This is a genomic window from Acidiphilium sp. MT5 (assembly GCF_054767495.1).
The window spans coordinates 55,000-112,670 of the sequence record NZ_BAABMR010000001.1 but is presented as its reverse complement, the minus strand read 5'-3'; the positions used below and the strand labels follow the sequence as shown (position 1 = coordinate 112,670).

Annotated in this window: 47 protein-coding genes (2 of these 47 only partly in view); 19 read left to right on the top strand and 28 right to left on the bottom strand. The window is 61.6% G+C overall.

What is annotated here, in order from left to right; translation table 11 throughout:
* The 3 genes in view from glyS to ACYUCQ_RS00530 are tightly spaced (at most 7 nt apart) and all read left to right on the top strand, a layout consistent with a single transcriptional unit that may run on beyond the window.
* Positions 1-253, top strand: partial view of a glycine--tRNA ligase subunit beta gene (glyS, locus tag ACYUCQ_RS00540; RefSeq protein ID WP_460252541.1) — the final stretch only. 1,793 nt of this gene lie to the left of the window's left edge; 253 of the gene's 2,046 nt are visible here — the last part of the coding sequence; the start codon falls outside the window, past its left edge; the stop codon is at positions 251-253.
* Positions 254-260: 7 nt separating this feature from the next.
* A complete protein-coding gene (gene ppdK / locus ACYUCQ_RS00535; protein WP_460252540.1) occupies positions 261-2,930 on the top strand; it encodes a pyruvate, phosphate dikinase in 2,670 nt (889 codons plus the stop codon).
* Positions 2,930-3,643: an SDR family oxidoreductase gene (locus tag ACYUCQ_RS00530; RefSeq protein WP_460252539.1), complete on the top strand. Its 714-nt coding sequence runs from the start codon at positions 2,930-2,932 to the stop codon at positions 3,641-3,643. The genes ppdK and ACYUCQ_RS00530 overlap by 1 nt, the downstream gene beginning before the upstream one ends.
* A 6-nt stretch (positions 3,644-3,649) precedes the next feature.
* Here ACYUCQ_RS00530 and ACYUCQ_RS00525 read toward each other — a convergent pair whose 3' ends face one another.
* Both ACYUCQ_RS00525 and ACYUCQ_RS00520 read right to left on the bottom strand, forming a co-directional pair.
* Entirely contained in the window at positions 3,650-4,663 is a 1,014-nt protein-coding gene (locus ACYUCQ_RS00525) for an alpha-E domain-containing protein (RefSeq protein WP_460252538.1), read from the bottom strand.
* Complete coding sequence (locus ACYUCQ_RS00520) at positions 4,660-6,120, bottom strand: circularly permuted type 2 ATP-grasp protein (protein WP_460252537.1); 1,461 nt, start codon at positions 6,118-6,120, stop codon at positions 4,660-4,662. Before ACYUCQ_RS00520 ends, ACYUCQ_RS00525 begins: the two co-directional genes overlap by 4 nt.
* Positions 6,121-6,350: 230 nt before the next feature.
* On the opposite strand from ACYUCQ_RS00520, the gene ACYUCQ_RS00515 reads away from it, so the two are divergent.
* Both ACYUCQ_RS00515 and ACYUCQ_RS00510 read left to right on the top strand, forming a co-directional pair.
* Positions 6,351-8,522 carry a circularly permuted type 2 ATP-grasp protein gene (locus ACYUCQ_RS00515; RefSeq protein ID WP_460252536.1) on the top strand — a complete coding sequence of 724 codons (2,172 nt, stop codon included), beginning with the start codon at positions 6,351-6,353 and terminating at the stop codon, positions 8,520-8,522.
* Positions 8,519-9,421, top strand: coding sequence for a transglutaminase family protein (locus tag ACYUCQ_RS00510; RefSeq protein WP_460252535.1), 903 nt, complete (start codon positions 8,519-8,521; stop codon positions 9,419-9,421). Before ACYUCQ_RS00515 ends, ACYUCQ_RS00510 begins: the two co-directional genes overlap by 4 nt.
* Here the strand turns inward: ACYUCQ_RS00510 and ACYUCQ_RS00505 are convergent.
* Positions 9,403-11,031, bottom strand: a complete 1,629-nt coding sequence (locus tag ACYUCQ_RS00505) for an electron transfer flavoprotein-ubiquinone oxidoreductase (protein WP_460252837.1) — start codon at positions 11,029-11,031, stop codon at positions 9,403-9,405. The genes ACYUCQ_RS00510 and ACYUCQ_RS00505 overlap by 19 nt on opposite strands.
* A 252-nt stretch (positions 11,032-11,283) precedes the next feature.
* Here ACYUCQ_RS00505 and ACYUCQ_RS00500 point away from each other — a divergent pair, with 252 nt between their 5' ends.
* The 4 genes from ACYUCQ_RS00500 (at position 11,284) to ACYUCQ_RS00485 (ending at position 17,855) form a co-directional block, all read left to right on the top strand.
* Positions 11,284-12,045, top strand: a complete 762-nt coding sequence (locus ACYUCQ_RS00500; protein WP_460252534.1) for a uracil-DNA glycosylase — start codon at positions 11,284-11,286, stop codon at positions 12,043-12,045.
* Between the two features lie 271 nt (positions 12,046-12,316).
* Positions 12,317-13,936 (top strand): transglycosylase SLT domain-containing protein, encoded by a 1,620-nt coding sequence (locus ACYUCQ_RS00495; RefSeq protein ID WP_460252533.1) that lies wholly within the window; start codon positions 12,317-12,319, stop codon positions 13,934-13,936.
* 113 nt (positions 13,937-14,049) lie between these two features.
* Entirely contained in the window at positions 14,050-15,822 is a 1,773-nt protein-coding gene (locus tag ACYUCQ_RS00490) for a tetratricopeptide repeat protein (RefSeq protein WP_460252532.1), read from the top strand.
* Between the two features lie 134 nt (positions 15,823-15,956).
* The gene (locus tag ACYUCQ_RS00485) at positions 15,957-17,855 is read left to right on the top strand and encodes a ribonucleoside-diphosphate reductase subunit alpha (RefSeq protein WP_460252531.1); all 1,899 of its coding nucleotides are present in this window, start codon (positions 15,957-15,959) and stop codon (positions 17,853-17,855) included.
* Positions 17,856-17,886: 31 nt separating this feature from the next.
* Here the strand turns inward: ACYUCQ_RS00485 and ACYUCQ_RS00480 are convergent, their stop codons facing one another.
* The 3 genes from ACYUCQ_RS00480 to ACYUCQ_RS00470 all read right to left on the bottom strand — a co-directional run bounded on the left by ACYUCQ_RS00480 (position 17,887) and on the right by ACYUCQ_RS00470 (position 22,359).
* Entirely contained in the window at positions 17,887-20,475 is a 2,589-nt protein-coding gene (locus tag ACYUCQ_RS00480) for a hypothetical protein (RefSeq protein WP_460252530.1), read from the bottom strand.
* Between the two features lie 127 nt (positions 20,476-20,602).
* Positions 20,603-21,430 carry a class I SAM-dependent methyltransferase gene (locus ACYUCQ_RS00475; RefSeq protein ID WP_460252529.1) on the bottom strand — a complete coding sequence of 276 codons (828 nt, stop codon included), beginning with the start codon at positions 21,428-21,430 and terminating at the stop codon, positions 20,603-20,605.
* Positions 21,427-22,359 (bottom strand): ferritin-like domain-containing protein, encoded by a 933-nt coding sequence (locus ACYUCQ_RS00470; RefSeq protein ID WP_460252528.1) that lies wholly within the window; start codon positions 22,357-22,359, stop codon positions 21,427-21,429. Before ACYUCQ_RS00470 ends, ACYUCQ_RS00475 begins: the two co-directional genes overlap by 4 nt.
* 213 nt (positions 22,360-22,572) lie before the next feature.
* On the opposite strand from ACYUCQ_RS00470, the gene ACYUCQ_RS00465 reads away from it, so the two are divergent.
* Complete coding sequence (locus ACYUCQ_RS00465) at positions 22,573-22,905, top strand: hypothetical protein (protein WP_460252527.1); 333 nt, start codon at positions 22,573-22,575, stop codon at positions 22,903-22,905.
* 23 nt (positions 22,906-22,928) lie between these two features.
* Here the strand turns inward: ACYUCQ_RS00465 and ACYUCQ_RS00460 are convergent, their stop codons facing one another.
* Genes ACYUCQ_RS00460 through ACYUCQ_RS00450 form a run of 3 tightly spaced genes read right to left on the bottom strand, consistent with a single transcriptional unit; the run spans position 22,929 to position 26,162 of the window.
* The gene (locus ACYUCQ_RS00460; protein ID WP_460252526.1) at positions 22,929-23,912 is read right to left on the bottom strand and encodes an MBL fold metallo-hydrolase; all 984 of its coding nucleotides are present in this window, start codon (positions 23,910-23,912) and stop codon (positions 22,929-22,931) included.
* Positions 23,913-23,919: 7 nt separating this feature from the next.
* Positions 23,920-25,368: an amidase gene (locus ACYUCQ_RS00455; RefSeq protein WP_460252525.1), complete on the bottom strand. Its 1,449-nt coding sequence runs from the start codon at positions 25,366-25,368 to the stop codon at positions 23,920-23,922.
* An 11-nt stretch (positions 25,369-25,379) separates the two neighbouring features.
* Entirely contained in the window at positions 25,380-26,162 is a 783-nt protein-coding gene (locus tag ACYUCQ_RS00450; RefSeq protein WP_460252524.1) for an SDR family oxidoreductase, read from the bottom strand.
* A gap of 97 nt (positions 26,163-26,259) precedes the next feature.
* On the opposite strand from ACYUCQ_RS00450, the gene ACYUCQ_RS00445 reads away from it, so the two are divergent.
* Positions 26,260-27,474: a CaiB/BaiF CoA transferase family protein gene (locus ACYUCQ_RS00445; protein WP_460252523.1), complete on the top strand. Its 1,215-nt coding sequence runs from the start codon at positions 26,260-26,262 to the stop codon at positions 27,472-27,474.
* A gap of 100 nt (positions 27,475-27,574) precedes the next feature.
* Here the strand turns inward: ACYUCQ_RS00445 and paaK are convergent, their stop codons facing one another.
* Entirely contained in the window at positions 27,575-28,891 is a 1,317-nt protein-coding gene (gene paaK / locus ACYUCQ_RS00440) for a phenylacetate--CoA ligase PaaK (RefSeq protein ID WP_460252522.1), read from the bottom strand.
* Between the two features lie 231 nt (positions 28,892-29,122).
* On the opposite strand from paaK, the gene speD reads away from it, so the two are divergent.
* A complete protein-coding gene (gene speD / locus ACYUCQ_RS00435; protein WP_460252521.1) occupies positions 29,123-29,605 on the top strand; it encodes an adenosylmethionine decarboxylase in 483 nt (160 codons plus the stop codon).
* A gap of 70 nt (positions 29,606-29,675) precedes the next feature.
* Entirely contained in the window at positions 29,676-30,536 is an 861-nt protein-coding gene (gene speE / locus ACYUCQ_RS00430) for a polyamine aminopropyltransferase (RefSeq protein WP_460252520.1), read from the top strand.
* Between the two features lie 52 nt (positions 30,537-30,588).
* On the opposite strand, the gene ACYUCQ_RS00425 is transcribed toward speE, so the two are convergent.
* Together ACYUCQ_RS00425 and ACYUCQ_RS00420 are read right to left on the bottom strand one after the other, a co-directional pair.
* A complete protein-coding gene (locus ACYUCQ_RS00425) occupies positions 30,589-31,725 on the bottom strand; it encodes a TDT family transporter (RefSeq protein ID WP_460252519.1) in 1,137 nt (378 codons plus the stop codon).
* A gap of 98 nt (positions 31,726-31,823) precedes the next feature.
* Complete coding sequence (locus tag ACYUCQ_RS00420; protein WP_460252518.1) at positions 31,824-32,174, bottom strand: thiol-disulfide oxidoreductase DCC family protein; 351 nt, start codon at positions 32,172-32,174, stop codon at positions 31,824-31,826.
* 153 nt (positions 32,175-32,327) lie between these two features.
* Between ACYUCQ_RS00420 and ACYUCQ_RS00415 the strand changes: the two genes are divergently transcribed.
* Entirely contained in the window at positions 32,328-33,530 is a 1,203-nt protein-coding gene (locus tag ACYUCQ_RS00415; protein WP_460252517.1) for an FAD-binding domain-containing protein, read from the top strand.
* A complete protein-coding gene (locus ACYUCQ_RS00410; RefSeq protein ID WP_460252516.1) occupies positions 33,515-35,068 on the top strand; it encodes an FAD-binding domain-containing protein in 1,554 nt (517 codons plus the stop codon). The genes ACYUCQ_RS00415 and ACYUCQ_RS00410 overlap by 16 nt, the downstream gene beginning before the upstream one ends.
* A 9-nt stretch (positions 35,069-35,077) precedes the next feature.
* Here ACYUCQ_RS00410 and ACYUCQ_RS00405 read toward each other — a convergent pair whose 3' ends face one another.
* The 4 genes from ACYUCQ_RS00405 to ACYUCQ_RS00390 all read right to left on the bottom strand — a co-directional run bounded on the left by ACYUCQ_RS00405 (position 35,078) and on the right by ACYUCQ_RS00390 (position 37,863).
* Entirely contained in the window at positions 35,078-35,692 is a 615-nt protein-coding gene (locus ACYUCQ_RS00405; RefSeq protein ID WP_460252515.1) for a peroxiredoxin, read from the bottom strand.
* 153 nt (positions 35,693-35,845) lie between these two features.
* Positions 35,846-36,505: a hypothetical protein gene (locus ACYUCQ_RS00400; RefSeq protein WP_460252514.1), complete on the bottom strand. Its 660-nt coding sequence runs from the start codon at positions 36,503-36,505 to the stop codon at positions 35,846-35,848.
* A gap of 48 nt (positions 36,506-36,553) precedes the next feature.
* Positions 36,554-37,111 carry a hypothetical protein gene (locus ACYUCQ_RS00395; RefSeq protein WP_460252513.1) on the bottom strand — a complete coding sequence of 186 codons (558 nt, stop codon included), beginning with the start codon at positions 37,109-37,111 and terminating at the stop codon, positions 36,554-36,556.
* 239 nt (positions 37,112-37,350) lie between these two features.
* Positions 37,351-37,863 (bottom strand): hypothetical protein, encoded by a 513-nt coding sequence (locus ACYUCQ_RS00390; RefSeq protein ID WP_460252512.1) that lies wholly within the window; start codon positions 37,861-37,863, stop codon positions 37,351-37,353.
* Between the two features lie 88 nt (positions 37,864-37,951).
* On the opposite strand from ACYUCQ_RS00390, the gene ACYUCQ_RS00385 reads away from it, so the two are divergent.
* Complete coding sequence (locus tag ACYUCQ_RS00385) at positions 37,952-40,516, top strand: Hint domain-containing protein (RefSeq protein WP_460252511.1); 2,565 nt, start codon at positions 37,952-37,954, stop codon at positions 40,514-40,516.
* 125 nt (positions 40,517-40,641) lie between these two features.
* Here ACYUCQ_RS00385 and recQ read toward each other — a convergent pair whose 3' ends face one another.
* Positions 40,642-42,501 carry a DNA helicase RecQ gene (gene recQ, locus ACYUCQ_RS00380; protein ID WP_460252510.1) on the bottom strand — a complete coding sequence of 620 codons (1,860 nt, stop codon included), beginning with the start codon at positions 42,499-42,501 and terminating at the stop codon, positions 40,642-40,644.
* A gap of 131 nt (positions 42,502-42,632) precedes the next feature.
* Between recQ and gabT the strand changes: the two genes are divergently transcribed.
* Positions 42,633-43,910 (top strand): 4-aminobutyrate--2-oxoglutarate transaminase, encoded by a 1,278-nt coding sequence (gabT, locus tag ACYUCQ_RS00375; protein WP_460252509.1) that lies wholly within the window; start codon positions 42,633-42,635, stop codon positions 43,908-43,910.
* A gap of 267 nt (positions 43,911-44,177) precedes the next feature.
* Here gabT and ACYUCQ_RS00370 read toward each other — a convergent pair whose 3' ends face one another.
* The 5 genes from ACYUCQ_RS00370 to ACYUCQ_RS00350 form a co-directional block, all read right to left on the bottom strand.
* Entirely contained in the window at positions 44,178-45,917 is a 1,740-nt protein-coding gene (locus ACYUCQ_RS00370; RefSeq protein ID WP_460252508.1) for an ABC transporter ATP-binding protein, read from the bottom strand.
* Positions 45,910-47,994 (bottom strand): FUSC family protein, encoded by a 2,085-nt coding sequence (locus ACYUCQ_RS00365; protein WP_460252507.1) that lies wholly within the window; start codon positions 47,992-47,994, stop codon positions 45,910-45,912. The genes ACYUCQ_RS00370 and ACYUCQ_RS00365 overlap by 8 nt, the downstream gene beginning before the upstream one ends.
* Complete coding sequence (parC, locus tag ACYUCQ_RS00360; protein WP_460252506.1) at positions 47,981-50,224, bottom strand: DNA topoisomerase IV subunit A; 2,244 nt, start codon at positions 50,222-50,224, stop codon at positions 47,981-47,983. Before parC ends, ACYUCQ_RS00365 begins: the two co-directional genes overlap by 14 nt.
* Complete coding sequence (gene recO, locus ACYUCQ_RS00355; protein ID WP_460252505.1) at positions 50,217-50,963, bottom strand: DNA repair protein RecO; 747 nt, start codon at positions 50,961-50,963, stop codon at positions 50,217-50,219. The genes parC and recO overlap by 8 nt, the downstream gene beginning before the upstream one ends.
* A 72-nt stretch (positions 50,964-51,035) precedes the next feature.
* A complete protein-coding gene (locus tag ACYUCQ_RS00350) occupies positions 51,036-52,181 on the bottom strand; it encodes an amidohydrolase (protein WP_460252504.1) in 1,146 nt (381 codons plus the stop codon).
* A gap of 180 nt (positions 52,182-52,361) precedes the next feature.
* Between ACYUCQ_RS00350 and ACYUCQ_RS00345 the strand changes: the two genes are divergently transcribed.
* Together ACYUCQ_RS00345 and ACYUCQ_RS00340 are read left to right on the top strand one after the other, a co-directional pair.
* The gene (locus ACYUCQ_RS00345; RefSeq protein ID WP_460252503.1) at positions 52,362-52,592 is read left to right on the top strand and encodes a hypothetical protein; all 231 of its coding nucleotides are present in this window, start codon (positions 52,362-52,364) and stop codon (positions 52,590-52,592) included.
* Complete coding sequence (locus ACYUCQ_RS00340) at positions 52,589-52,972, top strand: type II toxin-antitoxin system death-on-curing family toxin (RefSeq protein WP_460252502.1); 384 nt, start codon at positions 52,589-52,591, stop codon at positions 52,970-52,972. Before ACYUCQ_RS00345 ends, ACYUCQ_RS00340 begins: the two co-directional genes overlap by 4 nt.
* 150 nt (positions 52,973-53,122) lie before the next feature.
* On the opposite strand, the gene ACYUCQ_RS00335 is transcribed toward ACYUCQ_RS00340, so the two are convergent.
* From ACYUCQ_RS00335 to ubiA, 6 genes are all read right to left on the bottom strand, one after another.
* Positions 53,123-53,905, bottom strand: a complete 783-nt coding sequence (locus ACYUCQ_RS00335) for a succinate dehydrogenase iron-sulfur subunit (protein WP_460252501.1) — start codon at positions 53,903-53,905, stop codon at positions 53,123-53,125.
* 15 nt (positions 53,906-53,920) lie between these two features.
* Complete coding sequence (gene sdhA / locus ACYUCQ_RS00330) at positions 53,921-55,732, bottom strand: succinate dehydrogenase flavoprotein subunit (protein ID WP_460252500.1); 1,812 nt, start codon at positions 55,730-55,732, stop codon at positions 53,921-53,923.
* A 57-nt stretch (positions 55,733-55,789) separates the two neighbouring features.
* The gene (sdhD, locus tag ACYUCQ_RS00325; protein ID WP_460252499.1) at positions 55,790-56,191 is read right to left on the bottom strand and encodes a succinate dehydrogenase, hydrophobic membrane anchor protein; all 402 of its coding nucleotides are present in this window, start codon (positions 56,189-56,191) and stop codon (positions 55,790-55,792) included.
* A gap of 5 nt (positions 56,192-56,196) precedes the next feature.
* Positions 56,197-56,694 carry a succinate dehydrogenase, cytochrome b556 subunit gene (gene sdhC, locus ACYUCQ_RS00320; protein ID WP_460252498.1) on the bottom strand — a complete coding sequence of 166 codons (498 nt, stop codon included), beginning with the start codon at positions 56,692-56,694 and terminating at the stop codon, positions 56,197-56,199.
* 62 nt (positions 56,695-56,756) lie between these two features.
* Positions 56,757-57,404, bottom strand: a complete 648-nt coding sequence (locus tag ACYUCQ_RS00315; protein ID WP_460252497.1) for a class I SAM-dependent methyltransferase — start codon at positions 57,402-57,404, stop codon at positions 56,757-56,759.
* Positions 57,401-57,671: the 3' portion of a 4-hydroxybenzoate octaprenyltransferase gene (gene ubiA, locus ACYUCQ_RS00310; RefSeq protein ID WP_460252496.1), read on the bottom strand. It continues 647 nt past the right edge of the window; 271 of the gene's 918 nt are visible here — the last part of the coding sequence; its start codon lies beyond the right edge, outside the window — the gene reads right to left on this strand; it ends in the stop codon at positions 57,401-57,403. Before ubiA ends, ACYUCQ_RS00315 begins: the two co-directional genes overlap by 4 nt.

Genomic DNA, 57,671 nt, shown 5'->3' with positions numbered 1-57,671 from the left:
CGATGGCGAAGAGGCGGCGCTGAATCGACGATTGGATGAAATTGGTGGTCAGTTGAGTGTTCTCGCCGGAGCCAATGGGTTTGATTTTGTTTTGCAGGAACTTGAAACATTGCACGAGCCGGTCGAAAAATTTTTTGATGCGGTCACGGTGAATGCGGCTGATCCGGCGGTGCGCCGGAATCGGTTGGGGTTGCTGGCTCAATTGCGGGACGTGATGCATCGCGTTGCCGATTTCTCGAAACTCGAAGGGTAGGTCTGCCATGACTCAGTATGTGTATAGTTTCGGTCCTGGTGCCAGCGATGGCAGTGCGGCGTTGCGTAATTTGTTGGGCGGCAAGGGGGCGAATTTGGCCGAGATGGCCAGCATCGGCCTGCCGGTGCCGCCGGGATTTACCATCTCCACCGAGGTTTGCACCGCTTATTACGAAAATGGGCAGCGTTATCCTGAGGGGTTGCAAGCGCAGGCGGATGCGGCGTTGGCCGCGATTGAGGCCAAGACCGGGCGGAAATTTGGCGATAAGCACAAGCCGTTGCTCGTCTCGGTGCGCTCCGGGGCGCGGGTTTCGATGCCGGGGATGATGGATACGGTGCTGAATTTGGGGCTGAATGATGTGACGGTGCAGGGGCTGGCCGAAGGCGCTGGCGATGCGCGGTTTGCGTGGGATTCCTATCGGCGGTTCATTCAGATGTATGGCTCGGTGGTGTTGGATGTGCCGCATCATCGGTTTGAAGACATTATCGAACATGTCAAGCAGGATAAGGGGGTTTCGGAAGATACCCAGCTTTCCGCACAGGATTGGCACCGGGTGGTGGAGAGCTACAAGGATGTGGTGCATGCCGAGACCGGCAAGCCATTTCCGCAAGACCCGCATGACCAGCTATGGGGCGCGATTGGCGCGGTGTTTGGCTCGTGGATGAACCAGCGGGCGGTGACCTATCGGCGGTTGCACGATATTCCCGCCGATTGGGGCACGGCGGTGAATGTGCAGGCCATGGTGTTTGGCAATATGGGCAATGATTGCGGCACGGGCGTGTGTTTCACTCGCGATCCCTCCACCGGGTTGAATGCGTTTTATGGCGAATATCTGCTCAATGCGCAGGGCGAGGATGTGGTTGCGGGCATTCGCACCCCGCTGCCGCTGTCAGAGACCTATGCCAAGCCGGGGGAGACCAGCCTTGAGCGGGCGATGCCCGAGGCGTATGCCGATTTGGTGCGGGTGCGCGATGTGCTGGAGCGGCATTATCGCGACATGCAGGACATTGAATTCACCATTGAGCGCGGCAAGCTTTATATGTTGCAGACGCGCAACGGTAAGCGCACGGCGGCCGCCAGTGTGCGCATGGCGGTGGAGATGGCGCAGGCGGGTTTGATTGATGAGCGCGAGGCGGTGCGGCGAGTTAATCCGCATTCGCTCGACCAATTGCTGCATCCTACCCTCGATCCGAAAGCGCCCCGGCGGAAATTATCGAGCGGTCTGCCCGCGTCACCGGGGGCGGCGAGCGGCATTGCGGTGTTTTCCGCCGATGAGGCGGAGATGCGCGCGCAAAAGGGCGAATCGGTGATTTTGGTGCGGATCGAGACCAGCCCTGAGGATATTCATGGCATGCATGCGGCGCGCGGCATTTTGACCACGCGCGGCGGCATGACCAGCCACGCGGCGGTGGTGGCGCGTGGCATGGGCCGGCCTTGCGTGGCGGGGGCGGGCGGTTTGCATGTTGATTATGCCGCCAAGACCCTCTCGGCGGGCGGGGTGACGGTGCGGGCCGGCGAGATGCTGACCATTGATGGCGCGACGGGGGATATTTTTGTCGGCGCGGTGCCGATGATCGAGCCGTCTTTGTCGGGCGAGTTTTCGATCCTGATGGGCTGGGCCGATGCGTTCCGCCGCTTGAAAGTGCGCGCCAATGCCGAGACGCCGCTGGATGCCGAGACCGCGCGCAAATTTGGCGCTGAGGGCATTGGCTTGTCACGCACCGAGCATATGTTTTTCGATCCGGAGCGGATTGGCGCGGTGCGGCAAATGATTATGGCCAGCGATGAGCGCGGGCGCCGGGCGGCATTGGAGCGGCTGCTGCCGTTTCAGCGGCGCGATTTCACCGATTTGTTTCGGATTATGGCCGGGCTGCCGGTGACGATCCGGCTGCTCGATCCGCCGTTGCATGAATTTTTGCCGCATGGCGAGGCGGAGCTGGCCGAGATTGCCGAAGCGCTGGGGATGAATAGTGCCGCGATCCATCAGCGGGCGGCGGAGCTGGCCGAGACCAACCCGATGCTCGGCCATCGTGGATGCCGCCTTGGGATTTCGTTCCCGGAAATCTATGAGATGCAGGCGCGGGCAATTTTTGAGGCGGCGCTGGATATTGCCGCAGAAACCGGCGATGCGCCGGTGCCGGAAATCATGATCCCGCTGGTGGGGCTGAAGCGGGAATTGGAAATTACCCGCAAGCAGATCGAGACCGTAGCGCAGGCGGTGTTTACTGAGCGCGGTGCGAAAATTGCATATAGTATCGGCACCATGATCGAGCTGCCGCGCGCGGCGATGACGGCGGATATGATTGCAACGGCGGCGGATTTCTTCTCGTTCGGCACGAATGATTTGACCCAGACCGTGTTTGGCTTGTCACGCGATGACGCCGGCAAGTTTTTGCCGCGCTATATCGAGACCGGCATTCTCGCCAAAGACCCGTTCGTGACGCTGGATATTGAAGGGGTGGGCGCGATGGTGCGGATTGCGGCGGAAAAGGGCCGGAGCGTGAAGCCTGATTTGAAATTGGGCATTTGCGGTGAGCATGGCGGTGATCCGGCATCGATTGCGTTTTGCGAGGAGATTGGCCTCGATTACGTCTCTTGCAGCCCGTATCGGGTGCCGGTGGCCCGGCTCGCCGCCGCGCAAGCGGCGATTGGGGCGGCTTCGGACCGCACCGCGTAATGGCCAGCGAACCGCGCGTGACGCTGATTTCCGGCGGGGCGCGCGGCATTGGGGCGGGAATTGCGGCGTATTTGGCCCGGCGCGGTGAGCGCGTGGTGGCGGCTGATCGTGATATTGCTGGGATTATCGCGCCTGCCGGGGTGCGGCTGGTGCGCTGCGATGTGAGTGATGAGGCGGCGGTGCAAAGCCTGCTTGCTGACATTACGACCACGGAGCAGCGGCTTGATGGGTTGGTGTGCAATGCCGGGTTTATGCGGCGCACGCCGCTTGCGGACCTGAGCCTCGCGGATTGGCGGACGGTGATTGATACGCATTTGACCAGCGCGTTTTTGCTGGTGCGCGCCGGAGAAAAATTGCTGCGCGCGGCGCGCGGTGCCGTGTTGATGATGAGTTCAACCCGGGCGCATATGTCCGAACCAAACACGGAATCTTACGCGGCGGCGAAGGGGGGATTATTAGCGTTGTGCCATGCGCTCGCGATCTCGTTAGGGCCGGATGTGCGGGTGAATGCGATCAGCCCCGGTTGGATCAACAGCGCGGGCGCAGACCTCAGCGCCGAGGATCATGCGCAGCATCCGGCGGGGCGGGTCGGGACGATTGAGGATATTGCTCGGCTTGCCGCGTTTTTGCTGGGGCCGGAATCGGGATTTGTCACCGGTGCGGAATTTGTGGCTGATGGCGGGATGACGCGTAAAATGATGTACGCGCCGTAGCCCACACTAACCCTGATATTGGTCCAACTGGTCGATCAAGGCCGGGGGTTGCCAGTTGCGGAAAAACCCACGCCCGATGGCGCTGGCGACATCCATCAGCAGGATTTGCACGCGATCGAGATAAAGATGCAGGTCGCCCGCGAGCAGGCCGGCCATTGGCGGGTCGAGCAGGGTGGCGCGCAGATATTCGGCGCGCTCGATGGCGGGGGCGATGCCGCTCAGATGATGCATGCGGCGCAGATCATCGAGATGGGTTTCGCAGCGGCGCACGCAATGCAGCACTGAGCGGGCGAAAGAGGGATCGCGCAGCAAAAATTCAGCGACGTCTTGCACGTTGAAAGCGCCACGCGAGAGGCGTTTGAAGGCGTGATAGCCAGCGGCGGCGCGCAGCACGGCGTTCCACTGGGTGAGTTCGGTGACACGCCGGGCTTCGTGCTCGCGCGGAACCAGCAGCCGGTATTTGATATCGAGCAGGCGGGTGGTTTGATCGGCGCGTTCGAGTTGGCGACCGAGCTGGTAGAATTGCCAGCCTTGATCGCGATACATGGTGCCTTCGGTCACGCCGGTATGGGTTTGCACCGCTTCCTTGAGGCGGGTGCAGAGGCGCGAGAGCGAATCGCCTTCCAGGTCGGGCGGCTGGATGCGCAGCACAAAGCGATGCATCACGTTGATATGCCGCCACATTTCCGTGGAGATCAGGGGCCGCAAGGTGCGCGCGAGGGTGCGCGCTTGTTCAACGCAGGCGGGGATGCTGGTTGGGTTTTCGCGGGCGAGCAGATAGAAGCGTTTGACCGCCATGGGGTCGGATTCGGCACCGACGCCGAGCCAAGTTGCGAAATTCGCTTCATCGGCGTTGATTGCGACCAAGGCGGCCCAGGATTCGGCTTCGCGACCGGGGCTTTCGAAGCTTTGCGCGACATCGATCAACCGGGCGAGATTTTCCACCCGCTCCATATAGCGGGCGACCCAGAACAGGTTTTCGGCGTCGCGCGCCAGCAAAATCGGATCGGCGCGCATCATCGGCGTGGCTCCGCGAGCACCCAGGTATCTTTCGAGCCGCCGCCCTGCGAGGAATTGACGATCAGGCTGCCTGGCTTGAGGGCAACGCGGGTGAGGCCGCCGGGTAGCACCCAGCTATCGCGGCCCGTGATGATGAACGGGCGCAAATCGAGATGGCGCGCGCCGATCCCGTCATCGGTGAGGGTGGGCGCGACCGATAGGCCGATCAAATCTTGGCTGATCCATTGCGCGGGGTCGGCGCGCAGGGCGGCGCGGGCGGCATCAAGCTCGGCGTGGCTGGCGCGCGGGCCGATGGTGATGCCGTAGCCGCCGGATTCGCCGACGGGTTTGACCACCAGCTCATCGAGATGATCGAGCGTATAGGCCAGCGCGTCCGGCTCGCGACAGATACGGGTGGGGACGTTCTCGATGATCGGGTCTTCACCGAGATAATATTTGATGATGCGCGGCATATAGGCATAGACCGCCTTGTCATCGGCGACGCCGGTGCCCACCGCGTTGGCGATGGCGACATGGCCGGCGCGCCAGGCGCGGATCAGGCCGGGGACGCCGAGCAGACTATCGGCGCGAAAAATTTCGGGATCGAGAAAATCATCATTGAGGCGGCGATAAATGGTGTGGACCCGGCGCGGGCCGGCACTGGTGCGCATGAAGACGCGGTCATTCTCGATGGTCAGATCCGCGCCTTGCACCAGCGGGACGCCCATTTCGCGGGCGAGGAACACATGCTCGAAATAGGCGGAATTATAGATGCCGGGCGAGAGCAGCACGACTTCGGGATTATCGGTGCCCTCCGGCGCGATCTCGTTCATCGCGGCGCGCAGGCGGTAGCCGTAATCATCGACCGGGCGCAGCCGCACGCCGGCCATCAGATCGGGGAAGGCGCGCAGCATCAGATGGCGGTTTTCCACCACGTAAGAAACGCCAGAGGGGGTGCGAGCATTATCCTCCAGCACGCGGAAAACGCCGAATTCATCACGAATAATGTCGATCCCGCAGACATGGACATAGGTGCCGTGCGGCACTGGGAAATCGCGCATTTCGGGGCGGAAATTCGCGTTGCCGAACACCAGATCGGCGGGGATGATGCCGTCTTTGACGATTTTGCCGTCGTGATAAATATCGCCAAGGAAGGCATTGAGCGCGGCGACGCGCTGCAGGCAGCCCGCTTCGAGGCGCGCCCATTCGGCGGCGGTGAGGATGCGCGGGATGCAATCGAAGGGTAAAATTCGATCGATCGCCTGGGCATCGGAATAGACGGTGAAGGTGATGCCAAGATCGATCAGGTCGCTCTCGGCGGCGGTGGCGCGGGCGCGCAAGGCGGCACCGCCGATTTGTTCGAGCCGCTGGCGGATCAGCGCCGAGACGCCAGCATCATCCGGGCGCTCGCGTGTCAATTCGCAAAAAAATCGTCCGGGTTGGTAGGCGGCGAATAAATCGGTCGCGTGCGAAGCCATCCAAGGCACTCCTCTTATCGGGGCTTATGTTCAACGGTGCGGCGGCGCGATGCAACCGAAAAATAGCGCATGGTAACGATTCGGCGTGATTTTAGGCAGATTTCTGGAATGACGCGCTGATTTTTACGCCCGTTGCCGTCAAAATAGTCGCAGATTCCGGGCGCGGCTTGGGGTGGTGCAAAAATTTGCTTACGAATTATTCGCATGGCGGGGTATAAAAGAATGTAGTGATGCTGATTCCCCCCGACCCCAGGCTCGCCTATGATCCGCCGATGAGCCACGATGCGCTGCCCTCCCCGATGATCGATCAACGCGGACCGACCGTTGCGACGCGGGCGGCAGAACGGGCGGCGACGCGGATTGCGACCGAGGCGTTGCAGCGGATTGGTGCTGAGGAATTTGCCGCGCGCGGGGTGGCGCTGCGGCGGCGGGCGGGGCTGCTCAGCCCGATGCAAAAGATGGGGGCTTTGGCCGGTGGTTATGATCCGATGCCGGTACCGATGGCGGCGGCGGCGTTTTCGGGCTTGGCGCGCTCGATTGTGGCAAGGGCCTGGGCGTGCGAGGCGTTGATTGAAACGGCCTATACCAGCGGCGCGCTGAGTGCGCTGGCGGTGCCACCGGAGACGCTGTTTCGCGCGGGGAATTTCATCCGCCCGATGGTGACCGGGCCGTTGGCCGCACCCCGGCTGGGATTTTACGCGGTTGATTTGATCCGCGATCCGGCGGGCGGTTACGCGATGCTGCGCGATCATTGTGCCGCGCCCGCAGGCCTGGGCCATGCGGTGATGCTGCGCCGCTTGACCGCGGAGATGATGCCGGAAATGCGCGCGGCGGTGACGCTGGTGAGCCAGAATCCCTTGATCGAGCGGCTGCGCGAGGATTTGCACGCGCTGGCCGGGGGCCAGCCCATGGCGGTGCTTACCGATGGGCAGGGTGATTTGGCCGATATTCATTTTCTGGCACGGCTTTTGGGTGCGTTAGTGCTGCGGCCCGGCGATTTGGCGATGATTGGCGATGCGATGCAGGTCAAGACGCTGGCCGGTGGGCAGCCGTTGCGGTTGATTGTGCGCTGCATGGATGATGCGGCGATTGACCCGTTGGAACAAGGCGGATCGCCCGATCGCGGGATTGCCGGGTTGTTTTCAGCGTTACGGCGTGACCGGGCGGTGATGCTGAATGCGCCGGGGGCGGGATTAGCCGAGACGCTGGCGGGGTTTTTGCCGGATTCGGCGGATTTGCCAATGGGTGCGGCGCACGGGGCGGACGCGCATTATCGGTTTTTTGCGGTGCGGCTCGCGAGCGGTTGGGAAGTGTTGCCGGGCGGGTTGAAGCTGAGCCATGACGCCACAGGGGCGGCGGTGATGCAGGATATTTGGGTGATTGAAGCGGGCGATGCCAGTGCTTCGTCGGTCGCGCCGCCACGCACGGCGCCGCAAGCGCCCGCCCAATCGCGCCCGCGCTTGGATTTGCCAAGCCGGATTGCGGAATCATTATTCTGGCTCGGGCGCATGGTGGAGCGGCTGGATCAGGCGCAGCGTTTGCTCACCGTGGCGATGGTGCATTTTGCCGATGTTAGTGGCCTCGCACATGAGGCGACGGAGCGGGGCTTGCTCACTGAATTGTTAGTGGCGACCAAATTGCTGCCGCAGGAATGGAGCGGTAGTTTGCGCCCAGCTTCGGCGCTGCGCCAAGCGTTGGCGCGGCATCGGCCACTCTCGGCGTTCGTGCAGGAGGTGACGCGGTTGGTTGCGGTGGCGGCGGAACGATTTAGTCCGCGCATGCTGCGCAATGTGGAAGCGGCCCTCGCCTCGGCGCGGGATGCGCTGGCAAGCCATGATGATGATGAGCGTGCTTGGCCGATTTTGGCGCAAGCGATGGCGAGTTTTAGCGGCGTGATGGCAGAGGATGCGGCGGGGGGTGGCGCATTTTTGTTTGTTGAAATAGGCAGGCGGTTAGAGCGTGGGATTACGATTGCCGATACGCTCGCGCATTTGATGGCGGGCAAACCAGCGCGGCGGGATTTGGGCATTGCGCTGGCGATTGAGCTGGCGGATGCCGGGTTGAGCTATGAGACGGAATATGGCGGGGCGATTGCGCCGGAGGCAGCGTTGCAGCTTTTGCTGCATGCGGCGGATCATCCGCGCAGCCTCGCGTTTCAAACCCAAGCCCTGCAGCGCGCCTTTGCGATATTAGAGACGGCGAGCCAATTTGCGCCTGATGGTACGGCAAAGCAACTTGATGCCGGAGTAGAGGCGGGAGCGGAAGCGGATTTGCTGATCGGCGCCTTGCGGGCGCAGGCGGAAGCGTTGCGGCAACTCTCGAACCGGATGATGCGCGATTTATTTGCGCCGCGCCCGGCGGGGCATCAGCTGGGTCAATCAAGCCAGGATCGGTCGCGATGATCCGGTATGCGCTGACCCATCGTTCGCGCTATGATTATTCGGCGCCGGCGCATCATGCGCGGCATTTGCTGCATCTTTTGCCGCGCAGCCTGGGCCGGCAGCAGGTGGTGATGGCGATGCTGGATATCACGCCGCTGCCCGATCAGCGGATCGACGAGCAGGATTATTTCGGCAACAGCCTGATTTCCGTTGAATGTTTGGCGGCGCATCAGTTTTTCGAAACGGTGTTAGACGCGCAGATCCTGATTGAGCCTTGGACAGAAACGCTGGCGGCGGCGCAGGCGCGAAACCCGCTGGCGTTGGATGCGCTGCGGGCGCGCGCGTTTGGCGATCCGGCGTTGGTGGAATTTTTGCAACCGACAGCCCTCACCGAGGCCGATGCGGCGTTGCGCGCGCTGGGTGCGGCATCCTTGTTGGATGGTGCAACGCCGGCGGCGGGGGTGACGGCGTTGATGCAACAAATATATAGCGCGTTTTCCTATGAGCAGGGCGTGACCACGATTGCCACCACCGCGCAGGCGGCGTTCGCGCGGCTTGCAGGGGTTTGTCAGGATTATGCGCATGTGATGATCGCGGCGCTGCGCGCTTGCGGTGTGCCTGCGCGTTATGTGTCAGGCTATTTGCGCAGCGCCTCGGACCTCGTGGTGCCCGATGGCAGCCGGGGAGCGGAGCAGACCCATGCTTGGGTTTCGGTGTGGCTGGGTCCGGCTTTGGGTTGGCGGGATTTTGATCCGACCAATAATGTGATCGTGGATTGCGATCATGTGATCCTGGCGCTGGGGCGCGATTATGCCGATATCAGCCCGGTGCGCGGGGTGATTTTGGGCGGCGGCGCGCACACGCCCCATGTGAGCGTTTCGCTCCGGCGGATGATGGATGATTACATGCCGCCAGGATAATTCGGCCCGCCCGCGCCTTCGGGGGTAACCCAGTTGATGTTTTGCGTGGGGTCTTTGATGTCGCAGGTTTTGCAATGCACGCAGTTTTGCGCGTTGATTTGCAGCCGTGGTTTTTGCTCGTCCGCGCCGATAATTTCATAGACGCCGGCGGGGCAATAGCGGGTTTCGGGGCTGCGATATTGCGCCCAATTCACCGAAATGGCGATTTCGGGATTGCGCAATGTTAGATGAGCGGGTTGGTTTTCTTCGTGATTGGTGTTGGAAATAAACACCGAAGAGAGCCGGTCGAAGGTTAATTTGCCATCGGGCTTGGGATAGGCGATGGGCGTGCTTTGGGCGGCGGGTTTGAGGGTGGTGTTATCGGCGTGCTGGCTCAGCGTCCAGGGGGATTTGCCCCGGGTGATATAGGTCTCGAAGGCGGCGTTCATCAGCCCGCCAAACAGGCCGAATTTGGCAAAGCCGGGGCGGATATTGCGCACGGCTTCAAGCTCGGGCCACAGCCAGCTCGCGCGAATTTTGGCGGGGAACGCTTCGAGCAGATCTGGCTTGCTGCCAGCAAGGGCGTCCGCGATGGCTTCGGCGGCGAGCATGCCAGATTTCATCGCGGTGTGGGTGCCTTTGATTTTCGGCACGTTGAGGAAACCCGCTTCGCAACCGACCAGCACGCCACCGGGGACGATGAGTTTCGGGATCGATTGGAAGCCCCCTTCATTGAGGGCGCGCGCGCCGTAGGAAATGCGTTTGGCACCTTCGAAAAATGGGCGGATGGCGGGGTGGGTTTTGAAACGCTGCATTTCCTCGAACGGTGAGAAATACGGATTTTCGTAATCCAGCCCGACCACAAAACCATAGGCCATCAAATTGCCGCCCAGATGATATAAGAACGAGCCACCATAGGTTTTACGGTCCAGCGGCCAGCCGATACTATGCATCACCAGGCCAGGGCGATGCTGCGCGGCGGGCACCTCCCAAAGCTCCTTGATGCCAATGCCATAGGTTTGCGGATCAACACCTTGATTGAGGCCGTACGTGGCGATGAGCTGTTTGCCGAGACTGCCCCGGCAGCCTTCGGCGAACACGGTGTAGCTGGCCCGCAATTCCATGCCGCGCTGAAACAGCTCAGTGGGTTGGCCATCTTTGCCGATTCCCATATCGCCGGTTGCCACACCGACCACGCGGCCCGCCTCGGTGAGAATTTCGGCGGCGGCGAAGCCGGGATAGATTTCCACACCCAGCGCCTCGGCCTGCGCGCCGAGAAACCGCACGACGTTACCAAGGCTGACCACGTAATTGCCGTGATTATGCATTTGCGGCGGCGTTGGCATTTTGTAGCTGGATTTTTCGGTGAGGAACAAAAACCGATCCTCGCCGGCGGGGACGGCAAATTCGATGTCGGTGATTTTCGCGTCCGGCAGCAATTCAGCGAAGGCGCGCGGCTCGAGCACGCAGCCGGAGAGAATATGCGCGCCGACTTCGCTGGCTTTTTCCACCACGCAGACGCTGATCTCGGGGTTGAGCTGTTTAAGCCGGATCGCGGTGGCAAGGCCTGCGGGTCCGGCACCGACCACCACCACGTCAAACGCCATCGATTCCCGTGGCATGGTGCGCATATCGGTCTCGCCAGTGTCTTGGGTTGGATCGGTCATAAAGTGGCTCCGTGACGGGCTGAATGGATCGGCTCAGCGATGATGTAGAGTGAATCGAGGGTTGTCGTCGATTGACGTATACGGAAAGGGCGGTCCGTTCGTAAAGTGTCTTTGGCGATGGGCCCCATTGCATTACCGGGGGCAGGCGGGCCAAATCAGCTTATGAGCCCAAATCAGCTTATGAGCGTGGTGCCGCGATCGGAATGGATCAAACTCTTGGAGCTCCAATGCGATTGGGGCGCCGATGAGGCGTTGCTGGACACGGCGCAGGACCGCCGTGGGCCATCCGCGCCGGTGGCACGAGTCGCGCCAGTGCCATTGGTTGCGCCAGCGCCTGCGGTGATGCCAGCGCCTGCGGTGATGCCAGCGCCTGCGGTTGCGCCGATTGGCGGGTCGGTCGATCTGAGCGCGATTGATAATTTGGATGGGCTACGCGCGGCATTGGCGGCGTTTGAGGGATGCGCGCTCAAGCGCACGGCGACGCAATTGGTATTTGCCGATGGCGCGGCGACGCCGCTGGTGTTGCTGATTGGCGAAGCGCCCGGCGCAGAGGAAGACCGGATTGGTCGGCCCTTTGTTGGCCCGGCGGGGCAATTGCTGGATCGGATGTTGGGTAGCATCGGGCTGGATCGCGGCACGGTGCGGATTATTAACACGGTGCCGTGGCGGCCACCGGGCAATCGCACGCCCTCAGAGGCGGAAATCAATCAGTGCCTGCCGTTTTTATGGCGTCATATTGCGCTGGTGCGCCCGCGTGCGGTGCTGCTGCTCGGGGCGGTGGCGGTGCGGGCGGTGCTGGGCCGACCGGCGCCGATTACCAAAATTCGTGGGCAGTGGCAGGAGATTATCGTTCCTGATCTTAATCACGCGCTGCCAATGCTGCCGACCTATCACCCGGCCTATTTATTGAGGAAACCAGAGGCCAAACGCGAAGCCTGGACCGATTTGCTGGCGCTGCGGCGCGAAATCAACCGCTGAACGGTGTTCGGCGGCGCTTGGCGCAATGCTGCATCACAAAAAACGCATCCGGTAACGACATTGTGATATTAACACCGCCCCGGAACCCATTCTAAAGCGATATTTTGCCTCAATAATAAGATTTGTCTCACGTAAAGGGGTTGCCCACCCGGATACTCCCCGTGTAGCCATTCGACCCATGCGAGGAGCACTCAAAACGCTCTCCCGCCGACATGCCATCGTCGCGTTGATCGCCACGATCGCATGGTCCGCTACCGCCGGAGTTCCTTCCGTGGCGCTAGCCGGGCAAAGGGGGTCACCAGATCGGCAGTCCGGGGTTTCATCCTCCGGCAGTGTTGCCTATGCGATACCGCGTTCGACCCCGGCCAACGGGGCTGAGGTGGTGTTGGCGCGGCCACTCGCGCCCAGCGATGTGGTGCTGTATCGGCGCATTTTTGCCGATCAGCATGACGGGCGGATGGCGCAGGCGGCGGCGCTGGAATCGCGCTTGCAGAGCCAGGTGCTGATCGGTCAGGTTGAGGCGCAGAAATATCTCGGCCCGTATCATGTCTCGACGCCCGCCCAGCTCGCCGCTTGGCTCGCGCACTATAACGGCCAGCCTTATACACGGCGGATCAGGGCGTTGCTGCTCAGCCGCCTGCCCCGTGGCGCGGCTCCGCCGCCAGCGGCGCTGGTGAGCGATGTGCCGTCGCCGCCGCTGGTTGCCAGCGGGTCGAGCGGCTCGGTGCGCGCGTCCTCGAACCCGCAGGCCATCCAGGCACGGCATTTATTTGCCCAGGGCGATTATGTCAGCGCCTATCGGATTGCCCATGAGCAGATGCTAGCGACGGGGAAAAATTCGTGGCTGGCGGATTACGTCGCCGGGCTATCGGCCTGGCAATTGCACAATTTGTCCGGCGCCCTGCCCTGCTTTGTCGCGGCGGCTGAAACGGCGCGCGGCACGGCGGGCGAGCATGCGGCCGGGGCGTTTTGGGCGGCGCGCACCGCGTTGCGGCTGCGCCAGCCAACGACCTATTTATCCTGGCTGAACCGGGCGGCGCGCAGCCATACCAGTTTTTATGGCATGCTGGCCGGGCGGCTGCTGGGCCGGGGGTTTGACCGGTTTGGCGCGGCGGGGACACTATCGGAAGCGGATGTCGAGGCGGTTGCGGCGCAGCCGGAGGGTAAGCTTGCTTTTGCCTTGATCCAGGTGGGCCGACCGCAAGAGGCCGATGCGGCGTTGCGGGCGCTTTGGCCGTCAGTGCAGCGCAATCCGGCGATGGCGCGGGCGGTGGCGCGGGTAGCGAGCCGAGCCGGGCTGATGGATGTGGCGATTGCCTTCAACGCCGAGGCCCCCACCACGATTTATTCGGCGGCGCGCTTGCCGCTGCCGGGCTTGCAGCCGAGCGGCGGGTTTCAGGTTAATCCGGCCCTCATGTATGCCCTGGCCCGCACCGAATCCGGGTTTAACACCAATGCGGTCTCGCCGGTGGGCGCGCGCGGGTTGATGCAGCTAATGCCGGCGACGGCGGGAAGCATGGCGCGGCTGAGCGGGGTGCAAGGTAATCTCAGCGATCCGGCGGTCAGCTTGGCGTTAGGGCAGACTTATTTGCAATATTTGGGAAATCAACATTGGGTGGATGGCAATTTGCTCGATGTGCTGGCCAGCTATAATGCCGGGCCGGCGGCAGCCGTGGCTTGGGCGCAGCGCTATCGGCATGGCGGCGATCCGCTGATTTTCATGGAATCGATCCCAAACGGCCAGACGCGGCATTTCGTGCGGGAAGTGCTGACCGAGAGCTGGATTTACGCCGATGAGCTGGGAATTACGCCGGATAGTTTGAACGCGCTGGCGGAGGGGCATTTTCCGCGCTTGAACCATTATCAGGGCACGCAGCTCGCGGCGCGCTAAGATTTTGCGCCCGTCCGGCTCGGCGGATCGGGCGATGATGGTGAGGCGATCATGCCGGGGCGTTGTTCACTGAAAATTTAGGTTTATCGGCTAGAGACGGTCGCATGAAGGTGATGCACCGCCCCGATATTGCGCGTCCTGATGATGATTCCTACGAGGCACACCTGCGATCAGGGCTTGCGGCCTATCGGTGCGAAAATTTTGCGGCGGCGGCGCGCTATTTTGCCGAAGCGCTGCGGTTGAACCCGGCGGATCAGGCGGCACGGATTAATCTTGCCAACGCGCTGTGGGCGTCCGGCGCGCTGGATGAGGCGGCACTTATCGCGCAGGCGGCGCTCGAGCCATTGATCGGCGCGCCCGCAGGTGGTGCGGAGTCGCTTTTGTTTGAGGCTTGGATGATTAATGGCGCGATCCGGCTGGCGCGGGGCGATGCGCCGGGGGCGATTGCGGCCTATCGGGCGGCGGTCGCGGGCCGACCGGCGGCGGCTTCGGGCCATGCGGGTCTCGCCGCCGGGTTGCTGGCGCAGGGCGATGCGGCGGGGGCTGAAGCACAGGCGGACGTGGCGTTGGCGCTCGATCCGGCCTGTTGGCATGCCTTGGGCACCAAGGCGGCGAGCTTGGCGGCGCGGGCGGATTTCGCTGGGGCGATTGCCGCTTATGATGCGGCGCTGGCGGCTCAGCCCGGCAATGCCGGGTTTTGGCTCAATCGCGGGGCGGCGAAGCTTGACCTTGATGCGCTGGAGGCGGCGGAGCAAGACCTCGCCATGGCGACCCAGCTGGACCCGTTGGGATTCCCGGCATGGGTGACGCGGGGCTATGCGGCTTGCTTAGCGGGGCGGCTTGATGAGGCGATTGCTTGCGCAGATCGGGCGATTTGTCTTGAGCCGGAGCATCCGCAGCCCCATTGGAATCGGGGCATCGCGCTGCTGCTGAAGGGCGATTATCCCGCCGGCTTTGCTGCCTATGAATGGCGCAAGCGCCATCCGCTGCATGGGCGCGCGTTCACGCGGCTGCCCGCGCCGATTTGGCAGGGTGAGGCGGTTGCCGGGCGCAGCCTGTTGATCCGCGCCGAGCAGGGCATGGGCGATACCATCATGTTGGCCCGTTTCATCCCGGAGCTTGCCGCGCGCGGGCTGCGCATCACCCTCGCCTGCGCGCCGGCACTGCACCGGCTGCTGCAAGATTTGCCCGCAACCCTGATCGATCTCGCGGCGGCGGATGAGGCTGGCGGCTTTGATCACGCGATTGATCAAATGAGTTTGCCGCTGGCACTGGGGCTGACGCCATCGTCGATTCCCGGGGCGGCAGGATATCTCCGCGCCGATCCTGACTTGCTGGCGGGCGCGCTTGCATGGCTGGCGCAGCATGCTGCACCGGCACGACCACGGATCGGGTTGGTTTGGGCGGGCAATCCCACCCATGACAATGATCGGCGGCGATCCTTGCCGGCGGGGGCTTTCGCGCCGCTGCTGGCCGCACCCGGCCTGAGCGCGCCCGGCCTGAACGCAGTTGCGCTGCAATTTGGCGCGCAGCGCGGCGCGTATCCAATCCCGGATGCGATGACGATGGTGCGCGATTATGCGGATACCGCAGCGCTCATCGCGTCGTTGGATGCGGTGGTGACGGTCGATACCTCGGTTGCGCATCTGGCCGGGGCCCTCGGTGTGCCGTGCCATATTATGCTGTCATCAGCCTGTGATTGGCGCTGGGGCCAAGCGGGCGCCGATTCGCCCTGGTATCGCAGCGTGCAGCTGCACCGGCAGGAGCGGCTCGGCGACTGGTCCAAGCCAATCGAATCGGTAATGGCGGCGCTGGGATGCGGCGGCGCGGCGAGTCCGCCTTGCGTCACTGTGGCTTCTGGGATACAGAACATAAAGCGAACATGAAGCGGCGCCCAAGCTTGCCGGGGCGCTGGATGAATATTCTGCAAAAAATCTTTATCACTGCATCTAGTATGCGATTGCGCGAACCGCCCTCTATATGTTGATATAGGGGGAGATTAAGGAAGGCTGACGAGGCAATGAACGCAATTTCGAAATCCGCAACGGCCGAGCTTTCGGCCGAGCCGTCAATGCTCGATGATACCGTACAGATGCATGGTCGATTCCAGGTTCGAGTCGACCGGTCGCGCGATTCGCTGTTGACCGATTTTGGCCGCGCGACGCTGGATGACCGCTATTTGCTGCCCGGCGAAGGCTATCAAGATTTGTTTGCGCGGGTCGCATCCTATTATGGCGATGATGCCGCGCATGCGCAGCGGCTTTATGATTATATCAGCCGCCTGTGGTTCATGCCGGCGACGCCGGTTTTATCGAACGGCGGGACCAGCCGGGGCTTGCCGATTTCCTGCTTTTTGAACGAGGCCTCGGATAGTCTTGAGGGCATCGTTGATCTCTGGAACGAGAATGTGTGGCTGGCCTCCAAGGGCGGTGGCATTGGGTCTTATTGGGGCAATTTGCGCTCGATTGGCGAAAAAGTGGGGCAAAACGGCAAAACCTCCGGGGTGGTGCCGTTCATTCGGGTGATGGACAGCCTGACGCTGGCGATTTCGCAAGGCTCGCTGCGGCGCGGCTCGGCGGCGGTTTATTTGCCGATTTCGCATCCCGAAGTGGAGGAGTTCATCGAAATCCGCCGCCCGACCGGTGGTGATCCGAACCGCAAGGCGCTGAATTTGCATCATGGGATTCTGATCTCGGATGCGTTTATGCGCGCGGTTGAGGCGGATGAAACCTGGTCGCTCACCTCGCCGAAAGATGGCGCGCATGTGCGCAATGTTTCGGCCCGTTCGCTCTGGATTCGGATTTTGACTGCGCGGATCGAAACTGGCGAGCCCTATTTGGTGTTTTCCGATCACGTCAATAACGCCCGCCCGGAGCATCACAAGCTCGCCGGGCTGGAGGTGAAAACCTCGAATCTATGCTCGGAAATCACGCTGCCCACCGGGCTTGATCAGCATGGCCAGCAGCGCACGGCGGTGTGTTGCCTGTCCTCGATCAATTTGGAAACTTGGCTGGAATGGCACGATAATCCGCAATTCATTGAGGATTTGATGCGCTTCCTCGATAATGTGCTGCAAGATTTCATCGATCGCGCGCCCGACAGCATGGGGCGGGCGAAATATGCGGCGATGCGTGAGCGTTCGGTTGGGCTGGGGGTGATGGGATTTCACTCCTTCTTGCAGGCGCTCAACATTCCGTTGGAAAGTGCGCTCGCGAAAGCTTGGAATCTACGCATTTTCAAACATATCCGCGCCGGTGCTGATGCCGCTTCGCGCAAGCTGGCGCAGGAGCGTGGCCCCTGCCCCGATGCCGCCGATTATGGGGTGATGGAACGGTTTTCCAATAAAATCGCGATTGCGCCGACCGCGTCGATCTCAATCATCGCTGGCAATTCCAGCCCTGGGATCGAGCCGATTGCCGCCAATGTGTTTTTGCAAAAGACATTGTCGGGTAGTTTCTCGGTGCGCAACCGGCATTTGCAGAAATTACTGGCGGCCAAGGGGCGCGATGATGATGAGACTTGGTCGAACATCACGGTGACCAAAGGGTCGGTGCAGCATCTTGATTTTCTCACCGACGATGAGAAGGCGGTGTTCAAAACCGCTTTTGAGCTGGATCAGCGTTGGATCATCGAGCATGCGGCGGATCGCACACCCTATATTTGCCAGAGCCAATCTGTGAATGTGTTTTTGCCGGCGAATGTTCATAAGCGGGACCTGCATCAAATCCATTATCAGGCTTGGAAGCGCGGGGTTAAATCGCTCTATTATTGCCGGTCGCTGTCGATCCAGCGGGCGGACACGGTGAGCGAGAAAGTGGCGCGGGTAAATGATATTAATATCGCCGCTGATATTCCTGCGCCGTTGGCCGCCGTGCCGGTGAGTTCGACCAACTATGAGGAATGTCTGGCCTGTCAGTGACAGGACGGAGAAAACTCGTCTGATCGAGGCTTCAGCGCCGTCGTGTTACGCCTAATTTGGCGTGAGCGATGGCAGCGAGCCAAATCATCAGTGCAGCAAACGCTATGGCGCAGCTTCGGCGTATCCCTGGTGGCCGATAGAAGAAATTAATGTGGCTTGCCCCGATCGGCAATGTAATTGATTGAAAAATATCCCCTGTCGGTTTGATCGGTGTTGATCGGCCATCGATCGTTGCGTGCCATCCTGGGAAATCAGCTTCCAGCCAAGTCAGTGTGGCGGCCACCGGGCAATGCGCATCGACGCGCTGCCAGGTGCGTATGGTCAGCTGACAGGCGTTGGATGCTGAAAATAACGCTCTGGTGTGCGGCAATTGGTAGAGGCGCATGACCGCATTATGAAACACTAATGTCGGTCGCGGCGGCGCTGGCAAGGAAACCAGCCGAATAACCGGATTCAAGCCGTGCAAAGCGGGCGGCGTGCTGGCCAAAATCATGCCCGAGGATTGCGGGGCGCCGAACCAAATGGCGACAGTGCCGCCGCGCGGATGTGTTATTTTAATTGACAATGAAGGACTTCGACGCATCGCGAGCGGCTGATCGAGAGGGATTGCAAGATAGGCACCATCGCTCGCAGTTTTGAGGTCGCCGCGCCCTGAGCGGCAGTGATGGCCCCGGCATAATGTCACCACCAGGTGCCCGCTGGCGGCGCCGTGATAGGTGCCGATCAGGATATCGACCTGATCGATATGGTGCAAATTTTTGATGGCGTTTGCGGAAATATCGCCCTGCAAAACGCCGCCCGGTGCCAAAGGGAGCGGGGTTAGGGGGCCAAATCGTTGAGCAAAAATTACAGAATGGATAAATGGGTTCTGATAACTCAACGCGGCGACATAGCGAACGCCAATATTTTCGTAGGCTTGCAAATGACGCCGTAGCTCCGCCGGTTGCTTGGGGGCGCCTTGTACTGTGTGATGCAGGGCATCGAACCGGTGGTTCTGCCTTGGCCGCCGCGGCAAATCGCCGGTCAACAGCACAACGTTAGCATACCGGTCGAGATTTTTATGGATATATTGATTCCAATTCTGCGCAACCGGCAAAGCATTGTCGTTGATCGAGGCGAGATGAAACGCGGCGGGATAGTTAGGCCCAAACGGGCCGAGTGTGTAAAATCGCGCAAAGCCGAGATGGCGCTTTAAAAACATCACGCCATGCGTATCGAGTTTTGCTTGGCGCGGCGCGCCCAGTTGCGTGATGCTCGCATCCGCCACGGCACTGCAGCTGATGATGAGCCCGAGCAAAATTGCGGTGCGACGCCGTGGTGCGCGCGTTAAGAGAATAATCGCTGTCAGGGCCATCACCACCCCGAGCAAAGTTGTTCCGACGATAAAATAGGTGAGGCTGGGACGACCTAGCACCCATAAACGTATCGAATGGAAGAGTGGCAACAAAGCGAGAGCCGTTATTGCCAAAAAGCCAGCGATCAAAAAATTTGCCGCCCTGCGCGCGAGGCCGCCACGGCGCTGCCATGTATCAATCGCGATCGCTACCATGATGAAACTGGCGAGTTCGATTGCCGGGCCGCAGAACCGAACCGAATCGGTCTGCGCCAACAGCGGAATTTGATTAATCGCCCAAAGGACTGGTGGAAATCCAAATATCCGCGCTTCCCAGACCGCGATAACGCCGAACAACACCCATTGTAGACCCTGAAAACGCGAGGGGCGGATGAGCGAAGCCAGCGCCAAGATCGCGGCGACAGCGCCGAACCAATCGCTCAATTTGATCCAATATCGAACAATGAACAGCTCATTGTGATATCGATGCGGCGCGAGCGGCGTGCCGACGGGACCAAATAAATAGGGAAAAATTTGCCTAATGAGGTCAGTAAGACGGATTGACATTATGCTGTAGTAATCAGCATGTTTACCGAGAAACGAGAGATGAACATACTCAAAAAATGGCACCAAAATCGGCAGTGCAAGACCGATGCCGAGGACGCCGCCAAGTGCGATTTTGGCCAGGAACCACCACCGCGCCGCGCCGGCAAGCGCGAACCGCCATAATGTCCAGACTACGCCTAACAAACCTTCGATATAGGCGACTTCAGGATATCCGCTGTAAATCAGATAGGCCACGGCAAGGGGAATCAATGCCCAGCCGAGCTTTTGTTGGCGGATCGTTGCGTCATAGGCCCGCTCGATCCCGAGTAATAATAATGGGCCAAAAGCTATCGGCCCCATCACATGAGGATCGAGAAAGAAGGTGGCGTTCAGGGCATATAAGGCGGCGGCGGAAATCGCGGCAAGGCGCGTCATCCGCATTTGGATCAGCAGCGCATAGGTGAATAATCCTGATAATATTTGCAGGATGATTTTGAGCGCTAACCACCCTTGCCAATATTTGAGAATCAAAACAAAGGGCAAAAACAACGACAAAGTCTGCATTTCAGCCGCGAGCGGCATACCCACACCGGAATAGGGGTTCCACCATGGCACAATGCCATGCAGCCAATCATCGGCACTGAGCATTCCGAGCGGCTGGGTGATGAAACCAATGGTGGGATCAACCCAATTCCACGCGCCCCAAAACGAGTTTTGGTGGAGGGCGCTGGTGAGCCGCATGATGGCAAATCTTGGGTCGTTCTTAAAAACCCCCGTGATGACCAAAATACTCGATAAAATCGGTAACAACGTAATAAAAGTGATCGGTAGACTATGCCTGCCTTTGAGGATTCTCCCCAATGGCATATCAGGCGCGATGTCCGGTGATCAAATGTAAGGTCGCTGGCAGTTGCACGCCCGGTGCTGTGATCGGCGCCAGGGCCCGTTCGAAGGCGGCGCGTAAGGCCGCGCGCTGGGCGGGGTCGGCGGATTTTTCGTCGAGCAGGGCGCCGGAGGGGCCGATTTTGGTGGCGATGTCCGCTTCGCGTGCCAGTGATTCGCCTTGCAGATGAAAGGCGATGGGCTGCACGGCGGGGTCGGCGAAACCGGCCTGGGTGAGCAGGGACGTGACATAGGCGGCATCATCGAACGCCAGCGGCCCGGGCGCGTGCGGTCGGCGCGGTTTGGGCGGACCGAGATGGTCGATCGCCACGTGCAAGGTGACCGCCCAATGCGGATTTTGCTCAACCGGCGCCCAAGCCGCACAGCAGAGCCGGCCGCCATGCTTGAGGGCCGTGCGGAGATTGATGAAGGCCGCGACCGGATCTTCAAAAAACATAACGCCAAAGCGCGACACCACCAAATCATAGATCGGCTCGAAGGGGTGGGTTGCCGCATCCGCCTCGGCGAGCGTGACATTGGAATAGGCGGCCAGCTCAATCGCGGCGGCATCTAGCATCGGGCGTGACACATCCAGCGCGAGAACATGGCCGGTTGGCCCCACCGCCTCGGCCAGCAAGGCGGTGGTGGTGCCTGTGCCGCAGCCAATTTCCAGCACCCGATCACCGCGGCGCGGCGCGGCCTGCGCGAGCAGCAGCGCATTGACCGGGGCCAATCGCGATTCCATCGCCGCTTGCATCGCCACCCATTTGGGACCCGCAATCTGGTTCCAATAGGCGATTTGTTTTTCGTTCATGCCGATTGGGCTGTGGATTTTTTGCCTTTGGGGAGAATTTTCAGCGCCAAACGCACCAAAAACGGCATGGTGGTCGGGCGCAACAGGCGCGGATCATAGCCGGCGAACCGGCGATCATTTTCTTCGAGACAAATCTCCATCAAGCCGCGCACGCTGATCTCTTCGGCACTCACCGCCTTGCTGCCGGTGACTGTGAAATTATTATCCTGCGGCTTAGCGCCCTTGCCGCCCTCATCCATGCCACGGGCAATGCCCATACGCTCCCAGCCGAGGAACACCCACACGGCGGCCACGCGCAGCTCGAACCATGGCCGGCGCCACATGGGCATGGTCGCGCGCTGCCAAGCCAGCCAATTGGCGAATAGCAGAATATGCCGCCCTTCCTCCTGGATCACCGGCTCGAACGTCTCGACCAATTCGGCGGGGAAGAAGCCCGAACGCTTGGCCAATTCAAACAGGCCAAAGGCGAAAAAACTATCAACGCATTCAGAAAATCCGGTCACCAGATACGCCCATTCCGGATCGCGCGGCTGCTTGTACTCCGGCTCCGGCTCCAGCGGGATGCCATAGGCTTCAACCAGCTTGGAGAGCACTTCCTTATGCCGGTTTTCTTCCCAGCCATTCAGCGCGATCACTTCGCGCATCGCCGGGTCGTTGATGGTCGCGGCGTAGGCGGCCATGCGCAGCCGGGCCTTGCCCTCGGTTTGCACCGCAATGTCCCAAATCGGCAGGGAAATGATTTTGTTGCGGGTTTCCTCATCCAGCTTGGGCCAGGCGATCACTGAGGGTTTATAGGGGTTGAAGGTCTCGTGAAACATCCGGCACATGGCGTTTTTATGCGCTTCCGAGCCGGGTTTGAGCGGGCCGGGGGCAGCACTTTTCCAGTGGCGGGCGGCGAAATCGGCGGCTTCGATCGTGGCGGTATCCATCGTGATTGCTCCTCAATCCATTGCCCAATTATGTCGGTATTTTCCGCCGATCCGAAAGGGGCACCCGGTTTTTTATCAGTCAGGCTTTTATCGATTAGGCGCGATATTATCGATCAGGCGTGATGATACAACCCGAAACCAATTGAAATTATCGCGTTACCCTCATGCTCCTATATCAAGGGCAGGAATCCCTTGGAACCGACAGGAGCGAAAATGAGTGTTTTACGCCCTCGGTCCCGTATTCTTGGTGCCGGCTTGGCTGCCATAATCGGGGCTGTGTTGCTGATGCCGCAAAGCGCCTATGCTTGGTGGCCGGGGCCGCGCTTTGCCGTTGGCATTCGCGTGCCCATCGTGGTGCCGCCAGCCTATCTGCCCCCGCCGGTTTATCTGCCACCACCTGTTTATGCGCCACCCATCTATGCGCCACCCACCTATGCGCCACCCATCTATGCCCCAGCCCATGTTCCCGGGCCAGTGCGGGTGTGGGTGCCACCGCATTATACGCCGCGCGGGGTGTTTATTCCCGGCCATTTTGTGTGTCGGTGAAGGAAGATCGGGCGCTAAGGCAATCAGGCTCTGAGCACAAAATGCCGGGTTTCGCCAAAATCCAGCGTGTCGAACTGATCGGGCGTGAGATGGGCGGCGCGGCGCGCGCGGGCTAAATCTTCCAGCGGCGCATCCACCGGCTCGTCGGTCAATTGAAACGTGCCGAAATGCATGCCCAGCGCGCGCCGTGCGCCCAATATCTGAAAGGCGCGCACGGCATCATCGGGGTTCATATGCACCGATTCCATGAACCAGCGCGGCTCATAGGCGCCGATGGGCAGGAGTGCTAAATCCGGCGCGCCGAGCCGGGCGCGGATCGGTTCGAAATGGGTGGTGAAGCCGGTATCGCCCGCAAAATAGATCCGCTCAGCCCCCGCCGCATGATTGATCATGAAGCCGCCCCACAGCGTTGTGTTGCGATCCCGCAAGGTGCGGGCGGCGAAGTGGCGAGCCGGGGTGAGGGTGATCGCAGCGTCGCGGCACGGCACCGTCTGCCACCAATCCAGCTCGATCACCGGGCCGAGCCCCTTGGCCTCCAGCCAGGCTTTATTGCCCAGCGGTGCAAAGAGCGGCATCCGCCCGAAGCGCGCGCGCAAGGCGCGCAGGCTCGGCACATCGCAATGATCATAATGGTTATGCGAGAGCAGAATCGCATCCGGGCGCGGCAAGGCCGATAAAGGCTGGCCGGGGGCGCGCACCCGGCGCGGGCCGATGAAGCTCAGCGGCGAGCAGCGTTCGGAAAAAATCGGATCGGTGAGAAGTGTTAACCCCGACAAGCGGAGTAGAAAACTGGAATGGCCGATGAACGTGACGGCCACCTGCCCCGGCGTAACCAGATCCACCGGCGGCGGCCAAAACTGGTTCAACCGCCGCTTCGGCCAGGGCGAGCGCGTGCCACGCCGGGTTAGCCATTTGAGGGCGCGGAACCGGCTGACATTGCGCCGCGCTCCTTCAGGGTTGAAGAAGTGCTCACCATCAAAATGATCCACGCGCGCCCTTTCAGCCATCAACCCATCAGAAATGAGGCGGGCGCTGGAATCCAAGCCAGGATGTTTCCAGCGCAGCAGCCACCGCGATGGTGGTGCGATCCTCATAAGGCGCGCCCAAAATCTGCATACCAAACGGCAAGCCCGCCTCGGTAAATCCAAGTGGGGCTGATGTGGCCGGAAGCAACGGCATGGTGGCGATGCCGGCCCAGAATAATTGCTCGATGAAGGCGCGGTCTTCGCCATTGACCATCACCCGGCGATCCGCAAGCCCATGGACCGGGTCATGCGGCTGTGCTGCGATCGAGGCGACCGGGGCGATCAGCACGTCCCAACTCTCGAAAAACTGATCCCAGGCGAGGCGCGCGCGATGCCGCTCCTCGTTCAGCCGCAGCCAGAGCCGATGTTCGATCAGGGTGGAGCGGGAATCGCGCACCGCAAAATCCTCATCCGCACGCGCCGGACCGGCCTTGGCGAGCAATGCGCGCATCACCGCGATGCGATCATCAGGGATGCGCGCCGACAACGCAGCGTTCAACAATGTCAGATAGGTCTCGTTGGCGGCGGCCAGATCAAGCGCCGGGCGGGCGGTGAGCGAGACTTTGGCCCCCTCGCTTTTCAAATGCCGAGCCAGCTCATGCAAGGAAGCGACGATTTCGCGCTCAACCGGCGCGCTCGGATGATCGGCCAGGATCGCCACGCGCAATCCGCGCAGACCGCGCTGGCGCGGTTGCGGCAACGCCAAACGCAGGCCGCGTTCAATCGGTGCCGGTCCGGCCATCAGGCGGAGTGCAACATCCAAATCCCCCGCACTGCGCGCCATCGGCCCGATCACCGATAGATCGGTCGGCACCACACCGCCGGCCAGCGAATGGCCGAGCAAGGGCAGCAAATTCCAGGTGGGTTTATGGGCATAGACGCCGCAGAAATGCGCCGGATCACGCAGCGATCCACCAATGTCACTGCCTGCTTCTAAAGAAGCGAAGCCCGCCGCCAGCGATACCGCCGAGCCGCCGGATGATCCACCGGCCCAGCGCGTGACATCCCACGGATTATTGGTTTGCCCATAAACCGGGTTGCGCGCCTGCCAATCCATCAGCAGAACCGGGACGTTGGTTTTGCCAGTGATGATGGCACCCGCCGCCTTCAATCGCGTGATCGCGAGCGCATCGGCCTCGGCCACATGCAACGCCTCCGGCACACCCCAGCAGGTGGGCAGGCCCGCGACATCGTAACTTTCCTTCACCGTCATCGGCACGCCGAACAAAGGCGGCAATTTGGCCGCTTTTTTGCGCTGCCGATCATGATTGCGGGCGGTGGCCAAAGCGCGGTCAAAATCACGCACCACCACGGCGTTCAACGCGCCATCCAACGCCTCGATCCGGGCGATTTGCGCTTTCACCGCCTCGGTGCAGGAGATTTTTCCACCGGCAATCGCTTTGGCAATTTGCCGGGCTGTGGCGTAGGCGAGGTCCATGGGATTTCCCTTCAATTAAACGATGCGTTGAAAGCGCCGCCATCGATCAAGATGTTTTGCCCAACGATATAGCCCGACTGAGCGGCACAGAGGAACGCGCAAGCATCGCCGAATTCGCGCGGTGTGCCAACCCGCTGGGTGGGATTGGATTGAGCACGGCGCATAATTTCGTCATCAACGCTGCGCCCTGCAGCCTGCGCCGCCGCTTGGGCGTTGGCGCGCAGCCGATCGGTCAGGAACGGCCCGGGGAGCAAATTATTAATTGTCACATTATGCCGCGCCACCTCCCGTGCCACCCCGCCGACAAAGCCGGTCAAGCCCGCGCGCGCGCCGTTGGACAGGCCGAGCGTGGGGATTGGTGATTTGACCGAAGCGGAGGTGATATTGACGATGCGGCCAAAGCGCCGCGCAATCATCGGGTCGATCACGGCGCGGATCAGGGCAATCGGGGTCAGCATATTGGCGTGCAGAGCGGCCAGCCATTGGGCTTGGGTCAAATCGCGAAAATCGCCGGGTGGGGGACCGCCAGCATTGGTAATCAGAATATCCGGCTGACCGGCCACGGCGAGGGCGGCGGCGCGCCCGGCCTCGGTGGTGATGTCCCCGGGGGCGATATGCACCACGGCACCGGTTTCAGCCCTGATCTCGGCGGCGGTCTGCGCAAGCGCATCGGCGCCCCGGGCGGTGATGGTGAGTGTCACACCTTCGCGCGCGAGGGCGAATGCCACGGCGCGCCCCAAGCCTTTGCTGGCCGCGCAGACCAAAGCGGTGCGCCCTTGCAATCCCAGATCCATGTTTCGCTCCTCCCTCCCAATCCCTTGTCGGCAGTTTGGACCAAGATTACAGCAAACGGCAAATGGCGCGCCCTTGCGCCGTTGCAGGAGCTTGCCGATGTCTGACCGCGCACTTGCCGGACTTACCGTGATCGACCTGACCCGCGTGCTCGGCGGGCCTTATTGCACCATGATCCTCGCCGATCACGGCGCGACGGTGATTAAAATTGAACCCCCGCAGGGCGATGAGGTGCGCGATTGGGGACCGCCATTTCTGGAGCGCGCGAATGGGGCGCGCGATGCCAGCTATTTTCTTGGCGCCAATCGCAATAAGCGGGCGATGAGCCTGGATTTATCGCGCGAGGCCGGGCGGGCAGTGCTGCGCCGCTTATTGGCCAAGGCCGATGTGCTCACCGAGAATTTCAAACCCGGCTCAATGGAAAAATGGGGCCTCGGTTATGCGGATTTGGCGCCGGCGTTTCCGCGCCTGATCCATTGCCGGATTTCCGGTTTCGGCGCGGACGGGCCGCTGGGCGGGCTGCCGGGCTATGATGCGATCGTCCAGGCGATGTCGGGCCTTGCCAGCATCAATGGCACGCCGGGCGGCGGCCCAGTGCGTATGGGCGCGCCGGTGGTTGATATGGGCACCGGGCTCTATGCGGCGGTCGCGATTCTGATGGCGCTGTATGAGCGCCAGCGCTCGGGCCTCGGCCAATTCATCGACATGACGTTGCATGATACCGCCTTGGCTTTGTTGCACCCGGCAGCGGCGAATTATCTGCTTTCAGACAAAATTCCGGCAGGCTCGGGCAACGCGCATCCGAATATCGCACCTTATGAGGTGTTTCGTACTGGCAACGGTGCCATTTTCATCGCTTCGGGCAATGACGGGCAATTTCGTAAATTATGCGCGCATTTGGGCCGCGCCGCATTGGCCGATGATCCGCGCTTCGCCGATAATGCCGCACGGCTCGCGCATCGGGCGGCGATGGTTGCCGAGCTTGAAGCTTTGTTGGCGGATCGCGATGGGGCCACGGTGGCGATGGAGCTGATTGCCGCCGGGGTGCCCGCCGGGGCGATGCAAACCGTCGATCAGGCGCTGGGCAGCGCACACACCGCGCATCGGGCGATGGTCGCGGATTTGGATGGCATCAAAACACTCGGCACGCCGATTAAATTTTCGCGCACGCCGGGCGGGCCAGAGACCGGCACGTGGACCAAGCCACCTTGCTTCGCCGCCGATCAGGCGCAGATCCTCGCCGATTACGGTTTTGCGCCGGATGAGGTCGCCGCCCTGGAGGCGGAGGGAATTATCCGCACGCGCCGACTTTAGAACAATATCGGCTGGTCTCGATTCTGAGGATCGAGCCCAGCCGATGAAATTGATCGTCAAACCACGGCTTAGAAACTGATTGGGGCCAACCAATCAGTTTCTAAAATTTTACCCGGTGATCGATCACGCGTTTGGCTTTGCCGAGTGAGCGTTCGAGCGCGCCCGGCGGCTCGATCTGCAGGGTGCACGACACACCAAGGCGCTGCTTGATCAAATGCGCGGCGTGATGGGCTGCATCCTCCATCGGCGTGCCGGCCCAATGCTCGGGGCGACATTCGGCGCGGATCAGCATTTCATCAAGCCGATGCGGTCGGCTGAGTTCGATCACGAAATGACCAGCGCACCAGGCTTGTTCAAACAAGATTTCTTCGATCTGGGTGGGGAACAAATTGACCCCGCGCAGCACGATCATATCATCGGAGCGGCCGGTGATGCGCGCCATCCGCCGCATGCCGGGCCGTGCGGTGCCGGGCAGCAGGCAGGACAAATCGCGGGTGCGGTAGCGAATAATCGGCATCGCCTGCTTGCTCAGCGTGGTGAATACCAACTCGCCTGGCGTACCATCGGGCAGAACCGCGCCGGTCAGCGGATCGATAATTTCGGGATAGAAATGATCCTCCCAAATATGCGGACCATCCTTGGTTTCCACACATTCCTGCGCCACACCGGGGCCGATGATTTCCGAAAGGCCATAAATGTCGGTGGCCTCGATGCCAAACCCGGCTTCAAGCTCGGCGCGCATCGCCCCGCTCCAGGGTTCCGCGCCGAAAATGCCGATTTGTAAGGCGGTTGCGCGCGGATCGCGCCCGCGCTTGCGGAACTCATCGAGGATCGCCAGCCCATAGCTCGGGGTAACCATGATAATCTGCGGCTCGAAATCGATGATGAGCTGGACTTGCCGCTCGGTCATGCCGCCCGAAACCGGCACCACCGCACAGCCAAGCCGCTCCGCGCCAGCATGCGCGCCCAGCCCGCCGGTGAACAAGCCATAGCCGTAGGCGATATGCGCGGTCATGCCTGCGCGCCCGCCGGCGGCGCGGATCGAGCGGGCGACCAGATTGGCCCAGACATCGAGATCGGCCTCAGTATAGCCCACCACCACCGCCTTGCCGGTGGTGCCCGATGAGGCATGCAGCCGCCTGATCTCGCTGCGCGGCACGGCGAACAGGCCAAACGGATAGGCTTGGCGCAAATCATCCTTCACCATCAGCGGGAATTTGGCCAAATCGGCCAGGGTGCGAAAATCATCCGGATGCACGCCGGCCTGATCGAATTTGGCGCGCATCGGCGCCACATTGGTATAGGCGCGGTGCAGGGTGGTTTTCAGCCGCGCGGTCTGCAGGGCGATGATTTCATCGCGCGAGGCGAATTCGGTCGGATCACGCTGGTCGTAGGCTGGATGGGCCGATTGTTGCATCCTGTCGCTCCCGAAATCGTATTGATTGATTGGTTTACGGCGATAGATCATAAACGTTTCGGCGGGATGTGCCAGCAATGTTGCATGGGGTTGCCCTGAAAATTTCATGGGTGCGGAGTAAAAATTCGCTTGCATCGCCGGGCGATTAGCCTCATATCGCGCGCTCTTAGCCCCGGGGGGCGCAGCGCGGTGTTGCGTTCTACAGGCTGTCACTGGTTGAGGGGGTTCGCGATGAACGCACTTGCCCGACTGGGGATGGTCTCGGAGATTCCGAGCGAAAACCAGACGATGATGGATAACGCCGTTGGTGCCAATGGTATCGGTGACGATCAAGCCGTGCCAAAGGATTACTTTGTCGAGCGCGATGGGGTCCGCTTTGCCGGCACTCATTTGCTCATCGATATTTGGGGCGCGAGCCGCCTTGATGAGCCGGAATTGATCGATGAAACGTTACGCGCAGGAGCACTCGCCGCCGGGGCGACGATTCTGCATAGCCATTTCCATCATTTTACCCCGAATGGCGGCGTTTCGGGCGTGGTGGTGCTGGCTGAAAGCCATATCTCGATCCATACATGGCCGGAGCGGGGCTTTGCGGCGCTGGATATTTTCATGTGCGGGGATTGCAACCCGTATCAGGCCATCCCGCTGATTAAAGCCGCGTTCAGCCCGTCCGATGTGCAAGTGGGCGAGCAACGGCGCGGCCTGACGTCCTAAGTCAAATTGTCTTTCATTGAAATCACCGTCCGGTCTCGCACCGGGCGGTGTTTTGCTGCGGAGCACGATCATGACCGATATGTGGTTCAACGAATCGCTTTATCCGGCCTGGGGCCAACGTTTTCGCGTGGTGCGCGAATTGGCGCGGGTACGCAGCGATTTTCAGGATATTGCGATTTTCGAGAGTGAAACCCATGGCCGGGTGATGACGCTGGACGGGGTGGTGCAAATCACCGAGGGCGATGAATTTGTCTATCAAGAAATGATCGCGCATGTGCCGATCCTGGCGCATGGTGCGGCGCAATCGGTGTTAATCATCGGTGCGGGCGATGGCGGCGTGCTCAAGCGGGTGCTGATGCATCCCGGCGTGACCAAGGCGGTGATGGTTGAGATCGATGGCGAGGTGATCCGCCTGTCCAAGCAATTCCTGCCCACGATTGGCGGCACCGCCTGGAGCGATCCGCGCGCCGACGTGATTGTCGGCGATGGCATCGATTATGTCAAAAAGGCGCCGGATGCGAGTTTTGACGTGATTATCGTCGATAGCACCGACCCGATCGGCGTGGGCGAAGTGCTGTTTACCGACGAATTTTATCAAAATTGCGCGCGGATTCTAACGGATCGTGGCGTCATTGTTAATCAATGCGGCGTGCCCGCCATGCAGGCCGATGAGTTGCGCGATACCTCGGCCCGTCGGCGGCAATTTTTCCCGCATGTCACCGCCTATGTGGCGGCGGTGCCAACCTATGTCGGCGGCTACATGACGCTGGGCTGGGCCGGCAAAGACCCGACCCTCACCCAACAAACAGCCGCCACGATTGCAACGCGCGCACAGGCGGCGGGCATTATCGGCACCACCGAATATTGGACGCCCGAAATCCACCGGGCCGCGTTTTTCCTCCCGCCTTATATCAGCAAACATCTGCCGTAAGCGTGGTGGTTCGCGGTGGTTCGGGGGGCGCGAGGGATGGTCCGTCCATCCTTCACGCGCTTTGTTTGGCGAGGCAGGGAGCGGCGAAGAGATGGCCGTGCCACATGCCGTGCAGGGTTCGGCTGGTGACCAGGCTCCAGAAAAACACCAGCAATAGGGTCAGAGCCGCGGCGAAAATCTCAAAGCCGCGATAACCAGTGCTCGCGGCCAGCGCGTAGGTTGCGCCGGTATAAACGCCGAGCGGGAAGGTGAAACCCCACCAGCCCATATTGAACGGTAGCCCCTCTTTTAAATAACGGATCGTAATCATCATCGCCATGCCCAACCACCACAGGCCAACGCCCCACAGGAGCAGGCCACCAACCACGCCGAGGGCTTTGGCGACCAGAAAAATCGGCTCCAAGGCTTGGCCTGCGAACGCGCTCGCCGCAGCGTTGCCCAGCACGATCAGCGCGGTGCTGCCGGTGCCAATCGGGCCGAGGGTAAGCCAAGTCGATACCGCCATTTCGCGATGCGGCAGCTTATGCAAGGCAAGACGAAGAAACAGGATGGCCAGAATCCCGAAGGCGAGCGGCACCGAGAGCGCCCACAGCCCGTAACCGATCATCACAACAATTTGTGCGCTCGCGGTGGCCAGATGCGGCGCAATCGTTCCCGCGCTGACCGCCGCCACTTCTGCCGGCACAATCGGCAGCAACCAAACCCCGGTCATGGTGGTCAAATGATGGGTCTGACGGGTGAACATGAAAAACGGCACCAGCCAGCCAATGATCAAAGCCAGCACGACATCCCCATACCAAAGATCAAGAGCGGCGCGCACGGCCAGCGGACTATGCGGATAAAACCCGACCAATCCATTAATAATCGGGGCAAGCCCCATCGGGATGGCGCCGAGAAACATCGACATCACCGGATGATCGAGCAGCTTTTTTGCATCCGCCGTGAACCAAATCCAACGCGCCGCGAACAACAGCGCGAAAATCAGATAAAGCGCGCCATCCCCCCAAAACAACACCCGCGTGAGCGAAACGAGGCCAGGGATGGCCAGCGGAAATTGCGCGAGTATCAGGAACAAAATCCCGGTGCCCATGGTCAGGGTGAACCAATTCGGGGTGAATTGGCGGACGATTTCGCGCGGATGAGAAACGCGCTGAAGCGGGCGCCACGGCGCAATTGTTTGGGTGAGCACGGCTTGGGTTCCTTATTGGTGACGCCCTGGATATAGGCCAAACCAATCAATCGTCCAACGTGTTCAATCCGATCATTATAATCTTAATATTAGATTGATTATGATCGCCAGATTTTGCGCAGCCTCAAAAAACCCCGATACGCCCATTCGGCGATGATGTTGAATGGCGGGATCGCGATCAGCGCAGCAAGATAGCGCAAGCCCGGCATGGGCCGCCAGATTTCGGCGAAGGCCGCAGCCCCCACCGCCAACGAACCATCCGCCCGGCGCACATGCATGCGGGCAAGCGCGTCCGCGCGGGACAAATCGCTGCCCAGCACGCTCGCGTCAGCGCAGGTGACATCGACCCAACTGAACAAATCTGCTTCCTTGCGCTGCTGATAATAGCCAATTTCGCGGGCGCATACCGGGCAGGCACCATCATAATAAACAATCGGGCGTTCACCCATCAGAGCCTCCGCGCGGCGCAACGATATCGATTGATCTCGGCATAGAGCAGGAGATTGGTGCGGATGATTTTTTTGCAATCGCGTGGCCCTGATGCGCCCCGGCGATCCATCCCTACATGAGTGAGCGAAATTCTCACCCTTTCGGACCCTGACATGCTGCATCCTCTCATCGCTTTTCCCCCGACCCGCGACGCGGGGCTTGACCGGCTGCGGCAGTTTGCGCCGGGTGCTGGTGGCCGGTATGCGGCGGGGCGCAACACCGATCCTGGGCCCGATCAACCCAGCGCGGTCTCGAAACTCTCGCCCTATCTGCGCCGCCGCCTGATGACCGAGCCGGAAATCATCAGTCACGTGCTCGCGCATCACAGCGCGCAGGCGGCGGATAAATTTATTCAGGAAGTGCTCTGGCGCACCTATTGGAAAGGCTGGCTGGAGCTGCGCCCCGGCGTTTGGACCCGTTTTCTGCAGGCGCGCGACGAGCAGGGCGATCATTGGGCCGGTTCGAAGGCGTTGCACGACGCCGAGCAAGGGCGCACCGGCCTTGAGGGTTTTGATGATTGGGCGCGCGAGCTGGTTGAAACCGGCTATTTGCATAATCACGCCCGCATGTGGTTCGCCTCGATTTGGATTTTTACCCTGCGCCTGCCCTGGGCGCTTGGGGCTGATTTTTTTCTGCGGCATCTGCTCGATGCCGACCCGGCCAGCAATACCCTGTCCTGGCGGTGGGTGGCCGGGCTGCAAACACCGGGGAAGACCTATTTGGCGAGCGCCGAGAATATTGCCCGCTATACCAATGGACGGTTCGCACCGGTCGGGCTTGCGCCGCGTGCTGAGCCTTTGAGCGAAGCGCCGCTCGAAGCGCCGCGCCCGTTGCCCAAAGCGGAAAGCCGAAGTCCCGATGCGCCATTCCTGTTGCTGATTACCGATGAAGATTTGCATCCGGAATCGATGTTTCGCTCCGGACCCGATCTCGCCTCGGTGCTGATCGTGAGCGATCCCCGCTTGCATCATGGCGATTGTTCCGCGCAATTCGCGGCGCGGGCGGCGGAGGATACCCATGCGCGCCTGACTGGGCATGTCGAGGTGCCGGTTCAGCGCGCAACCCGGCTCGATGCTGAGACCATCATGACCGCCGCTCATGCTGCGCGCGTTCGCGAGATCATGACGCCCTATGCGCCGATTGGGCCGGTTGCTTCGGCCCTGAGCGCGATCACCCCGCAACTTGCCGCCGCCGGTCTATCGGTCCGGCAGCTTCGCCGCCCGTGGGATGAGCAATTTTGGCCGAGCGCCAGTAAAGGGTTTTTTCCGTTCAAAGAGCGCGTCCCTGCGGGGTTGCGGGCGTGTGGGTTACTCTGACGCCGATGCTCAATATCGTTTGGTTCAAACGCGATTTGCGGATCACCGATCATCAGCCTTTGGCCCGCGCCTGCGAAGCCGGGCCGGTGTTGCCGCTCTATATCGCCGAACCGGCGCTCTGGGCGCAGCCGGATGCGTCCGCCCGGCAATGGGCGTTTGCTCGCGAATGTTTGCACGAGCTGCAGCAGGCGCTTGCGGCGCGGGGGCAGGCACTCACCATCATGATGGGTGACGCGGTGGCGATTTTCGATGCGCTGCATCGGCGGCACGGCATCAGCGCGATTTGGAGCCATATGGAAACCGGCAATGGTTGGACTTATGCGCGGGATCGGGCCGTGGCTGCTTGGGCGCGGGATGCGGGCATTCCCTGGCACGAATTTCAGCAATTCGGTGTGATCCGCCGGCTGCGATCCCGCGAGGGGTGGGCGCGGCGCTGGGACCGGATGATGGCCGAACCGATCACGCCAGCCCCTGCGCAGATCACGCCGCCGCCGGCGATGCACGCGCCGCCATTGACGCCGATCCCCAGCGTTGAGGAAATGGGTCTGCGGCCTGACCCCTGCCCTGCCCGCCAAGTCGGGGGGCGCCGCGCGGGGCTGGCGGCGCTGGAGAGTTTTTTTGCCGTGCGGGGGCGTGATTATCGGTGGCGCATGTCGAGCCCGGTTACCGCGTTCGAGGCCAGTTCGCGCTTGTCGGCCTATATGAGTTGGGGCGCGTTGTCGCTGCGGGAAATTGCGCAGGCGACGGCGGCACGGTTGCGTGCGCTGCCCATCAATGATCCGGATACGCAACGCTGGCGGGCCTCGCTGGTTTCGTTCGCCGGGCGCCAGCATTGGCATTGCCATTTCATCCAGAAACTTGAAGGCGAACCCAGGCTGGAATTTGAGAATTTGCACCCGGCTTATGATGGGTTGCGCCCGACCCAGGCGGATGAGGCGGTGCTCGCGGCCTGGTGCGCTGGGGCGACCGGTTATCCGTTCATCGATGCGTGTATGCGCGCCCTCGATCATCATGGGTGGCTTAATTTTCGGATGCGCGCGATGCTGACCTCATTTGCCAGCTATCATCTCTGGCTGCCCTGGCGGGCCAGCGGCCTGCATCTCGCCCGGCAGTTTGTTGATTACGAGCCGGGCATCCATTGGCCGCAAATTCAAATGCAGTCCGGCACCACCGGCATTAATACGATGCGGGTGTATAATCCGGTGAAGCAAGGGCTGGATCATGACCCGACCGGGCAATTTGTGCGACGCTTCGTGCCCGAATTGCGCGCGGTGCCGGACGCTTTTATCCATCAACCTTGGCTTTGGCCCGGCGCTACCACGCTTGCTTATCCGGCCCCGATTATCGATCATGAAGAAGCTGCCCGCACGGCCCGCGCGGCGCTGCATGCTGTTCGCCTTGGTTCTGGCCATCGCGCTCAAGCCGCGCAGATTGCCGCCAAGCATGGCAGCCGCAAAGCGGGGATTAAGATGACCGGCCGCAAGCCACGGCGCGCCGCCAAGCCCGATCAGGACCGGCAACTTAGCTTTGATTTGTAGGTTAGGCGCTTAATGATGCTGCAATTGCTTAACGATGGCCAAGGAGCGCGTGACGTGCTGGACCGGCGAGATGTGGTTTTGGGCGCTCGACATTGAGGCGACGATTTTGCCGTTCGGGCTGATGACGAAGGTTGTGCGGGCGAAAAACCCGTGATTGATGGCTTGGCCCTTGATGGTGGTGGCCCCTTGGATCGGCGGGTAGAGCTTGACGCCATAGAGCGCGCCGATGGAGCCGCTGGGGTCTGAGGCGATGGGGAATTGGCCGGCGCAGAATTTGGGGTCACGCTCGAATTTGTTGAGCATGGGGATTGAATTTTCGGATACGCCCAGAATGGTCGCGCCCGCTTTGGCGAATTGCGGCTTATCGGTGGAGAAGGTGTGGGCTTCGAGATCGCAGCCGCTGGTGTAGGCGGCTGGGAAGAAATACAGCACCACCGGGCCTTTCGCGAGCGCCTGCTTCAGCGAAAAATTGTAATCATGGCCGGCGAGCGTGGCCGGGAGGGTAAAATCGGGCGCTTGGGTGCCGGGTTTCAGCATGGTGGCCGGGGGCGTTGCCGCGCACGCCGGAATCGCCACGGCGGCGATGAGGGCGACGAGCGCTGTTTGAACCCAACGATTGATCATGATGAAACTCCCCTGATGGCTAAGACTGCAATTTTTAGCGCCACTCTGGCAAATAGGGCGTTTGGGGATGTGCGAAAGGCTCGCTCATAAGTTTTTTCCTTTTTTGCTCCTTTTTTATTTCTGCTCCGGAACGATTTGGGCAATATTCTCCGCCTAGCGCTCGAAGTTGATTTTTGCGCGGGCGGGGGGTGCGTAAATATGGCCGGGGAGTGTGGGGCGTGGCGGCGGAGCAGGATATTTTGCCAGCATGTAGTCGTAAAATGACGGCTCCGGTTTTTCGCTCCGCCGCGCTGGTTTGCGCGCCGGTTTTTGCTCCGGTTTGCGGGGCTTGCGCGGTAATTTGAGATAAGTCGGCAGCGGAATCGCGAGCATGTGGCAGATCGGGCGTAGCACGCGACCGATTCGGGGGTTTTCGCCGTGGAGGAGCGACAAGTCTGGGTCTTCGAGGAAGCGGATGAGATGGCCGCGCACATAGGGGATGTGATGGCCGGGGAATGTTTGCAGCAGCCAGCCTTTTTGCTCCGGCAATTCGCTCCTTTTTGCGCCGGTTTGAGGGGGTGGCGCTGGTGCTTGTGCTGATTCGGGCGTGGTTTGAGCTTTGGGCTGTGGTTTCCGTTCGCGGATGGGGCGGGGATTGCAGGAGAGGGCGCGGAAGCGGAGGGAGAGGAGCGAAATGCGGTGCCAAACCGCCCATTTGAGGGCGAGATTAAAGCGGGCATAGTCGGGGGCGCCGAGGGTTTTGCGGAGCATGTGCGCGATCGCGGTGAAGCGGTCGGCGAGACTTTGTGCGAGTTGGTTAGTGACCTGCTCCATGTGCCTAACATGGCATAGGAGGGGGTGGGTGCGAAAGAGCGAAAATGATTAAGGGGCGTTAGGGGTGGCGGCGTAGCGTTGGGTTCGGGGGTTCCAGCGATACGTGATGCAGTGGAGCGGGGCGTTGGGGCCGAGATTTGGTTCATCTTGGGCAACAATGAACTGGGTGGGGAAATGGTGATGCCAATGGGTGGCGGCGATATAGCCGCGATTGGGGATGAGGGGGAACAGGTTTTCTGGCAGGGTGGCGAGGGGTTTACCGTTGCGGTTGATGAGGATGGGCAGCGGCACGGGATCGCTATTTTCGGGGCTGTCGGGGGTCCAACGCTTGCCGTTCACCCATTCGAGGCTGCCTGCTTTTTGAGCGGCGGGAAGATTGAGCGCGAGGATGCGCAGGATTGTTTTACCGGATGGGTCATTGACCGGACACAGCTTCATAAAGGGTTGATAGTGCGGCCAATCGATGCCGATAATTTTGCGACCGATGGGGTTGAAGCGCGCGGGGACGGCGGAACAAGCGCTGGGCTGGATGCGGACCGGGTGAGCGGCGGCGGTGGCGAGGGAGGCGAGGACGGCAACGCCTACGAAGATTGACGCGTTTCTCATGGTTTGGTCCAGAATTTTACTCGATATTTGTCTCTAATTGATCGAACGGTCATCGGCGTGGATGTAAGCGCATCAGTTCGGCTCGCGTCGATGTCACATAGCTGTGATAGCGCGACTAATCAATTCAGATTGACGAGTCGTTAACTCACTGATATTTTCATCATGTTTTAAGTGTATCGGGAGGCAGGACAGTAAATTTCATGAGATTGGCTGTTGCAAAAATCAAAAATTCTCAAATTTTAGTCATTTGAGTTAGTGTACCAAATGTTATTTTTTGATGTAACGAAAAATCGTTCGATCTGCCGGTTGAAGCGTAGCGAATAATCAACTGGATGTCGCATTTTGCGCCTTTGCTCGTTGGAAATTGCTACGTTGATGGCAGCCTCGCCAGCGTATGCCGCTGTCATGTGGTTGTCATGTCGGCGGTTGGCTCGCGGATCTGCTGGATCAATCGCGCATTCGCTGGCGATGTTGGCATAAATCGTTTTTTTATGTGGGCCGTCTGGTTCCAAGATGGTCTCAAGGGGCAACACGCCAGTAGTCGTCCGAAAATGTCTCTGGCAACATGCGGGCCGATGGGTCGGCAGCATGCCGATGCGTGCGGGTTCGAGAATGCTCTCACGCACACCCTGATTGGCCGGTGGTGGCGAAGCTTCCACCGCAGCCGGTTCGGTCAGAAATTGATTGAAGATATGCTGTTCCTGCCGCCGATTAGTGCAGGGATTGGCGCTGACCTCAATTCCGGAGGTCAATACCCAATTACATCTTACCGCGTTGGGGGACGACCCTGAATGCGGTTTATCCACACTCTCAATGAACTCTGAAATAGGCGAGCAGGAAATGACCAAAACTACTATCGTATCGGCGGCTGTTACACTGGTTAGTGGCTCAACGACGATTACTAACACGTCCGCCGAGCTTTTGAGCGGATCAAGCTTGATTAATTATGGCTCGACTGCGGTTTTAGTGGCGGCAGATATTTTCATTCCATCCAATGTAAGTTTTAATCTAACCAACCAAGTCACGCTCAGCCTCGACGGAACGGCCGTTGGAGTCGGCGGCGAACCAAATTATCAAACAGGGGAGGCTGGTTATTCGCCTTTTGGTCTCGCCGCAGCTGTCGATTCATCCGGTGTTGGCACGTTCACCAATGCGGGCCTCGTTGAGAGTTCACTAATCGAAACGATAGTCGCCGCGACCGCGACGACCACTCCCTTATTCGAATCTGCCAGCGATGGCGTATTTCTGGCCGGCGGAACGTTGATCAATCTGTCGAGCGGCATCATCGAAGCCAATGGCGTTGGTGCATATGTTGGTGCCGCTGCAGGGGGCGATGGGATTATCAATAATGCTGGATTGATCCAAGGTTTGCAATCGACGATTAAAGGGTCCTATTTGTTTGGCACATCTACAAGTTCGTATACGAAAACTGCATTTGGCTATGGCGTTCAAATTGGCCAGTTCTATAACAGTGTGAGCGTAAACGTTGTTGAATCGTTGATCAATTCTGGCACAATTAAAGGGTCCGTTGCTGTCGATGCGTCCGGTTTGGTGAGTATTTCCAATTCGGGGACGATCCTCTCAGACGGCCCTGGAGTGCAAATAGGCGCTAGTTTAAGCGCCGCTTTCGCTAATGGCGGCGCGATTTATGGCCGAAATGTGTTGTTGCCGTTCTCAAGCTCTGGCACGTATCAGTATCAACCTTCCAATCTGATGGTTACCAATACAGGCTTGATTAGCAGCAACCCGACGGCTGGTTTTGGAATAAACTTTGAAGCGGGGACGGTTATTAACGAAATAGGCGGTACAATTTTAGGTTATAATGGCGCTGTCTTAGATGGATTTCAGCAACCATTTGGAAGCACTTACGGCAGTAAAGGCGGTGTGATTTTCAATGACGGGATGATTACTGGTGGCGTTAGCGGTGCCTCTGGTTCGTTGATTGAAAATCAAGCGGGCGGGCAGATTAGCGGCGGGCATGATGGGGTCGGCGTATATTTGAATGGGGCGACGCTAGAGAATGCCGGGACGGTTGCCGGCACAAAGGACGCCGTGAGCTTCGGCACCGCCGGTGGAACCATTATCGTCGAGTCCGGTGCGGTGTTTACCGGTAGTATCGCAACAAACAGTTCGATCGATGTTGTTGCGTTTGCTGCACCGACCTCTGGATCGTCGATATCACTGTCGACTTATTTCGGGGGCGATTTATCGTTTGATTTCTCGTCCGCTTCCTCGCTCACAGTTGAGGGGAATGTGGCGCAGCTCGCATCGGGGGCGCCGATTTCCGGCTTAACGCAAGGGGATACGATCAAGCTCGACGGGATTGGCGCGACGACTGCAACGTTTGTGGCAGGCGTTGGGCTTGAACTGTCGAACGCGACGAGCACGGTAACACTTGATATCCAGGGCAATTTCACGACGAGCGACTTCATTGTTTCCGACCCGCCTGCGGTTACAACGATTGTGGTAAATGCCAATCCGTGCTTTGCAGCGGGCGTTGAGATATTGACCGATAAAGGTCCTGTTCCCGTTGAATCGCTCAAGGTCGGTGATCATGTCGTGCGTGTGCAGGGCGGGGTTGCTCCAATTGTCTGGATAGGTCGGCGGCGGTTGAATTTGGCGCGCCATCCTTATCCTGACACTGTAAACCCGATTTTGATCGAAGCGAGTGCAATTGCTGATCAGGTGCCGAATCGCGATTTATATGTGTCACCCGATCATGCAATCGCGCTGGCAGGTTGTTTGATTCCTGCGAAGGTTTTAACAAATGGCTTTACGATACGCCAAGTGAAGCGGCCAAAAATTACCTATTACCATGTCGAGTTGGCAGATCATGCAGCAATATACGCTGATGGCTGTCCGGTCGAATCATATTTGGAAACCGGCAATCGCGGGGCTTTTGATAATAGCGACGCACCGTTGATCCTGTATCCGGATCTGGCCCAAACCAAGCGCGAGAAGCAAAGCTGCGCACCGTTTGTTGAAAGTGGGCCGATTGCCGAGGCAGTCCGTGCCAGTATTTTAGCGCGGGCCAAGATTGCGATGACATCTGATCCGGGGTTGATGATTATGCCACGCTCGGACGGTGCGGTGGTTATAGCAAGCCGAACCGCGATACCGGGTGAAACCACCGCTGATCCGCGTGACCGGCGGACGCTCGGCGTGAAGGTCACTCGCTTGCAGGCGGGTCGTCGAGTGATCCCGCTCGATCATCCCGCGCTTGCTGCCGGTTGGTATGATATGGAAGCTGATGGCCGATGGACCAATGGACACGCGATTGTGCCCGCCGGTTTGGTGGCCGGCGAGCCGGTGATGGTGGAAATCGGCGCTGCGTTAGGCTACCCGCTAGTCGTATCACCGATGTCGGCACCGGCAAAAATTCGTCGTCGAAGAATGCCAATGTGATGGTTGTAAAGCGACCTGGCAGTCGAGATATGCGCAAGCCGTTCCGCGATAAGATTGGCGGGTGATTGCTGGGGCACGGCATTAGCCCTAGCGGGATGGGCCGCGCGATTGGGTGGGGAGGCTGGTTAGGCGGATTCGGTGATCAGGGTGAGGAGCGAAAGACCGTAGCGGTCGATTTTGCTGGTGCCCATGCCGGGGATGGCGGCGAGGTCGGCGCGGGTTTGGGGGCGGGCGTTGGCGAGGGCGATGAGGGTGCTGTCGTGGAAGATGACGTAGGCGGGTACGCCTTGTTCGCTGGCGAGTTGTTTGCGCAGCGCCCGGAGTTTTTCGAATAGGGGGGCGTTGCTGGCTTCGGGGAGCGAAATTTTGGTGGGGTGTTTGGGGCTGGCTGGGGTGCGGGATTTGCGTTCGGGCTCCAGGTCGCGCCGGAGCAAAATGGTTTCGTGGCCGCGCAGGATGGGGGTTGCGCGCTCGGTGGGGATCAGGGCGCCGAAGGCCTCGTGATCGACGGCGAGGATGCCGTTGACGACCAGTTGGCGAAATACCGAACCCCAGGCTTTGCGATCAAGCTCGGTGCCGACGCCGAAGGTGGGGAGCGCATGATGGTTAAAGCGGGTGATTTTTTCGGTTTGGATGCCGAGCAGCAGATCGGTCAGGTGGCCGACGCCGAAGCGCTGGCCGGTGCGGTGGATGGCGGAGAGGGCTTTGCGGGCGGCAATGGTGCCATCCCAGGTGGCGACCGGGCGGGTGCAATTATCGCAATTGCCGCAGGGGGCGGGGTAGGTTTCGCCGAAATGGGCGAGGATGGCTTGGCGGCGGCAGCCTGCGGTTTCGCAGACGCCGAGCAGCGCATCGAGCTTGCCGCGTTCGATGCGTTTGACCGCTTCGGGGGCGTTGCCTTGATCGATCATGCGGCGGCGGAGCACGACGTCTTGCATGCCATAGAGGAGAAAAGTTTCGGCTGGGTTGCCATCGCGCCCGGCGCGGCCGGTTTCCTGGTAATAGGCTTCGAGGCTGGAGGGGAGATCGAGATGGGCGACGAAGCGCACGTCGGGTTTGTCGATGCCCATGCCGAAGGCGATGGTGGCGACGAGGACGAGACCCGTGCCGGTGAGATCATCGGCGAGGAAGGCATCTTGGTGGCGGGCGCGGGTCGTGGCGTCGAGCCCGGCATGGTAGGGGAGGGCGTTGATGTTTTGGGCTTGGAGCCAGGCGGCGGTTTCATCGACCGTGGCGCGGCTGAGGCAATAGACGATGCCGCTCACGCCGGGGTGACGGCGCAGGAAGCTGAGCAATTGGCGCTTGGGTTCGGCTTTGGGCAGGATGGCGTAAGTGATGTTCGGGCGATCAAAGCTGGAGCAGAATAATTTGGCGTTGGGCAGGCCGAGGCGGCGGGCGATGTCGTCGCGGGTTTGCGGATCGGCGGTGGCGGTGAGGGCGATGCGCGGCACGCCGGGATAGCGCCCGCCGAGGCTGGCGAGTTGCAGATATTCCGGGCGAAAATCATGGCCCCATTGGCTGACGCAGTGGGCTTCATCGATGGCGAAGAGCGCGATGGAGAGATCATCGAGCAGGGCCATGAAATCATCGGAGACCAGGCGTTCGGGCGCGACATAGAGCAGATCGAGCTGGCCTGCGCGCAATTGGCTGCGCACGGCGGATTGTTCGGCGCCGGTGATGCTGGAATTGAGGGCGGCGGCGCGCACGCCGAGCTGGCGCAGGGCTTCGACCTGGTTGCGCATCAGGGCGATGAGCGGAGAGACGATGACGCCGACGCCGGGGCGGCAAAGGGCGGGGAGCTGGTAGCAGAGCGATTTGCCGCCGCCGGTGGGCATCAGCACGATGGCGTCTTGGCCGGTGATGAGATGATTGACGATGGCGGCTTGATCGCCGCGAAAAGCGGAATGGCCGAAAATGCGGTGCAGGAGTGCCAATGGATCGGGCGGTGCGGTCGGGCGGGTGCGAGGTTGGGTCAGGCTGGGCACGGGCGATTTGTACGATTATTCGTCGCGTCGGGGCAAGCGAGTCGAGGCAAGCGAGTCGGGGCAAGCGTGGTGGGGGCTGATGGCAGCGCTGAACAAAAACTTGTATAGAGGGCAGAGCAAGGAGAAAAACCATGTCAGCCAATGCAGCTTTGCAAGCCCGCCACACGCAAGCCGTGGCGCGTGGGGTGGGAATTGCCCATCCGGTTTACTGCGCGCGCGCGGAAAATGCCGAATTATGGGACGCGGAGGGGCGGCGCTATATCGATTTCGCCGCCGGCATCGCGGTGCTGAATACCGGGCATCGGCATCCGAAAGTGATGGCGGCGGTTGAGGCGCAGATGGGGAATTTCACCCATACCTGCTTTCAGGTTTCGCCGTATGAGCCGTATATCGCGCTGGCGGAGCGGCTGAATGCGATTGCGCCGATTGAAGGGCCGGCGAAGACGCTGTTTTTGACCACCGGCGCGGAAGCGGTGGAGAATGCGGTGAAGATTGCGCGCGCGGCCACCGGGCGGCCCGGCATTATCACCTTCGCCGGGGGCTATCACGGGCGGACCCTGCTGACCATGGCGATGACGGGTAAGGTGTTGCCGTATAAGAAGAATTTTGCGCCGATGCCCGCCGAGATTTATCACGCGCCGTTCCCGTTCGAGACGTTTGGGGTCAGTGTGGCGGATAGTTTGCGCGCCATTGATATGCTGTTTCGCGCCGATATTGAGCCGTCGCGCGTTGCGGCCATCGTGATTGAGCCGGTGCAGGGCGAAGGCGGGTTTATTCCAGCCCCGATCGACTTGCTGCAGGCGCTGCGGGCTTTGTGCGATCAGCACGGGATTTTGCTGATCGCCGATGAGGTGCAAACCGGCTTTGCCCGCACCGGGCGGATGTTCGGGATTGAACATTCGGGCGTCAAACCGGACCTGATGACCATTGCCAAGTCACTCGCTGGCGGATTTCCGCTGTCCGGCGTGATTGGCCGCGCCGCCATTATGGACGCGCCGGAACCGGGCGGGCTGGGCGGGACGTATGCCGGCAGCCCCCTCGCCTGCGCCGCAGCACTCGCCGTGCTCGATGTGATCGAAGATGAAAAATTGATCGATCGGGCCAATCATATCGGGGCCACCATGACCACGCGGCTGCACGCGATCGCTCAGCGCAATAGCAGCGTGCCGATCAACGCCGTGCGCGGGCCCGGCGCCATGATCGCCTTCGATGTGGTCAAACAACGCGGCACCGCCGAACCCGACGCCGACGCCACCCGCGCCGTGCTCGCGAAAGCACGCGGATTGGGATTGATCCTGCTGTCATGCGGGGTTTACGGCAATAGCATCCGATTGCTCAGCCCGCTCACCATCGGTGACACCACCCTCGCCGAAGGGCTCGACCTGCTCGAACAGGCGCTGACGGTTTGAGCCGGGGAATTGGGGCAAGGGAAGGGAAAAGGCCAGGGCTCTGCCCTGGACCCGCTAAGGGCTGAGCCCTTAGAACCCGTTAGCGTTTTAGGGTTGGGGAGGGCGGGGCGTTTGCCTATTCCCTGCTTGTGCCTCGATCGCCCTCCCCAACCCTAAAACGGATGGATTGCAAAGGCTCGCCTTTGCCGGGGTTCCAAGGGGCAGCGCCCCTTGGCCTTCCCCTACCCTACCCTCTTCCCGCGCTTAACCCGTTCAGGTCGTTTCAGGTCAAGTCAGGGCTTGGGCGCGGACGAGGCGGGCGAAGGTGCCGTTTTGGGTGAGGAGGCTGGTGTAGGTGCCGGATTCGATGATGGTGCCTTCGCTGAGGACGGCGATGTGATCGGCGTCGCGGACGGTGGCGAGGCGGTGGGCAACGACGAGGGTGGTGCGTCCGGTGCGCAGGCGGGTGAGGGCTTGTTGGACGAGGGCTTCGGATTCGGCGTCGAGGGCGGAGGTGGCTTCGTCGAGCAGGAGGATGCGCGGGTCGCGCAGGAGGGCGCGGGCGATGGCGATGCGTTGGCGTTGGCCGCCGGAGAGGCGTTGGCCGTTGACGCCGACGCGGGTCTCATAGCCTTCGGGCAGGGTTGTGACGAAGTGGGCGGCGGCGGCGTGGGCGGCTGCTTCGATGGCGGCGCGGGTGGCGTTGGGGCGGCCCATGGCGATGTTGGCGGCGATGGTGTCATCGAACAGGAGTGAATCTTGGCCGACATAGGCGATGGCGGCGCGCAGGCTGGTGAGGGTGAGGCGGGTGATGTCGAAATCATCGATGAGGATGCGACCGCGCTGGGCGTCGTAGAGGCGGGGGATCAGGGCGAGGGCGGTGGATTTGCCGGCACCGGAGGCGCCGACGAGGGCGAGGGTGCGGCCGGGTTCGGCGGTGAAGGAGAGATCGACGAGGCCGGGGCGGCCATCGGGGTAGGCGAAGGCGACATGCTCGAAGGTGACGCGACCGGGGCCATCGGGCAGGGTGATGGTGCCGGTGGCGGGGGCGGTGGCGGGTTCATCGATGATGCTATAGACCCGGCTGAGGCCGGCGAGGCCTTCTTGGATGGCGGCGTTCATGGTGCCGAGCGCGCGCAGCGGGCGTGAGGCGATGAGCAGGGCGGCGACGAAGCCGGTGAAATTGCCGATGCCGGCGGCGCCGGCGGCGTTGCGCCAGCCGGCGAAGCCGATGACGGCGGCGATGGCGACGCCGCCGAGCACTTCGAGCATCGGATCGAGGGCGGCGCGGCCACGGATCATGCGCAGCAGGGCGGAATAGAGGCGGTCGAAGGCTTGGTTGGCGCGTTGTTGTTCGGGCTGTTCGAGCCCGTAGGCGCGCACGGTGCGGGCTTGGGCGAAGCTTTCGGTGAGCAGGGAGGCGGCTTCGCCCATGCGTTCTTGCATGCCGCCGGAGGCGCGGCGGATGCGCCGACCGATTTTTTGCACCGGCAGGCCGGCGAGCGGGTAGAGCACGGCGGCGATCAGGCTGAGTTCCCAATCGATCCAGATCATGGTGATGACGAGGCCGATCAGGGTGAAGGCGTCGGCGATGCCGTTGACGGCGCGCGACATGGCTTCGCGGATGATTGTGGCATCGGTGGTGAAGCGGGCGGCGAGCGCGGCGGGGGGTTCGCGTTCGAGGCGGGCGAGTTCGGCGTTGGTGAGGTGGGCGAACATGGCCGATTGCAGGCGTTTGATGGTGCCGAGCACGACTTGTTGGGTGAGGATGGTTTGGGCGTATTGGGCGATGGCTTTGACCAGGGTGACGGCGAGGACGATGGCGGGGACTTGGTAGAGGATGCGCGGGTCGCGTTTGGCGAACATGGTGAAGGCGCGGTCGATCAAGGCGGGGTACAGGGCGGTGGTGCCTGACATCAGCAGGGTGGCAATGATGATCAGGACGATGCGGGTGCGAAAATGGCGCACGTGATCGCGCCAGAGGCGGCGGATGAGCGGCAGGGTGGCGGTTGGGATCGGGTCAGTCATGGGCCGGGTGAATCCCACGCATTTGCGCGCTGATCAATTCCACCTGTCGGGCGAGGCGGGCGAGTGGCTCGGCCAAGGCAGTAGCGGTGGGGGCAGGAGCGGTGGGGGCAGGAGCGGTGGGGGCGGTGGGGGTGAGTGGGGCGGGGGTCGCGGTGAGTGGGGTGGTGAGTTGATCGGCCAGATAGCGCGACCAAGCGGCGAGGGCGGTGCGGTCGGCGGGGCTGAGGGTGGGGCGGGCGAGGCGGAGCGAGACGAGGCGACCGGCCATGCGGCGCAGCGTGGCATCGACCACCACGGCGCGGCGCAATTCGGGGTCGGCACCGCGATGCGGTTCGGCGAGGGCGCGGGCGATGGAGGCTTCGAGATTATTGCTGGCGAGGCCGGCGGCGCGGCGGGCGCGGTCGGGCGGGATGTTGGCTTGGTCGGTCAGGGTGGCGAAACTATCGCGCAGATAGGCTTGGTGGGCGGCGATGGCCTCGCGGGTGGCGGCGGCGAGGCGGTTGGTCTCGAAGCTGGGCCAGAGCAGCAGATTGGCGGCGATGGCGAGCAGGCCGCCCGCGAGCGTAAAGCCGATGCGCGAGAGGGCGACGAGGCGAGCACTTTCGCCGGGGACGATTTGCTCGATCAGCAGGATAATCATGGGCGTCAAGACGGCGATGAAGGCGCTGTAATTGACGCCGCGAATCGCGAACGCGGCCAAGGCGAGCGGCACCATGGTCAGCGAGATGGCGAGGGGGGTGATGCAGACCAGACCGATCAGGGCTGCGAGGATGCCGCCGGCGAGGGTGCCGCCGACGCGTTCGGCGGCGCGAATCCAGGTGGCGGAGAAATGCGGTTGCAGGGTCAGGATGGTGGTGATCGCGAGCCAATGGGCGAAGGGGTTATTGATCCGGTGCAGCACGAACAAGACGGGAATGATGACGCAGGCGGTGCGGGTGGCGTGGCGGAAGGACACCGAATTCCAGGTCAGGTTGGCGCGCAGCGTTTGCAGGGCGGCGAGGAGCAGCGGCGGGTTGGCGGCATCGAGGATTGGATCAGCGCCGGGGGGGATGGAGGAGCTGAGCAGCACCGAGAGATGCTCGATAATGGCGCGCAGCGGCGGCTGGGTGCGTGATGGTGCGTCGTTGACCAGGGCGCGCAAGCTGGCGAGGGCGGCGGTGCGCGGCGGCGTGGTGAGCGGGCGATCTGCTGCGATGTCGGGGGCCGCGCCGGTGAGAAAATCAGCGATGCGGTGCAGCGCTTGCGCGCAGGCGGGGTTTGCTGGGTCGGCCAGGCTATCGCTCAGGGCGATCAGGGCTTCGAACAGCAGATCGAGCGTGGCGAGGCGCAGGGCGATGCGGTTGCCACGGGCGCTGGCGGCCCCTTGGCGGCGGAAGGTGGCAAGGGTGATGGCGCGCGCTTGTTCGATGGCCTCGCGCACGGCGCGGCGATGCTGGCTGGCATGGCGATCCAACGCGGCTTCTGAGGGGTTTTCGCTGATAGCCGCGAGGTCTTGGCTGAGGGCGGCGAGGGCGCGGGCGGTGCGCGCGAGGGCTTCGCGGGCGGGGGCGTGTGGGCGCATGCGCCAGAGGCCGAGGGTGAGCAAGGCGGCCCAGAACGCGCCGCCGGCGAAGATGGCGCCGATGGTGGCATCGGTCGTGAGGGACGGGCCGGGTTGATCGAGGGCCAGCACGGTGGCGACGCTGAACAGATTGCCGAATTGCAAGCCGCCTTGGCCATAGATGCGCGACAGGCTGCCGGTGAAAATGAGCACGCCGCCGACCAGCAAAGCGGCGGGTGGTGCGCGCGACAGCAGGGTGGGCAAGAGGGCGAACACCATACCGCCGAGCAGGCCGAGCAGCAGCATGGGCAGCAGGCGGGTGCGCACCGGGCCGCCAGGGTCGGCGAAGCAGGCGAGCAGCGCGCCGAGAGCGGCGATGCCGAGCAGCGGGATGTGCAAAATCGCGCCCAGCGCCATGGTGACGGCGATGGCGATGGCGGCGCGCAGCCCTTCGAGCAGGGAAATCGCCCGAAGATCAAGCCGGAAATTCGGGGTGCCGGGGCGGATCGGCGTGGTGAGCGCCTCAGCCTGGGCCATCGATCCCGAAGATGCCGGTGCGCGGGAAGCCGCTGGGCGGCAATTTTCCTGCACTGCCGCGCGCGCCGAGCCAGGGGGTGAGATTGGTCTCGGTGCGGATTTTATCGCCCAGCGCCCAGCTTAACCCATCGGCCTGGTTGAAGAATTTGACATCGGCGAGGCCGCCATCCTTGTATTTTTGCAAGGCGACACCTTGGCCTTTGGCCATTTCCGGGATTTGCGCGGTGGGGAACACCAGCAATTTGCGATTTTGCCCGATCACTGCGCAATGATCGCCCGCGACGCGGCGGATGAGCAGGGCTTCCTCGCCGGGTTTGAGGCTGAGCAATTGCTTGCCGGTGCGCTTTTCGGCGGCGAGTTCGGCGCCGCTGATGATGAAGCCGCGCCCGGCGCTGCTGGCGAGCAGATATTTCGCTGCCGGATCGGCCACGAACATTGTGCGCAAATCATCGTCGTTGCCGAGTTCGATCAGCAGGCGAATCGCCTGACCATCACCGCGACCACGCGGCAAATCACCCGCGCGCAGCGAATAGACCCGGCCATTGGTGGCGAACAAAGTGAGGCGATCCGTGGTTTCGCAGGGGAGGAGGGTTTTGAGCCGGTCACCCTCTTTGAAGCGCAAATCGCTCTCGGTGCCGGGGCTGGGTTTCAATGTGCCTTTGACCGCGCGAATCCAGCCTTTGTCCGAGAGAATGACGGTGATCGCTTCGCGTTCGATGAAGGCTTCGGCGGCGACGTCGATTTGCGGGGCGGCACCATCGATGGTGGTGCGGCGGGCGCCGATTTTGCCGCTGCCAAAGCGGGTGCGGGTCGCTTTGATGTCGGCTGCGATGCTGGTCCAGCGCATGGCCTCGTCACTGAGCAGGGCGGCGAGGCTGGCCGCTTCGGCGGTGAGTTTGGCGTGTTCGGCGCGCAGCTCCATCTCCTCAAGGCGGCGCAGGCTGCGCAGGCGCATATTCAGGATCGCTTCGGCCTGGATGTCGGTGAGGGTGAAGGTGGCCATCAGCACCGGTTTGGGTTCGTCTTCGGTGCGGATGATGCGAATCAGCTCATCAAGGTTGAGAAATACCGCGAGATAGCCATCGAGAATTTCCAGCCGCCGGGCGATGGCGGCACCGCGATGGCGCGAGCGGCGGAGCAAGACCTCGTGGCGATGATCGAGCCAGGCGCGCAGCATTGGCTTGAGGCCGAGCAGGCGTGGGGTGCGATCCGCATCGATCACGTTCATGTTCATCGAGAAGCGCTGCTCGAAGGCGGTGGCGCGGAACAGGCTGGCCATCAGCATCTCGGGATCGACGGTGCGGCCTTTGGGTTCCAGCACGATGCGGAGATGATCGCTGCTTTCATCGCGGATATCGCCGAGTAGTGGTAGTTTTTTATCGGCGAGCAATTCGGCGACCTGCTCGATCAGGCGGGATTTTTGCACCTGATAGGGGATTTCGGTGACGACGATTTGCCACATGCCGTGCTTGAGATCCGACTTGCTCCAGCGGGCGCGCACGCGCAGCGAGCCACGACCCGATTCGTAAGCGGCGCAGAGGGTGGCGCGGTCTTCGACCAGCACGCCGCCGGTCGGGAAATCCGGCCCTTGCACCATGCGAAGCAGATCATCGGTGCTGGCATGGGGATGTTTGATCAGATGGATCGCGGCATCGCACAGTTCGCCGGCATTATGGGGCGGGATTGAGGTGGCCATGCCGACGGCGATGCCGGTGGCCCCGTTGGCCAGCAGGTTGGGGAAGGCGCCGGGCAGCACCACGGGTTCGCTGTCTTCGCCATCATAGGTCGGGCGGAAATCGACCGTGTCTTCATCGATCCCATCGAGCAGGGCGCTCGCGATTTCGGTCATCCGGCTTTCGGTGTAGCGCATGGCGGCGGCGTTATCGCCATCGATATTGCCGAAATTGCCTTGGCCTTCGATCAACGGGTAGCGCGAGGCGAAATCCTGGGCGAGGCGCACCAGGGCTTCGTAAATCGACATATCGCCGTGCGGGTGGAATTTACCCATCACGTCGCCGACCACGCGGGCGCATTTTTTGAAGCCCGAACCCGGATCGAGCTTGAGTTGGCGCATGGCGTAGATCAGCCGACGATGCACCGGCTTTAGGCCATCGCGCACATCGGGCAGGGAGCGCGCCATGATGGTGGATAGCGCGTAGGCAAGGTAGCGTTCGGACAGGGCTTCGGCCAAGGGGGCGTCGTGCACCACGCCGCGGTGATCATCAGGCATTTTCAGTCTCCGCCAATCGGGCGATCTGCTCATAAAGCGCTCTGCGTGACCAGGGAAGCGGGGCGTGGTGTGCGCCGAACGCATCGCGGGTGAGAAAATGACCGGTGAGGGCCAGACCATCGCGCAGGGCGGACCAGTCCGGTGGGCTGTCATCGGTGTCGCGGGCCAGAAAAGCGGGGAGCGGCAGGACGCGCGCGCGCCAGAGGCCGACAGCGTCGGCGGAGACCGCGCGGCCGGTGCGCGGCGAGACGAAGGCGAGATTGTCGGTGCTGCCGGTGACCGCACAGCAGCGCAAATCCAGCCCGTAGCCGAGATCGGCCAGTAAATCGCGCTCGAATCGGACCAAGGCGGGGAGCGCGTGGGCAATATCGGTAATGCCCGCGAGCAGGCGGGTCAGGGCGATGAACAAAGCTTGGTGCGGCTCGCGCTCGGGCAGGGCGCCGACGGTGACGGCGCAGGCAGCGCGCAGGGTGGCGAGGGCGAGCGGTTCGGTCATGGCGATGGCGGCGGCGGGGTGGATTAATTCGCCGGACAGGGTGCCGAGCTGGTCAGGCAGGCGGGCGACCCAGCGGGCGGCGAGCAGATTGCCGACCTGCCAGGTCGCGGCGTGGCGCTGGGAGGCGCCGCCGCGCACCAGACCGCGCCAAGCGCCTTGGGTTTCGGTGAGCAGCGTCATGCGGGCATCGGCTTCGCCGAACAAAGCGGCGTCGAGCACGATGGCGGGTTCGGACCATTCCAATGCGGTCAGATCGCTCCGTGATCGGCGCGGGTGGTGCGGGGACGGTGGATTTGGGGGCGATGGGCGGGCGGGTTACGCATCGGCGGCGAGGGCGTCGCGGGCGATTTGGGCGAGGTAGCCGGCGGCGACGGGCAGGATGGCATCGTTGAAATCATATTTATCATTGTGCAAAAACTGGCCATCGGTGGCGGGGCCGTTGCCGATCCAGGCATAGGCGCCGGGAATCGCTTGCAGGAAGGCCCCGAAATCTTCGCTGGCCATGGTGGGGGGGATGTCATCGCGCACGGGCCGACCGATGGTGCGGGCGGCGCGCTGGGCGCGGGCGGTTTCGGTGGGGTCGTTGATGGTGGCGGCGACGCCGCGCTCGATCGACACGGTGGCGGTACAGCCCAAGGCGAGGGCGGTGTTGGTGATTACGGTTTGGATGCGCGCGGCGATGGCATCGAAAACGGCGGGGCGCAGGGCGCGGAATGTGCCCCGGAGCGAAACGGTTTCGGGGATTTGATTATCCGCATCCGCGCCGTGCAGCACGCAGATGGAGACGGCGGCGGCTTCCAGCGGATCGACATTGCGCGACACCACGGTTTGCAGGGCGACCAGAATATGGCCCGCGCAAATCACCGGATCGTGGGTGAGGTCGGGCATCGCGGCGTGGCCGCCATGGCCATGGATGGTGATGGCGAGGCGTGCGCCTTGGGCCATCAACGGGCCGGGGCGGAGTGCGATGGTGCCCGCGTCCAGCCCGGGCCAATTATGGTAGCCATAGATGCGTTCCATCGGGAAGCGGGTGAGCACGCCGTCATCGATCATCGCTTGCGCGCCGCCGAAGCCTTCCTCGGCGGGTTGGAACAGGAGATGCACGGTGCCGGACCAGGACGGATCATCGCGCAGGAGCATGGCGGCACCGAGTAGCGAGACGGTGTGGCCATCATGGCCGCAAGCATGCATCACGCCGGGATTGGTTGAGGCGTGGGGCGCGCCGGTGGCTTCATGGATCGGCAGCGCATCCATATCCGCACGCAGACCGACGCTGCGATTGCCGCCGCGCCGCAGGCTGGCGACCACGCCATGCCCGCCAATGCCGGCTTCGAACGGGATGCCGAGCTCGCGCAAACGCGCACAGACGAATTGCGCGGTGTTTTGCTCGTGGCAGGATAATTCGGGGTGGCGGTGCAGATGATGGCGCCAGGGGGTTAGGGTGTCGAGCAAGGAATCCATGCAGGGACCGATCAATTGTTGAAGCGGGACAGTTTGAACGCTTGGTTTTCGCGCTGCATGGTAGGCATGGAATTTCAGGATCGGCAAGGAAGTTTGTGCTGGCGGTGTGCGGGGCTGGCGGTAGATTGATAAATCATGATGGATCATGATAGATCATGACAATCCAGGAGGAGCGAAAACATGGGATCGGCCGTTCGGGAAAAATTCGCAACCCAGGTCAATGCTGAAATTTTGGCGGCGGTGCGCGCGCTGGCTGCCGATGAGGGACGGCAATTGCAGGCGTTGGTTGATGAAGCTTTGGCTGATTTGCTGGAGAAACGGCGACAGACCCAGCCGCGCGCGCATGTGCTGCGGGCCTATCGGGCCAGTCACGCGGCGTTTGGTGCGCTCTATCACAAGCTGGCCGAGTGACCGATTATTTGACGCTGGCCGAGGCGTTGGCGATCCATCACGATCAGATTGAGCGCTATGGCGGTGCGGCGGGGTTGCGCGATGCGGGGGCGTTACAGGCGGCGTTATACCGACCGCAAACCGGCTATTATGCGGATTTGATCGAAGAGGCGGCGGCGTTGTGGGAGAGCCTTGCGCAAAACCATGCATTCATTGACGGCAATAAGCGGATCGGGTTTGCCGCGACCTATAGTTTTTTGGCGATCAATGGGGTGCAGATTATCGCGGATGCGGATGCGACTTTTGCGTTTATTGCCGGACTATACGCGATCAACGAATTCGAGATGCGACATTTGGTGCCGTGGCTGCGCGCGCATACCGCCCCTGCCCCGCCCCCCTGACATCAGCGTGAAATAGCGCGGGGGATCGGGGCGGGATTGGTGCGGCTTAGAGCAACGTTCGATCAGATGGAATCATCTGATCGAATAAAGTTGATCGTCAAAACAATGAGTTAGAGCATTGTCGGTGAGCTTATGCGAACGGAAAATGCTCTAGCCTTCGCGTTCGACCATCATTTGCTTGATTTTGCCGATGGCTTTGGCGGGGTTGAGGCCTTTCGGGCAGGTTTGGGTGCAGTTCATGATGGTGTGGCAGCGATAGAGTTTGAATGGGTCTTGCAGCGCATCGAGCCGTTTGCCGGTGTTTTCATCGCGCGAATCGGCGATCCAGCGATAGGCGGCCATCAGCACGGCGGGGCCGAGATAGCGATCCCCGTTCCACCAATAAGAGGGGCAGGAGGTGGAGCAGCAGAAACAGAGAATGCACTCCCATAGTCCATCGATTTCGGCGCGCTCTTCGGGGCTTTGCCGACGCTCGCCATCCGGGGGTGCGGGGGTTTCGGCCTGGAGCCAGGGCTCGATGGAGCGATATTGCGCGTAGGCCTGGTTCAAATCCGGCACCAAATCTTTGACCACTGGCATGTGCGGCAGCGGATTGATCGCGACCGCTTCTTTGACCTCATCGATCGGCTTGAGGCAGGCGAGGGTGTTGGTGCCATCGATATTCATCGCGCAGGAGCCGCAAATGCCTTCGCGGCAGGAGCGGCGGAAGGTGAGGGTGCTATCGATTTCGTTTTTGATTTTGATCAGCGCGTCCAGCACCATCGGGCCGCACGCATCGAGATCGATCTCGTACGTGTCGGTATGCGGGTTGCCGCCATCATCGGGGTTCCAGCGATAGACTTTGAAGGCTTTGACCCGCTTGGCGCCGGGCGGGGCCTTGAAGGTTTTGCCGACGGTGACCCGGCTGTTTTTCGGGAGCGTTAGATTGGCCATGGTGTAGAGCCCTTATCAGTAAACGCGCTTTTTCGGCGGGAACACCGAAACATCATTGGTCATGGTTTGCATGCGGACATTGCGGTAATCGAGCGAAACCTCGCCTTCGGCAGTGCAGGTGGCGAGCGAGTGCTTCATCCAGTTTTGGTCATCGCGCTCGGGGTAGTCATCATGGGCGTGCGCGCCACGGCTTTCGTGGCGGGCTTCGGCGGAGACCATGGTGGTGAGCGCGTTGCCCATCAGATTTTGCAGCTCCATCGCTTCCATCAGGTCCGAATTCCAGATCATGCCGCGATCGGCGATGGCGATATCGGACATGCCGCGCCACAGATCGGTCATTTTGGTGACCCCTTCGGCGAGGGTTTTCGAGTTGCGGAACACGGCGGCGTGGTTTTGCATGGTGCGCTGCATGGAATCGCGCAGGGCGGCGATGTGGGATGCGCCTTTGGCGTGACGCGTGGCGTCCAGCCGGTCGAGCGAGGCTTCGCCGGCGCGCGCGGGCAAGGCGGGCTGGCTGGCGCCGGGGTTGACGATTTTGGCGGCTTGATGGGCGGCAGCCCGCCCGAATACCACCAGATCGAGGAGAGAGTTGGTGCCGAGCCGGTTGGCGCCATGCACCGAGACGCAGGCTGCCTCGCCCACCGCCATCAGGCCGGGGACGATGGCGTCCGGATCGTTCGCGGTGGGGCGCAGGACTTCGGCGCGGAAATTGGTGGGGATGCCGCCCATATTGTAATGGACGGTGGGGAGCACCGGGATCGCCGCTTTGGTAAGATCGACGCCGGCGAAGACGCGGGCGGTCTCGGAAATGCCGGGCAGGCGCTCATGCAGTTGCGCCGGATCGAGATGTTCGAGATGCAGCATGATGTGGTCTTTGTTGGGACCACAGCCGCGCCCTTCCATGATTTCGATGGTCATGGAGCGCGACACCACATCGCGCGAGGCGAGATCTTTCGCGGTGGGGGCATAGCGCTCCATGAAGCGCTCGCCCTCGGCGTTGGTGAGGTAGCCGCCCTCGCCGCGCGCCCCTTCGGTGATCAGGCAGCCGGCGGGGAAAATGCCGGTGGGGTGGAATTGCACAAATTCCATGTCTTGCAGCGGCAGGCCGGCACGCAGCGCCATGCCCGCGCCATCGCCGGTGCAGGTATGGGCGGAGGTGCAGGAGAGATAGGCGCGGCCATAACCGCCGGTGGCGAGGACGACCATTTGCGCGCGGAAGCGGTGGATGGTGCCATCATCGAGGCACCAAGCCATGACGCCCCGGCAGCGGCCTTCGTCATCCATGATCAGGTCGGTCGCGAAATACTCGACGAAAAACTCGACATCATGCTTGAGGCTTTGTTGATAGAGCGTATGCAAAATGGCGTGGCCGGTGCGATCGGCGGCGGCGCAGGCGCGGCGCACCGGCTCTTTGCCGTAATCTTTCATGTGGCCGCCGAACGGGCGCTGATAGATTTTGCCATCTTCGGTGCGGCTGAACGGCACGCCGAAATGTTCGAGCTCATAGACGGCGGGGATGGCTTCGCGGCACATATATTCGATGGCGTCTTGATCGCCCAGCCAATCCGAGCCTTTCACCGTGTCATACATGTGCCAGCGCCAATCATCCGGCTCCATGCTGCCCAGTGCCGCGCCGATGCCGCCTTGGGCGGCGACGGTGTGGCTGCGGGTGGGGAACACTTTGGTGATGCAGGCGGTTTTCAGACCGGCGGCGCCCATGCCGAGTGTGGCCCGCAGGCCGGAACCGCCGGCACCGACCACCAGCACGTCATAGGTGTGATCGATGATGGTGTAAGCGCCGGTCGATGGCTTGGAGATCGCGTTCATGATGAGACCCTTGCAAAGATTGCCGCGTCAAAACTCGTGAGGACCCGCCCGATTCCGTTAGAGGGCGAGTTTGAGAACCGAGACGATGGCCAACAGCCCGAACAGCACCGTGATGGCGCGAATGGCGAGCAGGAGCGCAATACGCCGACCCTCGGCATGGATGTAGTCTTCGATCACCACCTGCAAACCCAGTTGCAAATGATAAAAAAGTGCGAGGATCAGGGCGATGAACAAAACCGCGTTCCACGGCTCATGCATATAGGCGATCATCGCGGCTTGGTTGGCACCCGCGAGCAGGAGCACCGAGGCGACGAAATAGAGGCTCAGCGGCAGCAGCGCCATCGCGGTGAGGCGCTGCGCCCACCAATGATGCAGGCCGGATTTGGCCGAGCCATAGCCGCGCGCCCGGCCCAGGGCGGAGCGCATGATTTCCGGACGGAGCGTGGTTTTATCACTCATCATGCTCACCCGATCACCAGAAAGAGGCCCCAGAAGATCACGCTCAGCCCGATGGTGGCGGCGAGCACGGCGTAGCCGGTGCGGTGCATCACCGGCAATTCAAATCCGTAGCCGGCATCCCAGAGCAAATGGCGGATGCCGTTGGCAAAATGATAGAACAAGGCGAGGGTGAAGCCGAACAGCACCAGCTTGCCGAAAATGGAATCGAGCACCGCCTGGGCGATGGCGAAGGCACCGGGCGAGGTGGCGGCGGCGGCGAGCCAGAGGGCCAGCAGCAGGGCACCCGCCGAGAGGGCGATGCCGGTGAAACGATGAAAAATCGACAAAGCCGACGAAATTTGCGGGCGATAGACCTGCAAATGCGGCGAGAGTGGGCGGCGAACCATTTTGCCGTCTGAATTGCGACCCTGCATCAGGGCTTCGCGAACATCCTGCACCACGACCAAATCCCCCTTGAGCACGAAATGCTGCACCTGCTTACTGCCCGGAACCGTCAGGGTCAATGAAACAGCAACGTGGCTGTCATGCAGCGGATAGAATAAGATTTAATGAATATGAGCGCGCTTTACGGCAGAAGCCGGAGCAAGCGGGTGGTGCGCGTGGTGCAGCTTTCCAAATCGCGCAGCACCGGCACCTCGTAGCAGGCGAGCGGCGCAAACCCTTCGCGCGGGGCGTAAGCGCGGCCCGGCTCGGCCAGCCAGATTTCGGCATGGCGGGCAAGGTGGCGCAGCCAGGGCACGATGCGCGCGGCCATGGGCGATTCGTAGCAAATATCGCCACAGAGGATCAGATCGGCGGCGAGGGGCGTGCCGACCCGATCGGCAATGTCGATCATGAGGTTTACGCCGTTCAGCTCTGCGTTGAGCGCAAGGGCGGCGCCGGCCATCGGGTCGATATCGATGGCGGTGACCTGGGCGGCCCCGGCGCGCAGGGCGGCGATGCCGGCGACGCCGCTGCCGGCGGCAAAATCGATGACGCGGCGGCCTTGGAGGGTCGCGGGATGATCGAGGCTGTAGCGGGCGAGCGCGGCGGAGCCGGGCCAGACGAAGGCCCAGTAGGGCGGAGCGATGCCGTGATGATCGAGGAATTCTTCGCTGGCCTGCCAGATCGGGGTGATTTCGCTGGCCTGATAGGCCATGATGTCCGGGCAGAGCGGGGCGGGCGCGGGGTGGGTTTGCGCGCGAATGAAGTCAGCGCGGGTGTCCGGGGTCAATGGCCGACCAGGATCGCGAGGGCGACGGCGAGGCCAACGGCGCGGTTGAGTTTGAACAAAGCGAGGCAGCGTGCCGGGTTGTTGATGTCGAGCGCGATGACTTGCCAAGCGAGCAAAGCGGCGGGGATGATCATGGCGGCCCAGCCGAGGGGGTTGATGCCGGTGAGAGCGAAGCTGAGCAGCAGGAAGGCTAGCGTGCCGGCATAGCAGCGGGCGAGGAACGGGCGGGTTTGCGCGCCGAACCAGAGGGCTGTGGATTTGATGCCG

What these genes read in the sequence shown, in the direction of transcription:
- ACYUCQ_RS00365 (WP_460252507.1), bottom strand. Translation starts at nt 47,994, where the DNA reads ATGGCCCAGGCTGAGGCGCTCACCACGCCGATCCGCCCCGGCACCCCG.
- ACYUCQ_RS00475 (WP_460252529.1), bottom strand. Translation starts at nt 21,430, where the DNA reads ATGAACGAAAAACAAATCGCCTATTGGAACCAGATTGCGGGTCCCAAA.
- sdhD (WP_460252499.1), bottom strand. Translation starts at nt 56,191, where the DNA reads ATGAGTGATAAAACCACGCTCCGTCCGGAAATCATGCGCTCCGCCCTG.
- ACYUCQ_RS00370 (WP_460252508.1), bottom strand. Translation starts at nt 45,917, where the DNA reads ATGACTGACCCGATCCCAACCGCCACCCTGCCGCTCATCCGCCGCCTC.
- ACYUCQ_RS00465 (WP_460252527.1), top strand. Translation starts at nt 22,573, where the DNA reads ATGAGTGTTTTACGCCCTCGGTCCCGTATTCTTGGTGCCGGCTTGGCT.
- ACYUCQ_RS00405 (WP_460252515.1), bottom strand. Translation starts at nt 35,692, where the DNA reads ATGATCAATCGTTGGGTTCAAACAGCGCTCGTCGCCCTCATCGCCGCC.
- ACYUCQ_RS00455 (WP_460252525.1), bottom strand. Translation starts at nt 25,368, where the DNA reads ATGGACCTCGCCTACGCCACAGCCCGGCAAATTGCCAAAGCGATTGCC.
- speE (WP_460252520.1), top strand. Translation starts at nt 29,676, where the DNA reads ATGACCGATATGTGGTTCAACGAATCGCTTTATCCGGCCTGGGGCCAA.
- ACYUCQ_RS00510 (WP_460252535.1), top strand. Translation starts at nt 8,519, where the DNA reads ATGATCCGGTATGCGCTGACCCATCGTTCGCGCTATGATTATTCGGCG.
- ACYUCQ_RS00470 (WP_460252528.1), bottom strand. Translation starts at nt 22,359, where the DNA reads ATGGATACCGCCACGATCGAAGCCGCCGATTTCGCCGCCCGCCACTGG.
- ACYUCQ_RS00480 (WP_460252530.1), bottom strand. Translation starts at nt 20,475, where the DNA reads ATGCGGCTCACCAGCGCCCTCCACCAAAACTCGTTTTGGGGCGCGTGG.
- ACYUCQ_RS00490 (WP_460252532.1), top strand. Translation starts at nt 14,050, where the DNA reads ATGCACCGCCCCGATATTGCGCGTCCTGATGATGATTCCTACGAGGCA.
- ACYUCQ_RS00460 (WP_460252526.1), bottom strand. Translation starts at nt 23,912, where the DNA reads ATGGCTGAAAGGGCGCGCGTGGATCATTTTGATGGTGAGCACTTCTTC.
- sdhA (WP_460252500.1), bottom strand. Translation starts at nt 55,732, where the DNA reads ATGAACGCGATCTCCAAGCCATCGACCGGCGCTTACACCATCATCGAT.
- paaK (WP_460252522.1), bottom strand. Translation starts at nt 28,891, where the DNA reads ATGCAACAATCGGCCCATCCAGCCTACGACCAGCGTGATCCGACCGAA.
- ACYUCQ_RS00485 (WP_460252531.1), top strand. Translation starts at nt 15,957, where the DNA reads ATGAACGCAATTTCGAAATCCGCAACGGCCGAGCTTTCGGCCGAGCCG.
- ACYUCQ_RS00345 (WP_460252503.1), top strand. Translation starts at nt 52,362, where the DNA reads ATGGGATCGGCCGTTCGGGAAAAATTCGCAACCCAGGTCAATGCTGAA.
- ACYUCQ_RS00450 (WP_460252524.1), bottom strand. Translation starts at nt 26,162, where the DNA reads ATGGATCTGGGATTGCAAGGGCGCACCGCTTTGGTCTGCGCGGCCAGC.
- ACYUCQ_RS00335 (WP_460252501.1), bottom strand. Translation starts at nt 53,905, where the DNA reads ATGGCCAATCTAACGCTCCCGAAAAACAGCCGGGTCACCGTCGGCAAA.
- ACYUCQ_RS00530 (WP_460252539.1), top strand. Translation starts at nt 2,930, where the DNA reads ATGGCCAGCGAACCGCGCGTGACGCTGATTTCCGGCGGGGCGCGCGGC.
- ACYUCQ_RS00415 (WP_460252517.1), top strand. Translation starts at nt 32,328, where the DNA reads ATGCTGCATCCTCTCATCGCTTTTCCCCCGACCCGCGACGCGGGGCTT.
- ACYUCQ_RS00515 (WP_460252536.1), top strand. Translation starts at nt 6,351, where the DNA reads ATGCTGATTCCCCCCGACCCCAGGCTCGCCTATGATCCGCCGATGAGC.
- ACYUCQ_RS00505 (WP_460252837.1), bottom strand. Translation starts at nt 11,031, where the DNA reads ATGCGCACCATGCCACGGGAATCGATGGCGTTTGACGTGGTGGTGGTC.
- ACYUCQ_RS00350 (WP_460252504.1), bottom strand. Translation starts at nt 52,181, where the DNA reads ATGGATTCCTTGCTCGACACCCTAACCCCCTGGCGCCATCATCTGCAC.
- ACYUCQ_RS00525 (WP_460252538.1), bottom strand. Translation starts at nt 4,663, where the DNA reads ATGATGCGCGCCGATCCGATTTTGCTGGCGCGCGACGCCGAAAACCTG.
- ACYUCQ_RS00385 (WP_460252511.1), top strand. Translation starts at nt 37,952, where the DNA reads ATGACCAAAACTACTATCGTATCGGCGGCTGTTACACTGGTTAGTGGC.
- speD (WP_460252521.1), top strand. Translation starts at nt 29,123, where the DNA reads ATGAACGCACTTGCCCGACTGGGGATGGTCTCGGAGATTCCGAGCGAA.
- gabT (WP_460252509.1), top strand. Translation starts at nt 42,633, where the DNA reads ATGTCAGCCAATGCAGCTTTGCAAGCCCGCCACACGCAAGCCGTGGCG.
- ACYUCQ_RS00420 (WP_460252518.1), bottom strand. Translation starts at nt 32,174, where the DNA reads ATGGGTGAACGCCCGATTGTTTATTATGATGGTGCCTGCCCGGTATGC.
- ACYUCQ_RS00395 (WP_460252513.1), bottom strand. Translation starts at nt 37,111, where the DNA reads ATGAGAAACGCGTCAATCTTCGTAGGCGTTGCCGTCCTCGCCTCCCTC.
- parC (WP_460252506.1), bottom strand. Translation starts at nt 50,224, where the DNA reads ATGCCTGATGATCACCGCGGCGTGGTGCACGACGCCCCCTTGGCCGAA.
- ACYUCQ_RS00400 (WP_460252514.1), bottom strand. Translation starts at nt 36,505, where the DNA reads ATGGAGCAGGTCACTAACCAACTCGCACAAAGTCTCGCCGACCGCTTC.
- ACYUCQ_RS00520 (WP_460252537.1), bottom strand. Translation starts at nt 6,120, where the DNA reads ATGGCTTCGCACGCGACCGATTTATTCGCCGCCTACCAACCCGGACGA.
- ppdK (WP_460252540.1), top strand. Translation starts at nt 261, where the DNA reads ATGACTCAGTATGTGTATAGTTTCGGTCCTGGTGCCAGCGATGGCAGT.
- ACYUCQ_RS00445 (WP_460252523.1), top strand. Translation starts at nt 26,260, where the DNA reads ATGTCTGACCGCGCACTTGCCGGACTTACCGTGATCGACCTGACCCGC.